This is a genomic window from Pseudomonas sp. H26/SER47-MNA-CIBAN-0231 (assembly GCF_040310465.1).
Lineage (GTDB): Bacteria > Pseudomonadota > Gammaproteobacteria > Pseudomonadales > Pseudomonadaceae > Aquipseudomonas > Aquipseudomonas atacamensis.
This window is the reverse complement of record NZ_JBEOPW010000013.1, coordinates 1-57,071: the sequence shown is the minus strand read 5'-3', so window position 1 is coordinate 57,071 and position 57,071 is coordinate 1. Positions and strand designations below refer to the sequence as shown.

47 protein-coding genes, 1 rRNA gene, 1 other RNA gene and 1 pseudogene are annotated in these 57,071 nt (G+C 60.4%); 21 read left to right on the top strand and 29 right to left on the bottom strand.

The features are described 5' to 3' along the window. Positions 1 to 7 precede the first annotated feature (7 nt). Positions 8 to 1,924 (bottom strand): molecular chaperone DnaK, encoded by a 1,917-nt coding sequence (dnaK, locus tag AAEZ10_RS19050; RefSeq protein ID WP_024011565.1) that lies wholly within the window; start codon positions 1,922 to 1,924, stop codon positions 8 to 10. A gap of 102 nt (positions 1,925 to 2,026) precedes the next feature. Beyond that, on the bottom strand, positions 2,027 to 2,593 hold the full coding sequence (gene grpE, locus AAEZ10_RS19045) for a nucleotide exchange factor GrpE (protein WP_039759570.1): 567 nt from the start codon (positions 2,591 to 2,593) through the stop codon (positions 2,027 to 2,029). 240 nt (positions 2,594 to 2,833) lie between these two features. Here grpE and recN point away from each other — a divergent pair, with 240 nt between their 5' ends. Further along, complete coding sequence (gene recN, locus AAEZ10_RS19040; RefSeq protein ID WP_016771769.1) at positions 2,834 to 4,507, top strand: DNA repair protein RecN; 1,674 nt, start codon at positions 2,834 to 2,836, stop codon at positions 4,505 to 4,507. A 76-nt stretch (positions 4,508 to 4,583) separates the two neighbouring features. Here recN and fur read toward each other — a convergent pair whose 3' ends face one another. Next, positions 4,584 to 4,988 (bottom strand): ferric iron uptake transcriptional regulator, encoded by a 405-nt coding sequence (gene fur / locus AAEZ10_RS19035; protein WP_016771770.1) that lies wholly within the window; start codon positions 4,986 to 4,988, stop codon positions 4,584 to 4,586. Positions 4,989 to 5,085: 97 nt separating this feature from the next. Here fur and AAEZ10_RS19030 point away from each other — a divergent pair, with 97 nt between their 5' ends. Beyond that, positions 5,086 to 5,613: an outer membrane protein assembly factor BamE gene (locus AAEZ10_RS19030; RefSeq protein ID WP_016771771.1), complete on the top strand. Its 528-nt coding sequence runs from the start codon at positions 5,086 to 5,088 to the stop codon at positions 5,611 to 5,613. 61 nt (positions 5,614 to 5,674) lie between these two features. Here the strand turns inward: AAEZ10_RS19030 and AAEZ10_RS19025 are convergent, their stop codons facing one another. From AAEZ10_RS19025 to AAEZ10_RS19015, 3 genes are read right to left on the bottom strand one after another with little or no spacing between them, the layout of a single operon-like run. Next, on the bottom strand, positions 5,675 to 5,989 hold the full coding sequence (locus AAEZ10_RS19025; RefSeq protein ID WP_207809255.1) for an RnfH family protein: 315 nt from the start codon (positions 5,987 to 5,989) through the stop codon (positions 5,675 to 5,677). Next, the gene (locus tag AAEZ10_RS19020; protein ID WP_016771773.1) at positions 5,982 to 6,416 is read right to left on the bottom strand and encodes a type II toxin-antitoxin system RatA family toxin; all 435 of its coding nucleotides are present in this window, start codon (positions 6,414 to 6,416) and stop codon (positions 5,982 to 5,984) included. Before AAEZ10_RS19020 ends, AAEZ10_RS19025 begins: the two co-directional genes overlap by 8 nt. Positions 6,417 to 6,423: 7 nt before the next feature. Beyond that, on the bottom strand, positions 6,424 to 7,827 hold the full coding sequence (locus tag AAEZ10_RS19015) for a sodium-dependent transporter (RefSeq protein WP_016771774.1): 1,404 nt from the start codon (positions 7,825 to 7,827) through the stop codon (positions 6,424 to 6,426). Positions 7,828 to 7,946: 119 nt separating this feature from the next. Between AAEZ10_RS19015 and smpB the strand changes: the two genes are divergently transcribed. Further along, positions 7,947 to 8,429 (top strand): SsrA-binding protein SmpB, encoded by a 483-nt coding sequence (smpB, locus tag AAEZ10_RS19010; protein WP_007953781.1) that lies wholly within the window; start codon positions 7,947 to 7,949, stop codon positions 8,427 to 8,429. 60 nt (positions 8,430 to 8,489) lie between these two features. On the opposite strand, the gene AAEZ10_RS19005 is transcribed toward smpB, so the two are convergent. Then, positions 8,490 to 9,257, bottom strand: coding sequence for an FCD domain-containing protein (locus AAEZ10_RS19005; protein WP_016771775.1), 768 nt, complete (start codon positions 9,255 to 9,257; stop codon positions 8,490 to 8,492). 263 nt (positions 9,258 to 9,520) lie between these two features. Between AAEZ10_RS19005 and AAEZ10_RS19000 the strand changes: the two genes are divergently transcribed. The 12 genes and pseudogenes from AAEZ10_RS19000 (at position 9,521) to AAEZ10_RS27995 (ending at position 22,767) form a co-directional block, all read left to right on the top strand. Further along, entirely contained in the window at positions 9,521 to 11,215 is a 1,695-nt protein-coding gene (locus AAEZ10_RS19000; protein ID WP_071174352.1) for a lactate permease LctP family transporter, read from the top strand. Positions 11,216 to 11,364: 149 nt separating this feature from the next. Continuing rightward, a complete protein-coding gene (locus AAEZ10_RS18995) occupies positions 11,365 to 12,189 on the top strand; it encodes a (Fe-S)-binding protein (protein ID WP_041477925.1) in 825 nt (274 codons plus the stop codon). After that, positions 12,186 to 13,643 carry a LutB/LldF family L-lactate oxidation iron-sulfur protein gene (locus AAEZ10_RS18990; protein ID WP_073473864.1) on the top strand — a complete coding sequence of 486 codons (1,458 nt, stop codon included), beginning with the start codon at positions 12,186 to 12,188 and terminating at the stop codon, positions 13,641 to 13,643. Before AAEZ10_RS18995 ends, AAEZ10_RS18990 begins: the two co-directional genes overlap by 4 nt. Next, the gene (locus AAEZ10_RS18985; RefSeq protein WP_350570498.1) at positions 13,640 to 14,311 is read left to right on the top strand and encodes a LutC/YkgG family protein; all 672 of its coding nucleotides are present in this window, start codon (positions 13,640 to 13,642) and stop codon (positions 14,309 to 14,311) included. The genes AAEZ10_RS18990 and AAEZ10_RS18985 overlap by 4 nt, the downstream gene beginning before the upstream one ends. Beyond that, on the top strand, positions 14,308 to 17,118 hold the full coding sequence (locus tag AAEZ10_RS18980; protein WP_350570496.1) for an FAD-binding and (Fe-S)-binding domain-containing protein: 2,811 nt from the start codon (positions 14,308 to 14,310) through the stop codon (positions 17,116 to 17,118). The genes AAEZ10_RS18985 and AAEZ10_RS18980 overlap by 4 nt, the downstream gene beginning before the upstream one ends. A gap of 112 nt (positions 17,119 to 17,230) precedes the next feature. Next, the gene (locus tag AAEZ10_RS18975; protein ID WP_016771780.1) at positions 17,231 to 17,512 is read left to right on the top strand and encodes a PA2433 domain-containing protein; all 282 of its coding nucleotides are present in this window, start codon (positions 17,231 to 17,233) and stop codon (positions 17,510 to 17,512) included. Positions 17,513 to 17,718: 206 nt separating this feature from the next. Next, the gene (locus tag AAEZ10_RS18970; protein WP_016771781.1) at positions 17,719 to 17,994 is read left to right on the top strand and encodes a PA2433 domain-containing protein; all 276 of its coding nucleotides are present in this window, start codon (positions 17,719 to 17,721) and stop codon (positions 17,992 to 17,994) included. 95 nt (positions 17,995 to 18,089) lie between these two features. After that, positions 18,090 to 18,478, top strand: a transfer-messenger RNA (tmRNA) gene (ssrA, locus tag AAEZ10_RS18965). A gap of 547 nt (positions 18,479 to 19,025) precedes the next feature. Beyond that, a complete protein-coding gene (locus tag AAEZ10_RS18960) occupies positions 19,026 to 19,874 on the top strand; it encodes a hypothetical protein (protein ID WP_130928120.1) in 849 nt (282 codons plus the stop codon). A gap of 238 nt (positions 19,875 to 20,112) precedes the next feature. Next, positions 20,113 to 20,700 (top strand): GNAT family N-acetyltransferase, encoded by a 588-nt coding sequence (locus tag AAEZ10_RS18955; RefSeq protein WP_041477898.1) that lies wholly within the window; start codon positions 20,113 to 20,115, stop codon positions 20,698 to 20,700. 282 nt (positions 20,701 to 20,982) lie between these two features. Beyond that, positions 20,983 to 21,861: pseudogene (locus AAEZ10_RS28000) on the top strand (methyl-accepting chemotaxis protein); the annotation flags it as partial. Between the two features lie 42 nt (positions 21,862 to 21,903). Beyond that, a complete protein-coding gene (locus tag AAEZ10_RS27995; protein ID WP_370593494.1) occupies positions 21,904 to 22,767 on the top strand; it encodes a methyl-accepting chemotaxis protein in 864 nt (287 codons plus the stop codon). A gap of 551 nt (positions 22,768 to 23,318) precedes the next feature. Here the strand turns inward: AAEZ10_RS27995 and AAEZ10_RS18945 are convergent. The 5 genes from AAEZ10_RS18945 to AAEZ10_RS18925 form a co-directional block, all read right to left on the bottom strand. After that, positions 23,319 to 23,738, bottom strand: coding sequence for a type II toxin-antitoxin system VapC family toxin (locus tag AAEZ10_RS18945; protein ID WP_133334620.1), 420 nt, complete (start codon positions 23,736 to 23,738; stop codon positions 23,319 to 23,321). After that, positions 23,735 to 23,980 (bottom strand): FitA-like ribbon-helix-helix domain-containing protein, encoded by a 246-nt coding sequence (locus tag AAEZ10_RS18940; RefSeq protein ID WP_350570490.1) that lies wholly within the window; start codon positions 23,978 to 23,980, stop codon positions 23,735 to 23,737. The genes AAEZ10_RS18945 and AAEZ10_RS18940 overlap by 4 nt, the downstream gene beginning before the upstream one ends. A 219-nt stretch (positions 23,981 to 24,199) precedes the next feature. After that, positions 24,200 to 25,750: an FGGY-family carbohydrate kinase gene (locus AAEZ10_RS18935; RefSeq protein ID WP_350570488.1), complete on the bottom strand. Its 1,551-nt coding sequence runs from the start codon at positions 25,748 to 25,750 to the stop codon at positions 24,200 to 24,202. Then, a complete protein-coding gene (locus AAEZ10_RS18930) occupies positions 25,747 to 27,342 on the bottom strand; it encodes a glycerol-3-phosphate dehydrogenase/oxidase (RefSeq protein WP_350570486.1) in 1,596 nt (531 codons plus the stop codon). The genes AAEZ10_RS18935 and AAEZ10_RS18930 overlap by 4 nt, the downstream gene beginning before the upstream one ends. Continuing rightward, positions 27,339 to 28,943: an FAD-binding oxidoreductase gene (locus AAEZ10_RS18925; RefSeq protein WP_350570484.1), complete on the bottom strand. Its 1,605-nt coding sequence runs from the start codon at positions 28,941 to 28,943 to the stop codon at positions 27,339 to 27,341. Before AAEZ10_RS18925 ends, AAEZ10_RS18930 begins: the two co-directional genes overlap by 4 nt. 188 nt (positions 28,944 to 29,131) lie before the next feature. Between AAEZ10_RS18925 and gliR the strand changes: the two genes are divergently transcribed. Next, positions 29,132 to 30,148 carry an AraC family transcriptional regulator GliR gene (gene gliR, locus AAEZ10_RS18920; protein WP_350570482.1) on the top strand — a complete coding sequence of 339 codons (1,017 nt, stop codon included), beginning with the start codon at positions 29,132 to 29,134 and terminating at the stop codon, positions 30,146 to 30,148. Positions 30,149 to 30,625: 477 nt separating this feature from the next. Then, positions 30,626 to 30,991 (top strand): DUF6124 family protein, encoded by a 366-nt coding sequence (locus AAEZ10_RS18915; RefSeq protein WP_024011494.1) that lies wholly within the window; start codon positions 30,626 to 30,628, stop codon positions 30,989 to 30,991. Positions 30,992 to 31,241: 250 nt separating this feature from the next. Here AAEZ10_RS18915 and AAEZ10_RS18910 read toward each other — a convergent pair whose 3' ends face one another. The 7 genes from AAEZ10_RS18910 to mdaB form a co-directional block, all read right to left on the bottom strand. Further along, entirely contained in the window at positions 31,242 to 31,610 is a 369-nt protein-coding gene (locus tag AAEZ10_RS18910) for a glyoxalase superfamily protein (RefSeq protein WP_016771789.1), read from the bottom strand. Positions 31,611 to 31,728: 118 nt separating this feature from the next. Further along, complete coding sequence (locus AAEZ10_RS18905) at positions 31,729 to 33,186, bottom strand: N-acyl-D-amino-acid deacylase family protein (protein WP_350570480.1); 1,458 nt, start codon at positions 33,184 to 33,186, stop codon at positions 31,729 to 31,731. 1 nt (position 33,187) lies between these two features. Continuing rightward, entirely contained in the window at positions 33,188 to 34,048 is an 861-nt protein-coding gene (locus AAEZ10_RS18900; protein ID WP_130928126.1) for a MurR/RpiR family transcriptional regulator, read from the bottom strand. Between the two features lie 16 nt (positions 34,049 to 34,064). Next, the gene (locus AAEZ10_RS18895) at positions 34,065 to 35,414 is read right to left on the bottom strand and encodes a GntP family permease (RefSeq protein WP_350570478.1); all 1,350 of its coding nucleotides are present in this window, start codon (positions 35,412 to 35,414) and stop codon (positions 34,065 to 34,067) included. Positions 35,415 to 35,779: 365 nt separating this feature from the next. Then, positions 35,780 to 36,673, bottom strand: coding sequence for an NAD-dependent epimerase/dehydratase family protein (locus AAEZ10_RS18890; RefSeq protein WP_350570476.1), 894 nt, complete (start codon positions 36,671 to 36,673; stop codon positions 35,780 to 35,782). Between the two features lie 103 nt (positions 36,674 to 36,776). After that, entirely contained in the window at positions 36,777 to 37,688 is a 912-nt protein-coding gene (locus AAEZ10_RS18885) for a LysR family transcriptional regulator (RefSeq protein WP_122610788.1), read from the bottom strand. 105 nt (positions 37,689 to 37,793) lie between these two features. After that, a complete protein-coding gene (mdaB, locus tag AAEZ10_RS18880; RefSeq protein WP_041477876.1) occupies positions 37,794 to 38,384 on the bottom strand; it encodes an NADPH:quinone oxidoreductase MdaB in 591 nt (196 codons plus the stop codon). Between the two features lie 182 nt (positions 38,385 to 38,566). Here mdaB and AAEZ10_RS18875 point away from each other — a divergent pair, with 182 nt between their 5' ends. Then, positions 38,567 to 38,881 carry a putative quinol monooxygenase gene (locus tag AAEZ10_RS18875; RefSeq protein ID WP_350570473.1) on the top strand — a complete coding sequence of 105 codons (315 nt, stop codon included), beginning with the start codon at positions 38,567 to 38,569 and terminating at the stop codon, positions 38,879 to 38,881. On the opposite strand, the gene AAEZ10_RS18870 is transcribed toward AAEZ10_RS18875, so the two are convergent. After that, positions 38,871 to 39,635, bottom strand: a complete 765-nt coding sequence (locus AAEZ10_RS18870) for a sulfite exporter TauE/SafE family protein (RefSeq protein ID WP_350570471.1) — start codon at positions 39,633 to 39,635, stop codon at positions 38,871 to 38,873. The two genes, AAEZ10_RS18875 and AAEZ10_RS18870, sit on opposite strands and share 11 nt — an antisense overlap. Positions 39,636 to 39,851: 216 nt before the next feature. On the opposite strand from AAEZ10_RS18870, the gene AAEZ10_RS18865 reads away from it, so the two are divergent. Together AAEZ10_RS18865 and AAEZ10_RS18860 are read left to right on the top strand one after the other, a co-directional pair. Beyond that, entirely contained in the window at positions 39,852 to 40,790 is a 939-nt protein-coding gene (locus AAEZ10_RS18865) for a LysR family transcriptional regulator (protein WP_350570469.1), read from the top strand. Between the two features lie 41 nt (positions 40,791 to 40,831). Beyond that, positions 40,832 to 41,182, top strand: coding sequence for a cupin domain-containing protein (locus AAEZ10_RS18860; protein ID WP_016770579.1), 351 nt, complete (start codon positions 40,832 to 40,834; stop codon positions 41,180 to 41,182). Between the two features lie 200 nt (positions 41,183 to 41,382). Here the strand turns inward: AAEZ10_RS18860 and mmsB are convergent, their stop codons facing one another. Next, a complete protein-coding gene (gene mmsB, locus AAEZ10_RS18855) occupies positions 41,383 to 42,270 on the bottom strand; it encodes a 3-hydroxyisobutyrate dehydrogenase (RefSeq protein ID WP_016770578.1) in 888 nt (295 codons plus the stop codon). Between the two features lie 10 nt (positions 42,271 to 42,280). Further along, positions 42,281 to 43,807: a CoA-acylating methylmalonate-semialdehyde dehydrogenase gene (locus AAEZ10_RS18850; RefSeq protein ID WP_024011486.1), complete on the bottom strand. Its 1,527-nt coding sequence runs from the start codon at positions 43,805 to 43,807 to the stop codon at positions 42,281 to 42,283. Positions 43,808 to 43,956: 149 nt separating this feature from the next. Here AAEZ10_RS18850 and AAEZ10_RS18845 point away from each other — a divergent pair, with 149 nt between their 5' ends. Next, positions 43,957 to 44,904, top strand: a complete 948-nt coding sequence (locus AAEZ10_RS18845) for a LysR family transcriptional regulator (protein ID WP_350570572.1) — start codon at positions 43,957 to 43,959, stop codon at positions 44,902 to 44,904. Here the strand turns inward: AAEZ10_RS18845 and yfiB are convergent. From yfiB to rrf, 7 genes are all read right to left on the bottom strand, one after another. Continuing rightward, the gene (gene yfiB, locus AAEZ10_RS18840; protein WP_258604823.1) at positions 44,901 to 45,401 is read right to left on the bottom strand and encodes an outer membrane lipoprotein YfiB; all 501 of its coding nucleotides are present in this window, start codon (positions 45,399 to 45,401) and stop codon (positions 44,901 to 44,903) included. The genes AAEZ10_RS18845 and yfiB overlap by 4 nt on opposite strands. Next, complete coding sequence (dgcN, locus tag AAEZ10_RS18835; RefSeq protein WP_282385774.1) at positions 45,401 to 46,669, bottom strand: diguanylate cyclase DgcN/YfiN; 1,269 nt, start codon at positions 46,667 to 46,669, stop codon at positions 45,401 to 45,403. The genes yfiB and dgcN overlap by 1 nt, the downstream gene beginning before the upstream one ends. Continuing rightward, on the bottom strand, positions 46,666 to 47,235 hold the full coding sequence (gene yfiR, locus AAEZ10_RS18830) for a regulatory sequestration protein YfiR (protein ID WP_122692804.1): 570 nt from the start codon (positions 47,233 to 47,235) through the stop codon (positions 46,666 to 46,668). Before yfiR ends, dgcN begins: the two co-directional genes overlap by 4 nt. Before the next feature lie 119 nt (positions 47,236 to 47,354). Further along, positions 47,355 to 49,463, bottom strand: coding sequence for an exodeoxyribonuclease V subunit alpha (recD, locus tag AAEZ10_RS18825; RefSeq protein ID WP_122707639.1), 2,109 nt, complete (start codon positions 49,461 to 49,463; stop codon positions 47,355 to 47,357). Beyond that, positions 49,460 to 53,146 (bottom strand): exodeoxyribonuclease V subunit beta, encoded by a 3,687-nt coding sequence (gene recB / locus AAEZ10_RS18820; protein ID WP_350570464.1) that lies wholly within the window; start codon positions 53,144 to 53,146, stop codon positions 49,460 to 49,462. The genes recD and recB overlap by 4 nt, the downstream gene beginning before the upstream one ends. Next, positions 53,143 to 56,595: an exodeoxyribonuclease V subunit gamma gene (recC, locus tag AAEZ10_RS18815; RefSeq protein ID WP_350570462.1), complete on the bottom strand. Its 3,453-nt coding sequence runs from the start codon at positions 56,593 to 56,595 to the stop codon at positions 53,143 to 53,145. The genes recB and recC overlap by 4 nt, the downstream gene beginning before the upstream one ends. A gap of 153 nt (positions 56,596 to 56,748) precedes the next feature. Continuing rightward, a 5S ribosomal RNA gene (gene rrf / locus AAEZ10_RS18810) occupies positions 56,749 to 56,864 on the bottom strand. Positions 56,865 to 57,071: the final 207 nt, after the last annotated feature.

Here is a 57,071-nt window from a genome sequence, read left to right as displayed (position 1 = left end):
CAACAACTTACTTGTGGTCTTTGACTTCTTCGAACTCGGCGTCGACAACGTCGTCAGCCTTCTCAGCCGATTCGCCTTGCGGGGCTGCGCCATCAGCTGGCTGAGCCTGTTCGGCGTACATCTTCTGAGCAACCGGAGCGGAGACTTTCGACAGCTCTTCAACCTTGGCTTCGATGGCTGCCTTGTCGTCGCCTTTGACGGCGGCTTCCAGCGCAACCACTGCAGCTTCGATTGCAGTCTTCTCTTCGGCGGTGACCTTGTCGCCTGCGTCAGCGACCATCTTGCGAGTCGAGTGCACCAGTGCATCACCCTGGTTACGGGCAGCGGCCAGCTCTTCGAACTTACGGTCTTCCTCGGCATTCGCCTCGGCGTCACGCACCATGCGCTCGATTTCTTCGTCGGACAGACCGGAGTTGGCCTTGATCACGATCGACTGGGTCTTGCCGGTAGCCTTGTCCTTCGCGCCGACATGCAGGATGCCGTTGGCGTCGATGTCGAAGGTCACTTCAATCTGCGGCACGCCACGTGGAGCTGGTGGAATGTCGGCCAGGTCGAACTTGCCCAGCGATTTGTTCTGGGCAGCTTGCTTGCGCTCGCCCTGCAGAACGTGAATGGTCACAGCACCCTGGTTGTCGTCGGCAGTCGAGAACACTTGCGATTTTTTGGTAGGAATCGTGGTGTTTTTCTCGATCAGCGCGGTCATCACGCCACCCATGGTTTCGATACCCAGGGTCAGCGGGCTGACGTCGAGCAGCAGCACGTCTTTCACGTCACCGGCCAGAACAGCGCCCTGAATCGCAGCACCCATGGCAACAGCTTCGTCCGGGTTGACGTCTTTACGCGCTTCTTTACCGAAGAAATCGGTAACCAGCTTCTGTACCAGCGGCATACGAGTCTGACCACCGACCAGAATCACGTCGTTGATCGCGCTGACGTCGATACCGGCGTCTTTCATGGCAATGCGGCAAGGTTCGATGGTGCGCTGAACCAGGTCTTCAACCAGTGCTTCGAGCTTGGCACGGGAGATTTTCACGTTCAGGTGCTTAGGACCGGTCGCGTCTGCAGTGATGTACGGCAGGTTGACGTCGGTCGACTGAGCGGACGACAGCTCGATCTTGGCTTTCTCAGCGGCTTCTTTCAGGCGCTGCATGGCCAGCGGGTCACCTTTGAGGTTCATGCCGCTTTCTTTCTTGAATTCGTCGACGAGGTAGTCGATCAGACGAATGTCGAAGTCTTCACCGCCGAGGAAGGTGTCACCGTTGGTGGCCAACACTTCGAACTGGTGCTCGCCGTCAACTTCAGCGATTTCGATAACGGATACGTCGAAGGTACCGCCACCCAGGTCATAAACGATCACGGTGTGATCGCCCTTGGCCTTGTCCATACCGTAAGCCAGAGCAGCTGCGGTTGGCTCGTTGATGATACGTTTTACGTCCAGACCAGCGATGCGGCCGGCGTCTTTGGTGGCCTGACGCTGGCTGTCGTTGAAGTAGGCCGGAACGGTGATCACCGCTTCGGTTACTGCCTCGCCGAGGTAGTCTTCGGCGGTCTTCTTCATCTTCTTCAGAATTTCAGCCGAGATTTGTGGCGGTGCCATTTTCTGGCCGTTCACTTCTACCCAAGCGTCGTTGTTGTCAGCCTTGACGATCTTGTAAGGGACCATCTGGATGTCTTTCTGCACAACTTCTTCGTCGAAACGACGACCGATCAGACGCTTTACTGCGTACAGGGTGTTGTGCGGGTTGGTGACAGCCTGACGCTTGGCCGACTGACCTACCAGGATTTCGCCATCGTTGGCGTAAGCGATGATCGACGGCGTAGTACGCGCGCCTTCAGCGTTTTCAATAACTTTGGCTTTGCCGTTTTCCAGCACGGAGACGCAGGAGTTGGTAGTCCCCAGGTCGATACCGATAATTTTGCCCATGTTCACTCTCCCGAAACTTTGGATTTTGTTGCCGCAGCAGTGGTGGCTGACTGCGGTAGCACTTAAACGCTTGACTTCTAAATGGGGGCCTTGCGGCTAATTTCAAGCCTGCTCGTCAATCGAAGGCGAAACCGGTGCCGGCGCCTTGCTGACCACGACCATCGCCGGGCGCAGCAGGCGACCATTGAGCTGGTAGCCCTTCTGGAAAACCTTCAACACGCTGTTCGGCTCGACGTCGGCACTTTCCTGCATGGCCATCGCCTGATGGTGAACGGCGTTGAACGGTTCGCCATGCGGATCGATCGCTTCAAGCTGGTAGCGCTTGAGGGTGTCGTGGAACATTTTCAGGGTCAGCTCGATGCCTTCGCGCATCGGGCGGATGCTTTCGTCGTCCGGGCTCGACAGCTCAAGGCCGCGCTCCAGGCTGTCGACGATCGGCAACAGGTCGCTGGCAAATTTCTCAAGGGCAAACTTGTGCGCCTTCTCGACGTCCTGCTCGGCACGGCGGCGAACGTTCTGCAGATCGGCAGCAACACGCAGAGACTGATCCTGCGCGGCGGCCAATTGCTCTTCGAGCACTTGCACACGGGTCGCCAGGTCGTCACCCGAACCTTCGGGCGCCTGATTGGCATCTGGGTTTTGCGTATCTACTGTCTGTTCGTCAGCCATAGAATTCTCCTTTCAATTTCGTCCGCGAGCCTGACTCGCGCTTCTGCCCCGATATATGGGGCCGCAAAATCAGGCTTCAAGGGCTGAAAACAATTGTCCCTACAAAAAAGTGCTGAATACTCATTCTTGAATGCGCTAAGAAAACCCTGAGATCAAGCAAATCGAGCTAAGGGCGGGCATTGTCAGCCCTGAACAAAACACTGTATAAATAACCAGACCTCAAGCCTGGGAGCTGCCTTTATGCTGGTGCACCTGTCCGTACATAACTACGCCATCGTTGAACATCTCGATCTCGAACTTGATCGCGGGATGAGCGTGATCACAGGGGAAACCGGCGCCGGCAAGTCGATCATGCTCGATGCCCTGGGCCTCACCCTGGGTGATCGCGCCGACAGCGGCGTGGTTCGCCCGGGCGCTGATAAAGCCGACATTCTCGCCACCTTCGATCTCGCTGATATCCCTGAAGCCAGCGCTTGGCTGGCCGAGCGCGATCTGGAAAACGACGGGCCGTGCATCCTGCGCCGGGTCATCACCTCGGAAGGTCGTTCGCGCGGATATATCAACGGCACGCCCTGCCCGCTTGGCGACCTCAAAGCCCTCGGCGAGCTGCTGATCGATATCCACAGCCAGCACGAACATCAATCGCTGCTGAAAACCGACACCCATCGCCGCCTGCTCGACGAATACGCCGGCGCGACCGATCTGGCGCGTCAGGTGCAACTGGCCGCACAGCGCTGGCGCCAGACTCGCCAGGAACTGGAGCGCCTTTCCAACTCCGGCGACGAACAACGCGCACGCCATCAACTGCTCAGCTATCAGCTCGAAGAACTGGAAAACCTCGGTCTCGGCGAAAACGAACTGGAGCAACTGGAGCAGGAACACAAGAACCTGACCAACGCCGAAACCTTGCTGGGCATTTGCCGGCAAGTGGTTGAGCAATGCAGCGAAAGCGACTCCGGCAATGTGCTGAATGCGCTGACCGCCAGCCTAAATCGACTTTCCAGCGTGAACAGCTCAGTGGGGGCGCTCGGTGAAGCCAGCAGTCTGCTGACCAGCGCGCAGATTCAGGTGGAAGAAGCAGTCGGCGAGCTCAACCGCTTCCTCGACAACTTCGATGCCGACCCGGCTCGCCTGCAATACCTCGAAGAGCGTCTCGACGCGATCTACACCCTGGCGCGCAAACACCGGATTCAACCGACCGAAGTCGGCGAGATGCAGCAGAAGCTGCTCGATGAAATCGAAACTCTCAACGCCAACGATGAATCCATTGAACGCCTGGGCGAAGAACTGGCGTCCTACGCCCGCCACTATCAAGAGAAAGCGCGCGAGCTGAGCGACCTTCGTCATCAGGCGGCCGGCAGCCTCGCCAGTGCGGTGGAGCAGGAAATCCAGCGCCTGGGCATGCCTGGTGGCCGCTTTACCATCGAACTGAAAGCCAACAGCAGCGACGAGTTGCTGCCGAATGGTCTGGAACAGGTCGAACTGCTGGTCAGCGCCAACCCCGGCCAACCGCTCAAAGCGCTGGCAAAAGTCGCCTCCGGCGGTGAGCTATCGCGGATCAGTCTGGCAATTCAGGTCATTACAGCCCAGACCTCCCGCGTGCCGACGCTGGTGTTCGACGAAGTGGATGTGGGTATCGGCGGCCCGACTGCCGAGATTGTCGGCCAGTTACTGCGCCGTCTCGGTGATCGCGGCCAGGTCCTGACCGTGACGCACTTGCCCCAAGTGGCGGCGCAAGGGCATCAGCATCTGTTCGTGCACAAGGTTCGCGACGAGAAGGCGACTCACACCGCTGTCGCCAAGCTCACAAAGAACGAGCGCATCGAAGAAGTCGCGCGCATGCTCGGCGGTATCGATCTGACCAAGGAATCCCTGGCTCACGCGAAAAAAATGGTGGTGACCGCCAAGGCGTAACAAATAGCAGAAAGCACGAAGGCGACCCTTGGGTCGCCTTCGTTCGTTTCGCGAATGTGAAATTCGCGCGACATGCTTACTTTTTCTTGCGTACGTACAGCACCAGGTTGTGATCAACCATCTCGAAGCCATGCTTCTCGACGATCGATTTCTGAAGCTTTTCGATTTCTTCGTCGAAGAATTCGATCACTTCACCCGATTCCACGTTGACCATATGGTCGTGGTGGCCACCGTCAGCCAGTTCGAAGACCGCGTGGCCGCCGTCGAAGTTGTGGCGGACCACGAGGCCGGCCGCTTCGAACTGGGTCAGTACACGGTAAACCGTGGCCAGACCGACGTCCTCACCAGCTTCCATCAACGCCTTGTAGACGTCCTCGGCACTCATGTGACGCTGCTCGGTAGAGTCGAGCATTTGCAGGATCTTGACCCGTGGCAGGGTCACTTTGAGGCCGGCTTTGCGTAGTTCGCTATTTTCAACCATGGTCAGCTTTCTCGCGATGCTGCTTCGCAGCTTCTCTTAATGCGGGTATGATCGGCGTTTACGTTGTCCCAGCCAAGATAGTGGAAGTCGCCCACCGATGCAAAACACCAAGCTCTTGCTAACCAGTTTCACCTTTGTGGGACTGCTCGCACTCGCCGGTTGTTCATTCCCCGGGGTTTACAAAATCGACATCCAGCAGGGCAATGTCGTCACGCAGGACATGATAGACCAGTTACGCCCGGGAATGACCCGGCCGCAAGTACGGTTTATCATGGGCAACCCTCTGCTTGCCGACACGTTCCATGCCGATCGCTGGGATTATCTGTACAGCCTGCAACCGGGTGGCGGTGAACGCCAGCAGGAACGAATCAGCGTTATCTTCAACTCCAACGACCAGCTCGTCAGCCTGTCCGGTGACTTCATGCCCGGCGTGAGCCGTGATGAAGCCATTCTCGGCAAGGACAGCGGTACTACCGTGACCGCGCCTGCTGAAAACGCCGACAAGCCAGAAGCTGAAAAACCAGCCAAACCAGGCTCCTTGCTGGATCAGATCCAGAAGGACGTCGATGGTGTGGAAACCGTACCGGTTCCGACACCAGAGCCGCTGGACACCTCGCCGCAGTAATAGGCGAGGCAATAAAAAACCCGGACATTCCGGGTTTTTTATTGCCTGCAGTTTGGTCTGCTCAAGAATTGCGTGCTTTAGCCTCGGCAGCCTTGGCCGCGCGCAAGCGTCGAACTTCTTTGGGATCAGCCAGCAGCGGTCGATAAAGTTCGATCCGGTCGCCCGCCTGAACAGGGCGAGAATCCGCGTCAGCCACGACCTTGCCAAAAATCCCCAGCGGACACTCCGCAAGATTCAACTCAGGAAACTCTGCCGCGATGCCCGATTCGTGCACCGCAGCACGAACACTAACGCCCTCAGCAACGCTGATCGTACGCAGAACCTGGCGATCAACCGCCGCGTACGCGACTTCTATCTCGATCACCGGCTTAACCATGCATCTGCTTGGCGCGCTGGCAGAAAGCATCCACCAGCTGGTTAGCCGCCTGATTGAACAGCGGGCCCAACGTAGCGCGCACCAACGGCCCGGCATAATCGAACGACAGATCCAGACTGATCTTGCAGGCCTTTTCGTTCAGCGCCTTGAATACCCAGATGCCGTGCAACTGAGTGAACGGGCCTTCTTCAAGATTCATCTCGATCGACTGCCCCGGCACCAGCGTATTGCGCGTGACGAAATGCTGACTGAGGCCGCCTTTGGCCACGCCGACACTGGCGCGCATGTGTTCCGGGGAGCTTTCCAGCACTTCAGCCTCCGAGCACCACGGCAGAAACTCCGGGTAACGCGCGACGTCGTTGACCAGGTCGTAGAGAAACTGCGCCGGGTACGGCAGGAGCGCGGATCGTTGGATATGTGTCGTCATGTAAGCGTTACTTCCAGAGCTGAGCGGCAAAGACTACAAGAATGCCGATAGGCGCCACGTAGCGCATCAAGAACAGGGACAGGGCAAATAGAACCGGGTTACGGATGGACAATTCATCCCGCACCGCTTCACGCCCCATTACCCATCCCGCGAACAGCACGAAACACAAGCCACCAAGGGGCAACATGATCCGCGAGGTGAAGAAATCGATCACGCCGAAGAAGTCGAGACCGCTCTGCGCACCCCATTGATAGAGGCTGAACGCCCCGCCTTCGTTCACGAAAAACTTGGCTTCCTTCCAGATATTGAAAGAAAACACCGTGCCCAGACCAACGAACCAGCAGGTGAACGCAAGCCAGAACGTCACCCAGATGCGGCTGATTTTAGTGCGTTCAACCAGGTAAGCCACCATCGGTTCGAGTAGCGAAATAGCCGAACTCCAGGCAGCCACCGCGACCAGCACAAAGAACACCACGCCCATCAACTGGCCGAAAAAGACGTTACCAAAAGCAAACGGCAGGCTGACGAACATCAGCCCCGGGCCTTCGCTTGGATTCAGACCAGCAGCAAATACAATTGGAAACAATGCCAGACCGGCCACCAGCGATACGAAAGTATCCAACAGCGCAACACCGACCACCGTGCCCGACAGCGAGGTGTTCTTCGGCATGTAGGCGCCGTAGATCATGATGGAGCCGACGCCGACGCTCAGCGAGAAGAACGCGTGCCCCATCGCTGGCAGCAGGCCGTCGAGGACTTTTTCCGGGTGGAAGTCGAACATGAAATGCACGCCTTCCATGAAATGCCCGGTGGTCATGCTGTAGCCCAGCAGCACCAGAATCATCACGAACAGCAGCGGCATCATGATTCGCAGGCTGCGTTCAAGCCCGGCGACCACGCCTTTGGCGATCACGAAGGCCGACAGCAGCATGAAAATCGTGTGCCAAAGTGTCAGGCGCCATGGATTGGAGATGACATTGCCGAAATAGGCGCCGACCTGATCAGCCGTCGCGCCCTGGAAATCGCCACGGCCCATGTCGACGATGTAATCCAGCGACCAGCCGCCGACCACACTGTAGAAAGACAGGATCAGCAGGGCCGTAATCATCCCGGCGAACGCGCCCCACGACCATTTGGCCGAGTGCCCGGCTTCCAGTGCCAGCACCTTCAGGGCATTCGCCGGACTTTGCCGGGCGCGCCGGCCGATCAGGGTTTCCGCGAGCATGACCGGGACACCGATGAGCGCGATGCACGCCAGGAACATCAGCACAAAGGCGCCGCCGCCGTAGACCCCGACCATGTAGGGGAACTTCCAGATACTACCCAGTCCCACGGCCGAACCGGTCGCGGCGAGTATGAATACCCAGCGGCTAGCCCAACTGCCGTGGACAGAAACCTTGTCTGTCGACATCGTTTATCACGCCCAAGCGTTAGAAAAAGAGGCCGCATTGTCCGGGATTCACTCAACCTGCTCAAGCACGCAGCAACACCGTAGCCGACAGCCGAACAACTCCATATAATGCCGCCCCTATGGCTAAACAGAAGAAACACCCAACAGGGACCATCGCGCAGAACAAAAAGGCGCGACACGATTACTTCATCGAGCACAAGTTCGAGGCTGGTCTGGTCCTGGCCGGCTGGGAAGTAAAAAGTCTGCGGGCGAGCAAGTTGCAGCTGGTCGACAGCTATGTGCTGCTCAAGGATGGCGAAGCATGGTTGCTCGGCAGCCACATCACGCCGTTGATGACCGCAAGCACTCACGTCATCGCCGACCCGGTGCGCACTCGCAAACTGCTGCTCAACCGCCGCGAGCTGGACAAGCTTGCCGCCGCCGTGCAGCAAAAGGGTTACGCCTGCGTCTGCCTGTCCTGGTACTGGAGCAAGCACATGGTCAAGTGCGAAATCGCTCTGGGCAAGGGCAAGAAGGAATACGACAAGCGCGACACCGAGCGCGAGCGCGATGCCGGGCGTGAATTACAGCGTGCGGTGCGCAACAAGGGCAAGGAAGATTAGTTTTCCACCCTGATCGTTCCCACGCTCTGCGTGGGAACGATCGTTTGCAGAACTAACTGACTACATCCCCTTGCGCCGCTCCGCCCGAGCCATGCGCTGCACCTCCTGACGCACCTCTTCCAGCACCTCCTGCACATACAAAATATGTCGGCTGGACACTTCCCGCGCCTGCTCGGCACGCCCTTCGATAATCGCCAGATACAATTCCCGATGCTGCGAGATCAGCATGTCGCGGGTTTCCGTGCGCTGTTTGTACATACCACCAATGTTGGTCACGACGTTGCGCTTGAGCAGATCGAACAGTCCGCGAATCGTATGCAGCAACACCGCGTTATGGCTGGCCTCGGCAATCGCCAGATGAAACTTCGCATCCGCCGCGCCCTCTTCCGCCCGGCTGACTTCTTCATGGCGCGAGTAGCAATCCTGCAACTCCTCGAACGCAGCGGTCAGGCGCTCGCGATCGACATCGGTAGCGCGCAATGCGGCGTAGTAGGCGCACGATGCCTCCAGGGTGTGCCGGAATTCGAGCAAATCACGTTGCGCTTCGGGATTGCTTTCAAGCAATTGCAGCAGCGGATCGCTGAACGTCGATCCGAGCCCCTCCACCACATAATTGCCGCCGCCCTGGCGACTGACCAGCAAACCTTTGGCCGCGAGTTTCTGAATCGCCTCGCGCAACGACGGGCGTGATACGCCAAATTGTTCGGCCAGCGTGCGCTCGGCCGGCAGCCGCTCGCCCGACTTCAGCGTGCCCTCGAGGATCATCCCCTCAAGGCGCTCGACAATATCGTCAGACAAACGGCGCTGACGTATCTGATCAAAGCCCATAACTCATTTCTCCACGATCCCGACCGCTCGCCGGGGTGTCTATTCTGGCCTATCCGCGCGCCGCCGACACCTGCCAGACACCACTTCGCCAAAGCGGATCAGTTGCCCTCTGCACCGCATCTTCGACGAAAGTTTCAGAGCGGCAAATTGACACACCGCCACCAAGGCTTTTACCCTAGCCGACAGTGCTTGTAAATTGGTCTTACCAATTATCCAAGATTACTCACAGTGCCTGACCAACAACAATTAGGGGCCACCCCACCATGCAAACCTGGCAACAGCTCTACAGTCCGCTCGGCAGCCTTGGCGTCTCCGCTCTCGCGGCCGTCATTCCCATCGTGTTCTTCTTTCTCGCCCTGGCGGTGTTCCGCCTCAAAGGCCATGTGGCCGGCAGCATCACCCTCGCGCTTTCGATTGCCGTGGCGATTTTCGCCTTCCAGATGCCAGTGGACATGGCCTTCGCCGCCGCTGGTTACGGTTTCGCTTATGGCCTGTGGCCGATTGCCTGGATCATTGTCGCGGCGGTGTTCCTCTACAAACTGACGGTGAAAAGCGGTCAGTTCGAGGTCATCCGCAGCTCGGTCCTGTCGATCACCGATGACCAGCGCTTGCAGGTGTTGCTGATCGGTTTCTGCTTCGGCGCCTTTCTGGAAGGTGCCGCCGGTTTCGGCGCGCCGGTAGCTATTACTGCCGCACTCCTTGTAGGACTGGGCTTCAACCCGCTGTACGCCGCCGGCTTGTGCCTGATTGCCAACACTGCGCCGGTAGCGTTCGGCGCGCTGGGGATTCCGATCATCGTGGCGGGACAGGTCACTGGCATCGACGCCTTCAAGATCGGCGCCATGACCGGTCGCCAGCTGCCACTGCTGTCGCTGTTCGTGCCGTTCTGGCTGGTGTTCATGATGGACGGCCTGCGCGGCGTGCGCGAAACCTGGCCGGCCGCGCTGGTGGCAGGCTTGAGTTTCGCCATCACCCAATACTTCACTTCCAACTTCATCGGTCCGGAACTGCCGGACATCACTTCGGCGCTGGCCAGCCTGATTTCCCTGACCCTGTTCCTCAAGGTCTGGCAACCACGTCGCGCCGCCGGCCAGCACATCGTTGGTGCCGTATCCGCTTCGGTGGTCAGCGCCAGCGTCGGAGGTTTCGGCCAGAAGCGCACCACCGTGGCTTCGCCCTACAGCCTCGGGGAAATTTTCAAGGCGTGGTCGCCGTTCCTGATCCTCACTGTGCTGGTGACGATCTGGACGCTGAAGCCTTTCAAAGCGATGTTCGCTGCCGGCGGCTCAATGTACAGCTGGGTGTTCAACTTCGCGATTCCGCACCTTGATCAACTGGTGATCAAGACTGCGCCAATCGTGACCAACCCGACCGCGATTCCAGCGGTGTTCAAACTCGACCCGATTTCCGCCACCGGAACCGCGATTTTCTTCTCCGCGCTGATTTCGATGCTGGTGCTGAAGATCAACTTCAAAACTGGTCTGACCACTTTGAAAGAGACCTTCTACGAACTGCGCTGGCCAATCCTGTCGATCGGCATGGTGCTGGCGTTCGCCTTCGTCACCAACTACTCCGGCATGTCGTCGACCATGGCCCTGGTGCTGGCGGGTACTGGCGCCGCGTTCCCGTTCTTCTCGCCGTTCCTCGGTTGGCTGGGCGTGTTCCTCACCGGCTCGGATACTTCGTCGAACGCGCTGTTCAGTTCGTTGCAAGCGACCACCGCCCACCAGATCGGCGTCAACGACACCTTGCTGGTGGCGGCCAATACCAGCGGCGGCGTGACCGGCAAGATGATCTCGCCGCAATCGATCGCCGTGGCCTGCGCCGCGACCGGTCTGGTCGGCAAGGAATCGGATCTGTTCCGCTTCACCCTCAAGCACAGCCTATTCTTTGCAACGATTGTCGGTTTGATCACCCTGGCTCAGGCCTACTGGTTCACCGGCATGCTGGTGCACTAAACCTACAAGAAAGACGGAAATAACCGACGCCGGCCCGTGATCCGGCGTCAGCAATTCACCACCGGGTCTGTAAGGCTGCTGAAAGCAATGCGCTTTATATTCGGCAGCCGCAGCAGACGGATAACCGGGCCCACCCGGAGACACGCCTGATGAGCGAGCTTTTTTACAACGCTGTGCCGAACGCGACCCGCGTGGCACCGCCACTGCCCGAACCTCGGCAATACCCCAGCGAGAAACCGTCGCGGGTCTACCTTTTCGGCACGTGTGTGGTCGACCTGTTCTACCCCGAAGCCGGGATGGACGCGATCCATCTGCTGGAGCGCGAAGGGATCCGGGTCGAGTATCCGCAAGGGCAGAGCTGCTGCGGCCAACCGGCCTACACCTCGGGTTACACCGAGCAGGCGCGGACGGTAGCGCGCTCGCAACTGGCGTTGTTTGCCGGCGATTATCCGGTGGTGGTGCCGTCGGGTTCCTGCGCCGGCATGCTGCGCGAGCATTACGCCGACTTGTTCAAGGACGAGCCGGAAACGTTGAAACAGGTGCAGGCCCTTGCGGCGCGCACTTATGAACTGGCCGAGTTTCTGCTGTTCGTCTGCAAGGTGCAGCTCAAGGACAGCGGCGAACCGGTGAAAGTCGCGCTGCACACCTCGTGTTCGGCACGCCGCGAAATGAACACCCACCTGCACGGCCGCGAGTTGTTGGCGCAGTTGAGCAATGTGGAGCGGGTCAATCACGACCACGAAAGCGAATGCTGTGGCTTCGGTGGGACATTCAGCGTCCGTATGCCAGACATTTCCGGCGCGATGGTGGCTGACAAGACCCGCGCGCTGAAGGAGTCCGGCGCCCACAAGGTACTGAGTGCCGACTGCGGCTGTTTGATGAACATCAACGGCGCGCTGGAGAAACAGCAGGAAGCGTTACGCGGGCAACATCTGGCGAGCTTCCTCTGGCAGCGAACCGGAGGTGCACAATGAGCGCCTCCACGATTATTCCTACGGTCGCCGTAGAAGAAGATTTCCGCACCCGGGCACACAATGCCTTGGGTGATCAGCAGCTGCGGAACAACTTCCGCACTGCCATGGATTCACTGATGACCAAGCGGGCAGCGGCTTTCAGCGATGCCCACGAAAGAGAACACTTGCGCGCACTGGGCAATTCGATCAAGGCCCGCGCGCTGTCCAAGTTGCCCGACCTGCTCGAGCAACTGGAACAGAACCTGACCCGCAACGGTGTGACAGTGCACTGGGCGGAAACGGTGGACGAAGCCAATGGCATCGTCTTATCGATCATCCGTGCTCACGAGGCGCGGCAAGTGATCAAGGGCAAATCGATGGTCAGCGAAGAGATGGAGATGAACCATTTCCTCGAGGCTCGGGACATTGAATGTCTGGAGTCCGACATGGGGGAGTACATCGTCCAGCTCGACCACGAGAAGCCTTCACACATCATTATGCCGGCGATCCACAAGAATGCCGGTCAGGTCGCGTCCTTGTTCCACGACAAACTTGGCGTGGAATACACCAAGGACGTTGACCAACTCATTCAGATCGGTCGCAGGGTCCTGCGGCAGAAATTCTTCGAAGCCGACATCGGCGTCTCCGGCGTCAACTTCGCCGTGGCCGAAACCGGCACCCTGCTGCTGGTGGAAAACGAAGGCAACGGGCGCATGACCACCACCGTTCCCCCGGTGCACATCGCCGTCACCGGCATCGAAAAAGTCGTGGAAAACCTGCGCGACGTGGTGCCGCTGCTGTCACTGCTGACGCGCTCGGCGCTGGGCATTCCGATCACCACCTACGTCAACATGATCTCCGGCCCGCGCAAGGAACATGAACTCGATGGCCCGCAGGAAGTGCATCTGGTGCTGCTCGACAACGGTCGCAGCCAAGCCTTCGCCGACAGTGAATTGCGCCAGACCCTGAACTGCATCCGCTGCGGCGCCTGCATGAATCATTGTCCGGTATACACCCGAGTGGGCGGCCACACCTATGGCGAGGTCTACCCAGGCCCGATCGGCAAGATCATCACCCCGCATATGGTCGGCCTGGCCAAGGTTCCGGACCACCCGAGCGCGTCCTCCCTGTGCGGCGCCTGCGGTGAAGTCTGCCCGGTGAAGATACCGATCCCGGCGATCCTGCGCCGTCTGCGCGAGGAAAACGTCAAAGCCCCGGACGCACCGAATCAGGTGATGCGCGGCCAGGGCAGCAAATATTCGCGCAAGGAGCGCTTCATCTGGAACGCCTGGGCCAGACTCAACAGCTCGCCGACGCTGTACCGCTTGTTCGCTTTTTTCGCCACGCGCCTGCGCGCCCTTACGCCGAGCAATGTCGGCCCATGGACGCAAAATCACAGCGCGCCAAAACCGGCCGCGCGTTCGTTGCATGACATGGCCCGCGAGCATCTGGCCAAACAGGGAGAGCGTCGATGAGCGCCAAGCAAAATATCCTCGGCAAGCTGCGGAAAAGTCTGACCGGCACCACGCCAATTGCCGACAACTTCGATGTCGATCTGGTCACCCAGCCCTACACCTACAGCGCCGAGCAACGCATCCCGCAACTGCGCAAACTGATGGAGGCGGTGCACACCGAAATCCACCTGACCTCGGGCGCCGAGTGGCCGGCATTACTGGCGCAACTGCTGCGTGACCGCCAGTTGCCGAGCCTGCTGATCGCACCGACCACACCGCACGGGCAACGCATCGCACAGCACTGGGCGAACAATCCCGAGCTGCCTGCACTGAAATCCTACAACCGGCCAATGGAAGCGTGGAAAGCCGAGCTGTTCAACGACACCCCGGCCAGCCTTACCGGCACCCTCGGTGCCATCGCCGCGACCGGCAGCCTGATTCTCTGGCCAACCCGTGAAGAACCGCGTTTGATGAGCCTGGTGCCACCGGTGCACTTCGCCCTGCTCAAGGCCAGCGAAATCCGCGACAACTTCTATCAGGTGCAACAGGAATTCGAATGGGCGCAAGGCATGCCGACCAACGCGCTGCTGGTCTCCGGCCCGTCGAAGACTGCCGATATTGAACAGGTCCTGGCGTATGGCGCGCATGGCCCGAAAGATCTGGTCGTGCTGATTCTGGAGGATCAATGAGTCTTCCTGCTGCTTTCCTGCGTGATGCCGAGCGACTGATTCCAGCAGACCGGCGCTTCGACGATCCGCTGTCGACCCTGGCCTTTGGCACCGACGCCAGTTTCTATCGACTGATCCCGAAACTGGTGATCCGCGTCGAGTCTGAAGACGAAGTCGTGGCGCTGCTGCAACTGGCCCAGCGCGACAAGGTGCCGGTGACCTTCCGCGCCGCCGGCACCAGCCTGTCCGGGCAGGCGATCAGCGACTCGGTGCTGATCGTGCTTGGGGATAACTGGAACGCCCGCGAGATTCGCGGCCAAGGCACGCAGATCCGCCTGCAACCGGGCGTGATCGGCGCGCAGGCCAACGCCTGGCTGGCACCGTTCGGGCGCAAGATCGGCCCGGACCCGGCGTCGATCAATGCCTGCAAAATCGGCGGCATCGTCGCCAACAACGCCAGCGGCATGTGCTGTGGCACTGCGCAGAATACCTATCACACATTAGCCGGAATTCGGCTGGTGCTGGCCGACGGCACGCGCCTCGACAGCGAAGACCCAGCCAGCGTCGCGGCATTTCGCTCCAGCCACGGCGACCTGCTCGAACGCTTGGCGACATTAGGCCGCGAGACCCGCGCCAACACCGAACTGGCCGCAAGAATCCGCCACAAATACCGTCTGAAAAATACCACCGGCCTGTCGCTCAACGCCCTGGTGGATTTCGACGAGCCTGTGGATATCCTGAGCCACCTGCTGGTCGGCTCCGAAGGCACGCTCGGCTTCATCAGCGCGGTGACTTACGACACCGTCATCGATCACCCGAACAAGGCCTCGGCGCTGATCGTGTTCCCCGATGTCGAGACCTGCTGCAACGCGGTGACCGTGCTGAAAAGCCAACCGGTGTCAGCAGTGGAGTTGCTCGACCGACGCAGTCTGCGTTCGGTGCAGGACAAAAAAGGCATGCCCGCTTTCGTACAGCGGCTGTCGGAAAATGCCTGCGCCCTGCTCATTGAATCCCGCGCCGCCTCGTCGACATTGCTGCAGGAACAACTGGCGCAAATCATGGCGTCGCTGCGCGATTTCCCCGTCGAGAAGCAGGTCGACTTCACCGAAGACCCGGTGGAAAACGCCCGCCTCTGGGCCATCCGCAAAGACACCTTCCCCGCCGTCGGCGCCGTGCGCAAAACCGGCACCACAGTAATCATCGAAGACGTGACCTTCCCGGTCGAACAACTGGCCATCGGCGTCAATCGCCTGATCGAGCTGTTCGACAAACATGCCTACGACGAAGCGATCCTTTTCGGACACGCACTGGAAGGCAATCTGCACTTCGTCTTCACCCAAGGCTTCAACAGCCCGGAAGAAATCGCACGCTACCAAGCGTTCATGGACGACGTCGCGCAACTGGTCGCGGTGGAATTCGGCGGCTCGCTGAAAGCCGAACACGGCACCGGCCGCAACATGGCGCCGTTCGTGGAACTGGAATGGGGCAGCGACGCCTATCAACTGATGTGGCAGCTCAAACGCCTGCTCGACCCCAACGGCATTCTCAATCCGGACGTGGTGCTCAGCGAAGATCCGCAGATCCACCTCAAGCACCTGAAACCGCTGCCGGCGGCGGACGAGATTGTGGATAAGTGCATCGAGTGCGGTTTCTGCGAACCGGTCTGCCCATCGAAGGGCCTGACCCTGAGCCCGCGCCAGCGCATCGTGATCTGGCGTGATATCCAGGCGAAAAAGCGCGCCGGCGTCGACACCACCGAACTGGAAAAAGCCTACGACTATCAAGGCATCGACACCTGCGCCGCGACCGGTCTGTGCGCGCAACGCTGTCCTGTAGGCATCAACACCGGCGAACTGGTGAAAAAACTCCGTGGCCGACACGCCACGCATCAGAAAACCGCTGACTGGATCGAAGGAAATTTCGCCAAAACCCTGCAAGGCGCACGCTTCACGCTGCACGTCGCCAACGGCGCGCGAATGATGCTCGGCGCACCGCGTCTGGCAAAGTTGTCGGCGACGCTGACGCGCTTGTCCAAAGGCCAAGTGCCGTTGTGGACCAACGCCATGCCCCAACCGGAAAAAGCCATTCGTTTCAGCCCGAGCGTGGCGGACGAGCGCCCGCGCGTGGTTTATCTGGCGGCTTGTGTGTCGCGGGTCATGGGTCCGGCGGCGGGTGACAAAGAACAAATGTCGCTGTACGACAAAACCCGTGGCCTGCTGGAAAAAGCCGGTTATCAGGTAGTCTTTCCCGACAACCAGGACAACCTCTGCTGCGGCCAGCCGTTCGCCTCCAAAGGCTACGCCGAACAGGCCGAACACAAACGCCAAGAGCTGATCAGCGCCCTGCTCCACGCCAGTCGCGGCGGCCTCGACCCGATCTATTGCGACACCAGCCCGTGTACGTTGCGACTGGTGCAGGACATCGGCGAAACACGATTGGATCTGTACGATCCGGTGCGCTTCATCCGTACGCATCTGCTGGATCGTCTGGACTTCACACCCCAGGAAGCGCCGATTGCCGTCCACGTGACCTGCAGCACTCAGCACTTGGGCGAAAGCCAGGCGCTGATCGATCTGGCGCGCAAATGCAGCAACACCGTGGTGATTCCCGAAGGCATACATTGCTGCGGATTTGCCGGCGACAAAGGCTTCACCACACCGGAGCTGAACAGCCATTCGCTGCGTACGCTCAAGGACGCCGTGCAGCACTGCAGCGAGGGGATATCCACCAGCCGCACGTGCGAAATCGGCCTGACCCAGCACGGTGGCATCGACTACCACGGGCTGGTTTATCTGGTGGATCGGGTGACACAGGCCAAAGTCCGCTGAAGAGAAAATCAGAACCCTTGAGCGAGGCGGTAGTCCACTGCACATGCCCCGGACGATTCGGGGCCTGTTCAACGGTCAGCGAAGTCTGAACCCTCAGTTCAAGGAGATACACATGAACCGCTCTGTAATGTTAGGTCTGTTTGTCACTGCCTCGATGATGGCGTCCACTTCGTTCGCCGCTGAAAAACCTGCCGATTTGTGCGATGCCAATCTGCAGAGAATCGATAGCGCCAAGACTCAATACCAGACGTCACCGGATCTGAATGCGCGCGTCTCTGCCAGTGTCAGCAAAGCCCGCGCCCTGAAAGCACAAGGCAAGATTGACGACTGCCTCGCTGAAACCCAGCAAACCCTGCTGGACATTCAAAACGCTACCGGTGACACCAAAAAATGATTCATGCGCCGACCTTTTACAGGTCGGCTGCATCGGCACCTGGCCGACCGATCTGGCCTTTTGACATTCGTTGCAAATAAAACCGAATTCCTGCGCAGTGAAGCGGTCAACCAGACAGGTCCTATACTGACCTCGCTTGTCTTGACCTCGGCATCGCGGCCAGACCGTCCGGCAGCACCGAGCCCCCATCGTTCAAGGAGATACCCATGAAGCATTCTGCAATTGCTGGATTGTTTATCACTGGTGCACTTCTGGCCTCGCCGGTGTTCGCGGCCGACAAAGACCTTTGTGCCGGGAATCTTCAAAGCATCAAAGACTTCGTCACCAGCCAGCCGTCCCTTCCTGAAAGCTCCATGAATAACATCAAGGAAGCACAGGAAAAAGCCACTGCGGCTCAGGCGTCCGGCAACGACAAGGAATGCATCGAGGTTACCAACGGCATCATCAGCAAGATGCAGATCCGTAACCCGACGCGTAACTGATGTCGCGCAGGCCAACCTTCGGGTTGGCCTGCCAAGCGTTTTGACGTACACTGTGCACGCTTGTTGCCCGAACAGATTCACCGGGCAATGAGTTCGGGGCCGTTTAGGATTCGACGCCGGTTGCGAAACTCTAGGTGCATGCCGACTTGGTAACAGAAGTCGTAAATCCACTGTTGCAACTACTTATAGTTGCCAATGACGACCAATACGGTGTTGCTCTCGCTGCTTAATTGCAGCTGACAATGCTCCTGGTACCTTCGGGTCCAGCAATCATCAGGGGATGTCTGTAAACCCGAAATGATTGTCATATAGAACAGAATCGCCGTGCAGTACGTTGTGGACGAAGCGGCTAAAACTTACACAACTCGCCCAAAGCACCCTGCCCGTCGGGTCGCTGAGGGTTAACTTAATAGACACGGCTACGCATGTAGTACCGACAGCGGAGTACTGGCGGACGGGGGTTCAAATCCCCCCGGCTCCACCAAATAAACATCTAAAGACGTCCAAGGGCGTCTTTTTTTGTGCCTGAAATCCAGTAAATACGGGGATTTCAGGGCTATTGGGCTCCACAGCGCTTCATGCTGATCCATTTGAAATGTATTCCAAGGCGCATTCCAAGCCCCTGACTGATAAATTTTGGAATACACAACCAGCGTTGGATTACCCATGGGAGCCCGAACCACACGCCTTTCGGACCTTAAGATCAAAGCCGCCAAGCCCATCGACAAAGCCCGCCCAGTGCGGGCTTTGTCGTATCTGAGTCTTGTCGAATGAGCACCGATTTTCCTTCCCATTCTCAGGCCTTCCGGTGGCTGGGAATGTTCGAAGCGTACTAAAAGTACGCTGGGGGCTGCGGCACTACTTCAGCTCACTCTCCGATTAAACGAAACCAGTTTGGCTGTAAGACGAATGCGCTTGTGTGATAGCAAAACCACAGCCATCCCCTTACCATTCCGCGGCTGGCTGGAAGCCTCGCAGAGAAAACCGGTTCGCATGTGGAAACTCAACCTGCACAAGGAAGGCAATAAAGCATGAGCTTCATCGAAACAATCCAATCCAAGGAAGTCGATATCTACATATCGGCGTTCTTCACCATCCTCGGCCTGATTCTGGGAGCCATTCTGGATCGGGTACTGAAAGGCGATTCTCCACAATCCGCCAATCAGTCGGGCCTCTCTTTAAACCTGACCTTCAACACGGTGGTCAATCCACCGCCGGGCGTGAACGCCACCAACACCAGCCAGGACATGACTCCAGTCATCTGCATGATGATGCTGATCGCCGGGCTGATTTATGTTTTTTTCCGGGCCGAAATACTGAATCTGCTTTCCTGGATCACGCTATTCACCATTTCCCTGTGGGCTGGCGGAACCTTGCATAGCCTTTATCGGGGCTTCTTCGCGGGCAGCAAGTGGGTGGTTTCGCTGATTTTTTCCATGGCCTTCTGCGTGGCAGCCACCTACCTCACTGATGAAGCTTTTATGCCCACCCTGGCGCCGCAAAACTTTCAGTACAGCCAGCAGGTCATCAATGAGCAGGGCCTGACGGGAATAAAAAAATATTTCGTCTTGCTGGACATGTACTGGTTCTTGCTACACCTGATAGGCGTACTGCTGTTTATCTATACCAGCCTTCGGATGATGCTTTTTTCAACCTACTTCATCGTTGCGGGCGCACATGCCAATAACAACGGCACTCACGAACCATGGCTTTCCAGAAAAACCCGCAAGTACGCCATTCTGCGCAAAAACATCATCTTCATGCCTATCCTGCTGGTTCTCGCGTATCTGCTTACCTCGGGTCTTGCTTTCGACTGGTTCATCCACACCATGCCAAATCAGGTCAATGCGTTGATGAATACGGTGCTGTATGGGCGCTGATATTTTCATCGTGCGCTGAGGATCGACTGGCGGGACACCAACCCTGTTGGCAGAAGCGACATGAATTTTTCTTCACTGCGCCCAACCGGGACAGCCTGTAAAGTCCATTCGCTCATTCAAGAAACTACGGTTCGCCCGCGCTCCTAGCGGGCTTTTTTTCGCCTCGGCTTCTCCATATCTTGCCGCTCCCCACCATATGCGCGACTCTGCCAGCAGATCCCTCGCCAAGGAGCGCTCGATGCCGCTGTTATCCCTGCCCTGCCCGCGCCTCACGCTGGCGATCCTCTCCCCCGATCAGGCCGAGCTCGAAAGCGCTTTCTACCTACGCAACCAGCGTCACCTCGCCCGCTGGTCGCCCATCCGCACCACCGACTATTTCTCCACCGCCAACATCCGCCGTCGCCTCGAGATCCAGGCCAGCGCTTTCGAAGCCGGGTTAGCGATGCATTTCGCGCTGCTGTCGCCGGACGGTCAGCAGATGATCGGCGCGTGCAATTTCAGCGGAATCATTCGCGGGGCGTTTCAGGCGTGTTATCTGGGTTATCACATCGATGAGGCGCATCAGGGGCAGGGTTTGATGCAGGAGGGGCTGGAGGCGGGGATTGGTTATATGTTCGATGTGCAGAATCTGCATCGGATCATGGCCAATTACATTCCGGGCAATGAGCGCAGTGCGCGTTTGCTTGAGCGCTTGGGTTTTGAGCGTGAGGGCTATGCGAAGGCGTATCTGAACATTGCCGGGCGTTGGCAGGATCATGTGCTGACGGCGCTGGTCAATCCGGGGTTCGAGGCGCCGGATCAGCGCTGGTCGCGGCGCCTCGGTTGAGTTGCGCTAAATCTGTCAGACAAAAATCCTTTCAGCTCTCGGGTTTGCGGCCGATACAGACCTGCTAACACCCCTGCTGGCTCAAAAGAACAACAATCTTCCAGCTTAACTGACGACCAAGAAACCCAACGTTTCTGGAGGATTTGCATGAATAGCTGGTTCGGTAACATCAGCGTGAACATGAAACTCGGCCTGGGCTTCGGCCTGGTGCTGGCCCTGACCTGCATTCTGGCGCTGACCGGCTGGACCAGTCTTGGTGGCCTGATCGACCGCAGCAACTGGATGAGCGACATCACCCAGCTCAACGCTGGCCTGACCAAATTGCGCGTGGTGCGCCTGCAATACATGCTGACCAACGGCGACGAAACCGCCGCGCAGAATGTGCAGACAACCCTGGAAAGTTTCGCCGCTCAGCAGCAGGCGTTGATCAGCAAATTCAAGAGTCCGGAGAACGTCAAACTGCTCAAGCAGCAGGCTGCGACCATCGCTGAATACCAGACCTCGCTGAACAAAATGCGCAACGCCTATCGCACCGGCAACAGCGCGCGCGACACCATGAGCGCCAACGCCCAGACCGCCTACAACCTGATCGAATCGATCAGCCAGCGCGTGCAGCAGTCGGAGTTGAGCGATCAGCGTTTCGAGCAGTTCCAAGCGGTTACTGCGGCCAAGGAAGCGTTCATCCTCGCGCGCTATGAAGTGCGTGGTTACACCGCGACCAGCAACGCCGAGACCGAGCAGAAAGCCGTTGGCCAGATCGACGCGGCCATCGCCAGCCTCAAGCCGCTGAACGCGCAATTTGCCGCGACTCAGCAGGATGCCCTGCGCCAATTGGAAACCGCGCTGACCAGCTATCGCAGCGCGTTGATGGCGTACAAGAACGCCAACACCGAAGCCGTGCAAGCGCGTAAGGAAATGACCGATCAGGGCACCACCATCGTCGCCCTGAGCGAGCAGCTGTACCAGATCCAGCTTGATCGCCGTGACGCTGAAAGCGCCCAGGCGCGCACCTTCCAGTTGATCAGCACGTTGTTGGCACTGCTGGTTGGCGTGATTGCGGCGGTGATCATCACCCGTCAGATCACCCGTCCGTTGCAGGAAACCCTGGCCGTGGTCGAGCGCATCGCCAGCGGCGACCTGACCCAGAACGTCACCGTCACCCGTCGCGACGAACTCGGCGTATTGCAGCAAGGCATCGCGCGCATGGGCGTGACCCTGCGTGATTTGATCAGTGGCATCCGCGACGGCGTCACTCAGATTGCCAGCGCCGCCGAAGAACTCTCGGCCGTGACCGAGCAGACCAGTGCCGGTGTGAACAGCCAGAAAGTCGAGACCGATCAGGTCGCCACTGCGATGCACGAAATGACTGCCACCGTGCAGGAAGTTGCGCGCAACGCCGAAGAAGCGTCGCAAGCCGCCGCTGCGGCGGATGGCGAGGCCCGTGAAGGCGACAAGGTGGTGAATGAGGCCATCGCACAGATCGAGCGTCTGGCCAGCGAAGTGGTGCGTTCGACCGAAGCGATGAGCGTGCTGCAACAGGAAAGCGACAAGATCGGCAGCGTCATGGACGTGATCAAGGCGGTCGCCGAACAGACCAACCTGCTCGCGCTCAACGCCGCGATCGAGGCGGCACGTGCCGGTGAAGCCGGGCGTGGTTTTGCCGTGGTGGCCGATGAGGTGCGTGGCTTGGCTCAACGCACGCAGAAATCCACCGAGGAAATCGAAGGTCTGGTCGCCGGTCTGCAGAACGGCACCCAGCAGGTTTCGGCAGTGATGAACAACAGCCGCGCGCTGACCGACAGCAGCGTCGCCCTGACGCGCAAGGCCGGCGCCTCGCTGGAAAACATCACCCGTACAGTGTCGAACATCCAGTCGATGAACCAGCAGATCGCCGCCGCTGCCGAACAGCAAAGCGCCGTGGCCGAAGAGATCAGCCGCAGCATCATCAACGTGCGCGACGTGTCCGAGCAGACCGCAGCGGCGAGTGATGAGACGGCAGCGTCGAGTGTTGAACTGGCGCGGTTGGGTGGTCAGTTGCAGCAGATGGTCAGCCACTTCCGCGTTTGACGTTGGTTTTGCGCTGAGGCTGAAACCGAATCGCGGGCAAGCCCGCTCCCACAGGTTTTCGTGGTCGAGCACTGTTGATGTGTTCACCTCGATAACTGTGGGAGCGGGCTTGCCCGCGATGGCGGTGGGTCAATCAAATCGACGTTGCCTGACACTGCGCATTCGCGAGCAAGCTCGCTCACACATTTGGATTTATGTGGGTCGCAGGATTTGAGCACACCGCAGATCCCTTGTGGGAGCGGGCTTGCCCGCGAAGGCGGTGGGTCAATCAAATCAAAGTTGCCTGACACTGCGCCTTCGCGAGCAGGCTCGCTCCCACATTGGATTTGTGTGCCACGCTGGATTTTGAGCACACCGCAATACCCCTGTGGGAGCGAGCTTGCTCGCGAAGGCGGTGGATCAGCCAAATTAACAGTGCCTGACACTCCGTCTTCGCGAGCAGGCTCGCTCCCACGTTGGATTTGTGTGCCACGCTGGATTTTGATCCTGTCGCATAATCCCTGTGGGAGCGAGCCTGCTCGCGAAAGCGGTTTAAATGACAGAGCAGATTTTCAGACCTGCCACGGATTGATCACTTTAACCCCGGAAAACTCGAAGTACCGGACATTACGTGTAGCAATCGCGGCTCCACGATTTCGGCAGATCGCTGCGATTTGCGCATCGGCCATCGCAATCCCCCGCCCTTTCGCCTCTGCATCGGCTACCAGCGTCGCGTACTCGACGGCTGCGTGGGCATCAAATGGCAAAATCCGCCCGGCAAAATCCTCTTCAAACATTGCCAAAGCGTGGGCCTGGAGTTTTTGTTTGCGCTTGCCGGAAGGTAATCGAGCGATGCCGTGCAGTATCTCCGCCACGGTGATTGCGCTGATGGCCAGGTCCATGGCCGGTTGCGCATCCACCCAAGCCAACACTTGAGCCTCGGGTTCGATGCGCATGAATTCGGATAGAACGTTGGTATCGAGCACTATCATTCAGAAAAATCCACCCCGAGCAGTTTTTCTGCACGCGCAGGCAGATCGAGGTCCGCTCCGCCCTCGGCGCTGAAACGCTGGTGAATCCTACTGCCCAGCCCTCCGGCACGATCAACCGTGGTGAGCGCTCGGCCCAGAATCAGCCGAGCCTCTTCTTCCATGGAGTGTCCGTTGTGTGCTGCGGTAATGCGCAACTGCTCCTTGAGCTTCTCGTCAAGGTTTCGAATGGTGATGCTGGCCATGTCGCCCTCCTGCAATCAATGAAATCATCGATTGCAGGCTAGCATATTCAGGTTTGATTGGAGTCAGGCCCGCCGAGCGGCATCGTCGGCACTGGCACACCGCAATACCCCTGTGGGAGCGAGCCTGCTCGCGAAAGCGGTGGATCATTCAGATCATCATTGACTGACACTGCGCATTCGCGAGCAGGCTCGCTCCCACAGGGGTCTATGGTGTCAGGACTATTCGGGATACCCGGTGATTTTGCGGATGCTTTGGTACAGAGGTTTGAGCTGCCGGTACATGCGCAAATACACCTCTTTATACAACTGCTCATAAACCTTCTGCGCCTCAGGCTGCGGTGTGAAAACCGCCCCCACACGAGTCATCGCCGCAATGGCCGCTGGAAAATCCCCGTGCAACCCCAACCCCACCGCACAGCAAATCGCCGCCCCTAACCCGGACGCTTCATAGACATGCGGGCGCTCTGCCGGCAGGCCGAAGATGTTAGCGGTCAGTTGCATCGCGGCGTCGCTTTGTGAGCCGCCGCCGGCGACGCGCAGGCGCTGGATCGAGACCTTTGAGCGTCGCTCGATGTTCTCCATGCCCTGGCGCAGCGCGTAGGCCAGGCCTTCGAGAATGGCCCGGTAGATGTGCGCGCGGGTGTGTACGTCGCCGAAGCCGATCATCGCGCCTTTGGCTTCCACGCCCGGTTCGCGGATGCCCGGTGACCAGTAAGGTTGCAGCATCAAACCCATCGAGCCCGGCGGCACCGCGTTGACCAGCGCGTCGAACAGTTGCTCCGGTTCGATGCCCTGCTCTTTTGCCTGCTGCATCTCGCGCAGGCCGAATTCGTTCTTGAACCAGCTGACCATCCAGTAGCCGCGATAGATCATCACTTCGCAGTTGTACTGATCGGGCACGGCCGAGGGGTACGGCGGGATCAGCGGGACGATTTCCAGGTAGCGCGAGCGGGTGCTGGTGATCGTCGCGGTGGTGCCGTAGGACAGGCACACGGTGCGCGCATCGACCACGCCGGAGCCGATCACTTCGCAGGCCTTGTCTGCGCCTGCGGCAATCAGCGGCAGGCCTTCGGGAATGCCGGTGTGGCGCGCGGCTTCGGCGCTGATGTAGCCGAGGGTTTCGCCGGGTTTGTGCAGGCTCGGCAACTGCTCCGGGCGCACCGCCAGTGCCTGCCATTTCCAGTCGCGCGGCGCCGCCCATTTAAGCCGTTTGAAGTCGAAGGGCAGATAACCGACGCAGCAGCCGACGGAATCGACGAAGCGCCCGCACAGGCGATGAGTGAGAAAGCCCGAGAGCAGCAGAAACTTATCGGTCGCCGCCCACACTTCGGGCTGATGCCGAGCGATCCAGTTGGCCTCGGCCTGGGCGCGGAAATAATCCACCGTCGCTTGGGCGCCGACCAGTTTGAACAGCCAGCCCCACGGCCCTTTGATGCCGCCCTCGACCTCAGCCTGACGTTGATCGAGCCAGACAATCGCCGGGCGCAGCGGTTTGCCGCTGGCATCGACATTGATCACGGTGCCGCGCTGGGTGGTCAGGGATACGCCGGCAATCTGCGCACGGTCGATGCCAGTCTGCTGCCAGAGTTGCTGACAGGCCTCGCCGAGTTTCGCCCAGTAATATTCCGGGTCCTGCTCGGCCCAACCGGGTTGCGTCGAGTAGTACGCCTGCAAGTCGACTTTGCCTTTGCCGAGCAGATTGCCCTGCAGATCGAAGAGCAACGCGCGCACGCTCTGGGTGCCGTTGTCGATGGCTAACAGGTATTTCATGGCGTGATCTCCGGCAACCCGTGATCGCGCAGCCACAACAATCGATAACGCTGAATTTCCGCTAGCCAGCGCTCATCATCCCAGGCCAATCGTGGCTGGCACAGCGTGCGGATCGCCGGGAAAAAATCCTCGCCACCGCGCGGCAGCAACAGGCCCAAACGGGTGCGACGCAGCAGCAAATCATCCAGGTGCAGAATCATTTCCGCCTCGCAGGCGAACGCCAGCTCTGCCCACAACGTATCGCTGGCGCCAACCGTCTCCAGACCGAGTTCGCCGAGCAATTGCGCCAGCCTCGGCAGGTCTCGACCGTGACGTCCGGCCAAGCGTCGCCATTGACTGGCGCCCAGTCCCGCAATTGTCAGCGGTGGCACAGCGGCGAACACCGGCGCGCCGTCATCGACAAAAGAGCGCCCGAGCATCACCGCACACGCCTTGAGCACTTCGATCGCTTGCGGGCGAAACGTGGTCAGTTTGCCGCCGGCCAACGTCACGCAACCCGGCTCCTGCCACAACACATGTTCGCGGGTCTCGTTGGACGGTTTGCCCTGCTGCGCACCCGTCGCGCTGCCGACCACCGGACGCACGCCTGACCAGGTCGACAGCACGTCGTCGACGCCCACTTCGGCGCCGGGAAATTGCTGCTGGCACGCGGCGAGCAGATAGTCGAGTTCGTCGCTGGAAATGCGCGCGCTGTGGTCGAGGTCTTCGCGGTGATCGAGGTCCGTGGTGCCGACCACCGTCGCGCCTTCCCACGGAAACACGAATACCGGGCGCCGATCGCGCGCATGCAGAAAGGTGAACGCCTGCGCCACCGGCAAGCGCCAGCCCGGCAGTAACAGATGACTGCCGCGCAACGGGCGCAACTGCTTCGCTGACTCAACGGGACGCAAGCGCTCAGCCCACGCGCCTGTGGCCACAGCCAACACAGCGGAGCGCAATTGCAGCGTCGCCCCGCCCTCGCCATCTTCGATCTGAACCCCGCACACCCGCCCGCCTTCACGCAGCAGTTGCGTGACCCGCACACCACTGATAATCACCGCACCATCGGCCCGGGCCTCGCGCAGTACGCGCATCACCAGCCGCGCGTCATCGGTCAGTGCATCGACAAAACAGCTGCCGCCGAGCAGGCCGTTTTCCTTCACCCCCGGGGCGAGAAAACGCAGTTGCTGCGCGTCATGAAAAGCATGGTTGCGCCGCCCCGCCAGCGCGTCGTACACCGCGAGCAAGCCGCCCATGACGCGCGGGCCGGGGAAGCCGCCGCGATAGTGCGGCATCATGAAACTCATCGGCTCGACAAGCCCCGGCGCCTCGTCGAGGAGGCGCTGACGCTCGCGCACCGAATCGCGGGTCAGGCGCCACTGGCCCTTGGCGATGTAACGCAAACCGCCGTGGACCATTTTCGATGATCGGCTGGACGTACCCCAGGCAAAATCACGCTGTTCCAGCAGCAAACAGCGCCAGCCCCGGCGCGCGGCTTCGCGGACGATTCCGGCGCCGCTGATGCCGCCGCCGATCACGATCAGGTCCCAGGTTTCATCCGCTAGCGTCGGCAGCATCTGCTCGCGCCACTGCGCGTTCCAGTTCGCCGTCATGGCCGCGACTCTGGCAACAGCGTGCCCGGGTTGAGGCGCCCCTCCGGGTCGAAATGTTCGCTCAGCGCCTGCAACGTCTGCATCGCCAGCGGGCCTTTTTCGCGCAGCAGATAGGGTGCGTGATCCTTGCCGACGCCATGCTGATGGCTGATGGTGCCGTGGTTGTCGACGATGGTCTGGCTGGCCGCGTGCTTGAGCATCCGCCAGCGCGCCAGCGTCGCGGCATAGTCGGCTGCCGGGCGAAACACGTAAGTGGTGTAAATGCTCGAGCCTTCGCCGTAAACGTGCGAGAGATGAGTAAACACATGCACGCGCTCGCCCTCGGCGGCCAAGGCGTCGCGCAGGCTGTTTTCGATCAGGCTGAGCAAGTGATCGACGTTGCTCCAGTCGGTGGCCGTTTCGAGGGTGTCGACCACGTAACCGGCGTTCCACAGGTTCTCGCGCAAGTAGGGAAAGCGGAAGCGGTTCTGCGCCCACTTCTTGCCCAGCAGGGTGCCGGTGAACACGCCGCCGAAGGCTTTTAGATGTTGGCGGGCGTGTTTCAGCGACAGTGCGTTTTGCTGGCGATTGCCGGTGACGCCGAAGGTCAGCAGGCATTTGCCGTCGCCGGCGCCGCGCAGCTTGAGGTACTTTTCCAGCCAGGCGATCTGCTGCGGATGGCCGGCCAGCGCCAATTGCGTTTCGGTTTCCACCGCGTTCGACAGACGCAGCATCGACAGCGGTACGCGCGCCTGCGCCAGTTGCCGGATTGCTTGCAGCGCGTGCGGCCAGTCGGGCAGGAACACACCGTAGAAACGTTCGTCCGCCGGCAACGCACTGACCCGCACCTTGACCTCGGAAATGATCCCGAAACGGCCCTCGCAACCGAGCACCATTTCACGCAGATCCGGGCCGGCCGCCGACGCGGGAAAGGTTGGAATCTGCAGAGGCCCGGCGAACGTTTCCAGGGTGCCGCCGGCAAACAACTGCTCGATCCGCCCGTAGCGCAACGACTGCTGGCCGCTGGAACGACTGGCCACCCAACCGCCCAGGGTCGACAGCTCCCACGACTGCGGAAAATGCCCCAGCGTGTAGCCGCGCGCACGCAACTGGCTTTCGACTTGCGGCCCGCTGGCGCCGGGGCCGAATGTCGCCAGCAGGCTCTGTTCGTCGAGGTCGGTCAGGCGATTCATCCGCGCCAGCGACACCGTCAGCACCGGCCGCGTGGAGTTCGGCGGATTGATGTGCCCGGCCACCGATGTGCCGCCGCCGTAGGGAATCAGGCACAGATCCTGATCATGGGCGAGCGCCAGCAATTGGCGGATCTGCTCGGCGGTTTCGGGAAAGGCCACGGCATCGGGATATGTGCCCAATGCGCCTTCGCGCAACGCCAGCCAGTCCGGCAGGCTCTGGCCGCGCGCGTGCAGCAGGCGATCGTGAGCATCGACGCTGTACAAGCGATGCGGCACCAGGCGCGAGGTCGGCACTTGCGTCAACGCCGCTTCCAATGTCGCATCAGGCAATGCGCGGCCAGCGCCCAAGCGTTCGTGGAGAAATGTCGCGCCCTGGGCCGGCAGTTCGACCACCGTGCCTGCCTCTCCCCAGCCGTTCCAGCGTCGCATGCGTGTGTCCTTTTTCTGCCGTTGGATCAAGCTTGCATACTAGTCAGCGCTGTAGATCTGTCACGGTCGCATCCGGCCAGATCCTGTAGCGAATGGCGCCAAACGTCCGGGCATTTACTTTCGCCGGGCAATCCACTTACCTTGCGCCATTCACTCGCTCACGCGCCGTCGATCAAAGGACCGCGACCATGCCATCGCTTGGCTTCACTTCCGTTCCGCCGCTGCTCAAATACCTGCGCCATGCTGAACAGTTGGGCATGGCCATCGAGCCTGCATTGGCGGCGGCCGGGTTGCAGGCGCAGCAGTTGAGCGACAACACCTTGCGCCTGCCGGGTGAGGTTCACGAGCGCTTGCTGGATTATTTCTGCGAGCACTCCGGCGATGGGTTGTTCGGGCTGCATGCGGCGAATTTCGTCCTGCCCAATTCGTGGAGCGTGCTTGGTTACATCACCATGAATTGCGCGACGTTGGGCGATGCCATGAGCCGGATCATGCCGTTCGAAAAACTCGTCGGCGACATGGGTGTCAGCCGCGCCGAGGTGCAGGGCGAGCACGTGCATCTGATCTGGACCTGCCGCTACGAGCGGCCACGGATTCGTCGGCATCTGGTGGAAAACGTGCTCGGTTCCTGGCTGCACTACGCGCGCTGGATCGCCGACACGCAGCTGTCGCCGGCCTGCGTATGGCTGGAGCATGCGCGGCCGGATGCGGTGACGCAGGCCGAGTACGAGGCGTTTTTTGGTTGCCCGGTGCGGTTCGATCAGGCGTATTCGGCGCTGGTGGTGCCGCTGGCGTATTTGCAGTTGCCGCTGCGCCAGGCCGATGCGCAATTGCTGCGAACCCTGGAAGAACACGCGATGGGTTTGCTGGCGACGCTGGAAGATGCCTCGCTGGCGCAGCAGGTGAAAAACATCCTGCGCGGTTTGCTCAAGGAGGGCTTGCCGCGCAAGGAGCAAGTGGCCGAACAGCTCAGCGTCTCGGTGCGCACGTTGCAGCGGCAATTGCAGCAGGTCGGGACGTCGTATCAGCAGATTCTTGATGAGCTGCGTCAGGAACTGGCGGAGCACTATTTGCTCAACAGCACGTTGCCGATTCAGGACATTGCGCAGTATCTGGGCTTCACCGAACCGCGCTCATTTCATCGCACGTTCAAGAGCTGGCGCGGGATGCCGCCGGGGGAGTTTCGGTTGCGGAATCGGCGGTGATGCTGATGGCCCCTTCGCGAGCAAGCTCGCTCCCACAGTAGTTTTTCGGTTGCCTGCACTTTCGAGTTCATCGCAGATCCCCTTGTGGGAGCGAGCCTGCTCGCGAAGGCGTCATTCGCCACACCGATTAAACACGCCTTGGCACAACTGTTTAAAGCCGCCAGACATCCAGCGAAACCACCCACAATTCCTTGCGCCGCTGCCTACGCCTGCGCCAGAATCCGCCGGCTTGTGCGCCCCAGACCTCATCGCTACTGTGATTGCGTCACTGCCCATCAGTGATCGGGTTTAGTAGCCCGGAGTATTTGGGGTGCATCGTTCATCAGACAGTCAGGTCTCGCCTGAGCTTTATGGTGGCTGTGCGCAGGGCGCTCTCGGGCGCGCCGGTTTCCCAGATCCCCGGTCTACTAACCTGCGCACAGCTGCCTCCACTTTCTTTAGTAGGAAAGCGGTGGCCAGCCAAATGAGGATCTGGATATGTTCAAAGTAACCCCAAACCCGCCACCCACCGACTCGGCATCTCCCTACGAATCCGCCGACTCAAAGAAATTCCACGAAGCCGCCGACCGCGCCCTCGATCATTACCTCGGCCCGTCCAGCGCTGAATTCATGGCCCCGCCCTACAAGTCCAACACGCTGTACATGGCCAATCCCGACGCCGACAACGAATCGCTATTGGCCGACGCCTGCGAAACGTTGGGGTCGGCGACGGTAATGCTCAACGATCAGGCGGGGCTGGTGAACGGTTCGCAGCGCAAGACGTTACAGGGCATTGCGCAGATTGTGATGGTTGCGGAGATGGCGGTGAACCGGGTGCTGGATCGGTTGGTGCCGACTGATTGAGGGTTTTTGAGGAATTTGGTGTGGGCTGGTTTTGTGGGGTGTCAGGGTTTGCCCTCACCCCAGCCCTCTCCCAGAGGGAGAGGGGGCCGACCCAGCTGTCTTGCGCTGTCCGTCGACCTGAAAGACCGAGTCGATTATGGATTCAGCACAGCACATTCAGGTCGGCGTAACTCCCGAGCATCCCGCAATCGGTCCCCTCTCCCCCCGGGAGAGGGTTAGGGTGAGGGGCTTTTGATCTTGGGCGCCAAGCTCAAAGACTGATCGCATTGGTAAACACCAACCGATTGCCAAACGGATCGGCAATGGTCATGTCCTGACTGCCCCACGGCATCGCCTGAATCTGCGGATGCGAGAACTTGTAATCCTTGGCCATCAGTTGCTGCTGAAACGCCTCCAGCTCATCGGTTTCGATACGCAGCGCCGAACCCGGGCAGGCATCGCCGTGATGCTCGGACAGATGCAGCACGCACTCACCACGCGATACCTGCAGATACAGCGGAAAATTCGCTTCGAAGCGATGCTGCCAGTCAATCTTGAAGCCGAGAAAATCGACGTAGAACTCGACAGCCTTGGCCTCATCGAAGATCCGCAGGATCGGGGTGGTTTTGCCGAAGCTCATGGGGTGCTCCCTGACTGATTGGCCCCACAGTGTAGACGGGGAGGATGTCAGCAAATCGGCTTGTGGATGGCTTTCTTTAATTGCAATATGCCATCACTGTGACGCACACCACGAATCCTTAACGAAAGTGGTCGCGCAGGTCACCCTGTCGCGCAAGAAACCGCCCTGCCCTCGCCCCATTCGCCTGCCCGTCGCGATAACTCAACACGCCGTTGACCCAAACCCCGTCGATCCCCTGCGCCGCCCGCTGCGGATCGTTGAAATCGGCCACGTCACGCACGGTCGCCGGATCGAACAACACCAGATCCGCCCAATGCCCTTCTCGAATCTCGCCCCTTTCCTGCAAGCCAAAACGCGCCGCCGACAGGCCGGTCATCTTGTGCACGGCGGTGTGCAGCGGAAACAACCCGACGTCGCGACTGAAATGGCCCAGCACCCGTGGGAAAGCGCCCCACAGGCGCGGATGCGGGAACGGGTCTTCCGGCAGTCCGTCAGAACCGACCATCGAAAGCGGATGGGCGAGGATTCTTCTGACATCGGCCTCGTCCATGCCGTAGTACACCGCGCCCGCCGGTTGCAGACGTTTCGCGGTTTCTTCCAGCGACAGTTTCCATTCGCCAGCGATGTCGATCAGGTCGCGCCCGCTGACTTCCGGGTGCGGCGTCGACCAGGTAATAGTGATGCGGTGGGCATCGGTGACTTGCTTCAAATCCAGGGTCGAGGAGCTCGCCGCGTACGGGTAGCAATCGCAGCCGACCGGATGGGTTTTCGCTGCCTCTTCCAGCGCTGCGAGCAATTGCGGACTGCGTCCCCAGTTACCGACGCCGGCGCATTTGAGGTGGGAAATGATCACCGGCGATTGCGCGTGTCGGCCGATTTGAAATGCTTCGTCCATCGCCTCCAGCACCGGAGCGAATTCGCTGCGCAGATGGGTGGTGTACACCGCGCCGAACGCCGTCAGTTCTTCGGTCAGTTGCATGACTTCATCAGTGGACGCGTTGAAGGCGCTGGCGTAGGCCAGGCCTGTGGATAAACCCAACGCGCCGGCCTCGAGGCTGTCGCGCAGTTGCTCTCGCATCGCAGTGATTTCAGCGGGCGTTGCGGTGCGGAACAAGTCGTCGAGGTGATTGCTGCGCAGCGCGGTGTGGCCGACCAGTGCGGCGACGTTCAACGTGGTGTTGGCCGCTTCGACGGCGGCGCGGTAGTCGCTGAAACGCGGGTAAACGAACGCCGCTGCGCTGCCGAGCAGGTTCATCGGATCGGGTGGATTGCCCTTCAAGGTGACCGGCGAAGCGCTGATGCCGCAATTGCCGACAATCACCGTGGTCACGCCTTGGCTAAGCTTGGGCAGCATCTGGGGTTGGCGAATGACCACGGTGTCGTCGTGGGTGTGCACGTCGATGAAACCCGGCGCCAGCACCCGGCCGGCGGCGTCGATTTCTTCGCTGGCGCGGGCGTCAGGCAGATCGCCGATGCGCTCAATGCGGCCATTGAGAATCGCCACGTCTGCGCGGTAGCCCGGCGTGTTGCTGCCGTCGATAACCAGCGTGTTGCGGATCAGGGTGTCGTACTGCATGTCAGTCTCCCAGCGGCAGGTGATCGTCGCCGCCACGGTATTCGTCGAGGGCGAGTTTGATTCGCCGCAGACGTTCTTGATTGTCTTCAGGGCTGGCCAGCGCCAGCTCGGTGGCGAGCACGTCGATGGCCAGCAGCATGCCGTAGCGCGCCGCCGTCGGTTTGTAGATGAACGAGGTTTCCGCGCCTTGCAGCGGCAGTACGACGTCGGCCAGTTCCGCCAGTGGTGAATCGCCGCGAGTGATGGCGAGAATGCGCGCGCCGTAGTTGCGCGCCAGCTCCACGGTTTCCAAAAGCTCCGGGGTGATGCCGGTCAGCGAGCAGGCGATCAGCACTTGCTCGGCGTTCAGACTGGCGGCGGTGACGCGCATCATCACCGCGTCATGACACACCGCAATCGAGTAACCGAGGCGCACCAGGCGCACCTGCAATTCATCGCTGCACAGGGTCGAGCAACCGCCCATGCCGAACGCGTGAATCATCCGCGCCTGACCGAGTAATTTCACTGCGTCGGCGAAGCGCGATTCGTCGAAACCGGCCAGATGCTGGCGCAGCGTGGTTTCGATGTCGCCAACGATCTGCCCGTAAAACGCCGACTGCTCAGGCGTGCCCGCCGGGTCGAGAAACCGGCTGCCAACGCCGCTGGCCTGGGCCAGTTGCAGGCGCAGATCACGCAGGTCACGACAGCCGACCGTGCGGGCAAAGCGCGACAGCGTGGCGGTGCTGACCTCGGCGCGTTGCGCGAGGTCTTCGAGGCTGGCGCTGGCGGCAAACCCGACATCGTCGAGCATCAACCGCGCAATGCGCCCCTCGCCGGCACTGAAGGAATCCTGGCGGGCGCGGATCTGGTAGAGGATGTCCATGGGCGGCGGGCTCCGGTTACAGCAGGTAGGAAAGGCCGACGGTCAGCGCGAAAGCGACCAGCGAGATCAGCGTCTCGAGCACGGTCCAGGTCTTGAACGTCTGCGCGACCGTCATGTTGAAGTATTCCTTGATCAACCAGAAGCCGCCGTCGTTGACGTGGGAAAAGATAACCGAGCCCGCGCCGGTCGCCAGCACCAAAAGCTCAGGATGTGGATAACCCAGACCGATGGCCACCGGCGCGACAACACCTGATGCGGTGGTCATCGCCACGGTGGCCGAGCCAGTGGCAACGCGCATCAGCGCAGCGAACAACCAGCCCATGATCAGCGGCGACAGGTGAAATTCGTGAGCGAGGCCGACGATCTGATCGGTGACGCCGGCATCCACCAGAATCCGGTTCAAGCCGCCACCCGCGCCGACCAGCAAGGTGATGCTGGCGGTGGGCGCGAGGCATTCGTTGGTGAACTTGAGGATCGATTCGCGGTTGAAACCCTGAGCAGCGCCCAGCGTCCAGAAGCTCAGCAAAGTCGCCAGCAACAGCGCGATCACCGAATTGCCGATGAACAGCAGGAACTGGTTGAACGCGCTGCCGGGGGTGGAAATCAGGTTAGCCCAGCCGCCGATCAACATCAGCACCACCGGCAGCAATATGGTCGCCATGGTAATGCCGAAACCCGGCAGTTTGTCGCGCGGTTCGCGCTCGAGAAATTGCTTTTCCAGCGGATTGTCCGCCGGCAATTGAATGCGCGGCACGATGAACTTGGCGTACAGCGGCCCGGCGATGATTGCGGTCGGAATGCCGATCGCGATCGCGTACAGCAAGGTCTGCCCGACCGAGGCCTGATAGGCCTGCACCGCGAGCATCGCCGCCGGGTGCGGCGGCACCAGCGCATGCACCACCGACAGCCCGGCCACCATCGGCAGCCCGACCATCAGAATCGACACGCCGACGCGGCGTGCCACGGTGAAAGCGATTGGCACCAGCAAGACGAAACCGACTTCAAAGAACAGCGGCAAGCCGACCAGAAACGCGATGCAGACCATCGCCCAATGCGCGTTCTTCTCGCCGAATCGCTCGATCAGCGTGCGCGCCATCTGCTCGGCGCCGCCGGACTCGGCCATCATCTTGCCGAGCATCGTTCCCAACGCCACCACCAGCGCAATATGCCCCAACGTCTTGCCGACACCCGCCTCATACGCACCGACCACCGCCGACGGCGGCATCCCGGCCACCAGCGCCAGGCCCAGGGAAATCAGGGTGATGACAATGAACGGATTGAGCCGGTAACGGGCGATCAACACGATCAGCGCGATGATGGCCACAGCGGCGTAAACCAGCAGCCAATAGCCGAGGGAAGGCGTCATGCGGTACTCCTCGAAAGGGTCACGTTCGAATGGGTTGTGAAACTCATAAATCATTTCGAGATCGAGATTTCAAACCACATGAAAGTAATTTTCGTGGAGAGACAAGAGATGTCGCTGGTGGGTATGGGGTGTCGTGTTTAATGAAAATCGGAGGGCGGGATTTTCATGGCTTCCTGGCCACCACAAAGTCCCTGTGGGAGCTGGCTTGCCAGCGATGACGGCGCCACGTTCAACATGGGTGGCGACTGATCCACCGCTATCGCTGGCAAGCCAGCTCCCACAGGAATTACATTTTTCCAGGCAGAACGCGGTCACCTGTGGGAGCGAGCTTGCTCGCGAATGGCTTCACTCGGTGCGCGCTGAACTCACACCATTTCGTTACGAATCCATTCCACCACCGACGTGCGCTTCGGCGTCCAGCCCAGCAGTTCCCGGGCGTGTTTGCCGCGTACGCGGCTGTTGGAACCGAGGCCGTAGTTGGCCATTTCATAGCCCCATTCGGCTTCGGCGTCTTGCAATGGCCAGTCTTGCGGTTCGCCCAGATTGAGGGCTTCGGCCATGGCGGTGGTCATGTCGATGAACGACGCTTCACCGCTATCAACGAAGTAGAAAGTGCCCGGCACATTCCTGGTCAGCGCCAGCCGATACAAGGCGACGACGTCTTCGATGTGCACGTTGGACCAGATGTTCTGCCCTGTTCCGACGTGGCGAACGACGCCGCTATTGCGCGCCTGCTTGAGCAGTCGCGGCAGTTGCACGCTGTCGCGGTTGACGCCCAGGCTGTGGCCGTAGATCAGGGTGTTGCAGATCACCGCCGAGTTCACGCCATCCTTCGCCGCCGCGAGTACCAGGTTGTCGATGGCCACGCGCGCAGCTTTGTCGACAGTCGGCTCCGGCAGGTTGTCCTCGTAGTAAATGTCATCGCTGGATTTGCCGCCGGAAGCATCGCCGACAATGCTCGAACCGCTGGTGTGCAGAAAGACTTTATTCGAGCCGCGCAAAGCGTCGAGTAACGCTTCCACCGCACCGCGATGATCGCTGCTGGCAGCGTTGATGACGGCATCGGCAGCACGGGCCTGTTGCGCCAGCAATTGGCTGTCATCGAGGGTGCCGATTACCGCGTTCATGCCCAATGCTTTCAGCTCATCAGCCTGCTCGGCGCTGCGCACCAGGCCGGTGACGTGGTGCCCGGCCTGCACCAGACCGGTGGCGATGGACCCACCGATAAATCCGGCCGCGCCGGTAACGAATACGTTCATGGAGTAACTCCCTGCGTGAATAAGTGATGCAGCGAGTATCGGCCGATGAAACCCGGCGAAAAAGCCGCCCTCGGCCAATTCACTCTTGCGCAGGGATCACGAATCAGCCTTTGAATTCGGCGCTGGCGTAGGCGGCGAGTTTGCCCTGGATAAAGTCGAGGAAGCACTGGATGCGCAACGCCAGTTGCGAGTTGCGGTAGTACACGGCGTTGATCGGCTGGCGGTAGCCGCTGTTGAATTCGCCGAGCAGGACTTTCAGGCGTCCGGCGCGGATGTCGTCGATGGTCATGAAGTGCGACAGGCAGGCGATGCCCTGCCCCTCCAGCGCCAAATGGCGCACGGTCTCACCACTGGAAGCGCTGATTGCCGGGCTGATCGGCCAGCGGTCGCCATGCACATAGCGCAGCGGCCATTGGTTGAGGCCTTCGTTCTGGGTGAAGCCGAGCAGCGTATGTTCGCTCAAATCCGCGACCTGCCGGGGCGCACCATGCTTCTTCAAATAGGCAGGGCTGGCAACAATCATCAACGGACTGCAACCGAGCGAACGCGCATGCAGCGTCGAATCGGCGAGGGTGCCGATGCGGATGGCGACGTCGGTGCTTTGTTCCAGCAGGTCAATGATCAAGTCATTGCTGTTGAGTTCGAGCTGAATGTCCGGATACAGCTGCCGGAATTCGTCGATGTAGGGAACGATGGCGTGGAGCATGAACGGCGAGGCGGCGTTGATGCGCAGGCGTCCGGACGGGGTTTGCTGGCGCGAGGACAGGCGTTCTTCGAGTTGATCCATCTGGTCGAGAATCAGCTTGGCCTGTTCGAAGAAATACTTGCCCTCCTCGGTCAGGTCCATGCGTCGCGTGGTGCGGTTGATCAGCGTGGTGTCGAGCTTGGCTTCGAGCTTCGACAGCGTGCGACTGACGGCCGACGGCGTCTGGCCGACCTGCTCGGCGGCGGCGGAAATCGAACCGCACTCGATCACGCAGACGAAAATCTGCAACTCATCGGATCTGGCTTTCACGGGTGTCCTCGCTGGAATCGCCGATCGCAGCCCGTCGCCATGCCCCTGCAGGAGCTGCCGAAGGCTGCGATCTTTTGCTGTGACCCCGATATTAGCCTGAAAGCCTCAAGCCTTGAGGCCAAACACCTCAGTCAGATGCTGCTCATAGCGCACCACATCATTGTCGATATTCGGACGCTTCATTACGTCGACGCAGAGGAAGGTCGGCAGTGCGGTCATGCCCAGAAACTCGTTGGCCTTGTGGAACGGGAAGTACACAGCGTCCACGCCTTTGGCTTCGAAGAAATCCGTTGGGTCATCGAAGGCTTGCTGCGGCGCGTTCCAGGTCAGCGACAGCATGTATTGCTTGCCCTGAATCAGACCACCACTGCCGTACTTCTGCGAAGCATCGGAACGTGTGCGACCGTCGCTAGCGTAGAGGCTGCCGTGGCCTTCGGTGAAGACTTCGTCGAGGTACTTTTTCACCGTCCACGGCGCGCCCATCCACCAGCCCGGCATCTGATAAATGATCACGTCGGCCCAGAGGAACTTGGCCACTTCTTCGGCAACGTCGTAGCCCTCATCAATGAAGGTGGTCTTGACGTCGACACCGCCGCGATCGAGCACGCTCAGCGCGGTCTCGTGCAGGGTGGTGTTATAGCGGCCATCGGAGTGGGCGAATTTTTTACCGCCATTGAGCAACAGCACTTTCTTCATCGGAAAACCTCGGCGCAGCCTTCAAGGCTGGATTGAAACAGGAATTGGAATGGCGGCAGATTAACCATCGATCTCGCGCGGAAACAGCCACATCGACGCAAAATACATTTGATCAAAACGCACGAATCGATCGCCAATTGTTGCCGTAGCATTCAGCGCTTTCTGCATTCGAGGAAGTTGTGATGAGTGAACGCCAGGGTTTCATCCTGCACGCCAAGACCCGCCCGGAAAAAACCGCCGAATTCGAAGCGCTGTTCCGTGCTTACGTGGAGCCGAGCCGCGCCGAACCGGGCTGCATCGAGTACCACATGCTGCGCGACCAGCAGGATCCGACGCTGTTTATCTTCTACGAGATCTGGGCCAGCCAGGCGCATCTGGATGAGCACTCGGCATTGCCGCACATGAAAGCGTTTTTCGCCAGGCGCATGGACTATCTGGAGCGCGATTTCGATATCCGCCCGATCGACATGCTCAGCGAATCGTCGGCTAGCCGCTGATCAGCAAATGGGCGCCGAGCGCGCCCAGTCCGATAAAGAACACGCGCTTGAACAGCATCGCACTGATGCGCTGACGCAACCATTGGCCAAGCCACATGCCGAGCATGGCCGGGATCAGCGCCAGCAGCGAGGCGCTCAATTCGCCACCGTCGAGTGCGCCGTGCCAGAGCAGCCCCGCGGCCAGCGCCAGGGTCGAGACGGTGAAGGACAGACCGAGCGCCTGCACCAGCTCATCGCGGCTCAGCCCCAGCGCTTGCAGGTACGGCACCGCTGGAATCACGAAGACACCGGTAGCGGAGGTGATGACGCCGGTGATCAGGCCACACAGCGGGCCGAGCCAGCGCTCATGACGCGGGTTGACGTGCAAAGTCGGCAGAAACAGTCCGCTCAATGCATACAGCAGCAGCGCCGCGCCAAGTCCGCGCACCACCCAATGGCCGCCGGTCATGCCGATCCAGAGGGTGCCGATGCCGGTGCCGAGGAAGATCATCAGCAGCATCGGCCAGAGGCGTTTGATCAAGCTTTTCAGATGGCCACCGAAGGCCAGTTGCCAGAGGTTGGTCAAAGTCGCGGGGATTATCAACAAAGCAGCTGCCTGCGCCGGCGCCATAGCCAGACCTAGCAGACCCATCGCAACGGTGGGCAGGCCGAGGCCGATCACACCTTTGACCGCGCCCGCAAGCAAGAAGGTGGCGATGACCAGTAGGGACAGGGTCAGGCCGAGGGTTTGGTAGAAGTCGGTTAGTGTGTGCATTGGGGTAATGTGCACTGATCCGGGCTGGGGGGAAATCTGCCATATACTGAGGTAGCCTCTTCCTTTGCAAGAGGCTGACATCGGCGTTGAGGCATCTGACCTCTTCGCGAGCAGGCTCGCTCCCACACGGGATCTGCGCTGTACATAAGTCCCTGTGGGAGCGAGCCTGCTCGCGAAAGGGCCAGCCCAGCCACCGCGAAACTACAGGCAAACCCCATGCACTTCGACCTCACCGACCTGCGCCTCTACCTGCACACTCTCGACACCGGCAACATCACCGCCGGCGCTGCCCGCAGCCACTTGTCCCTCGCCGCCGCCAGCGCTCGAGTCCGCGCGATGGAAGCCTCGCTGGGCGCCGAATTCCTCGAACGTGGTCGGCGTGGCGTCACCCCGACGCCCGCCGGCAAAGCCCTCGCCCGCCACGCGCGCATTCTTTTGCAACAGGCCGAACGCATGCAGCAGGATCTGGCCGATTACGCGCATGGCGTCAAAGGTCAGGTGCGGCTGTTGTGCAACACCACGGCGATCACCGAGTACCTGCCGGAAGTGCTCGCGGATTTCCTGCGCAGCCATCCCAATCTCGACATCGATCTACAGGAACTGCCCAGCGCGCGGATCACCCATGCCTTGCGCGAAGGAGCGGCGGATCTGGGGATTGTGTCCGACGCGGTCGACACCAACGGCCTACAGACTCAAGCGTTTCGCGACGATCCGCTGGTGCTGATTCTGCCGCTCGATCACCCGTTGTCTGACGCCGCCGAGGTCAGTTTCAGCGACGCGTTGCAGCACGACTTTGTCGGACTCAGCGCCGACAGCGCACTAGCGATCTATCTGGAAGAACAGGCGCTGCACAGCGGCGCACGAATGCAGGTGCGCATTCGCGCCGATGGCTTTGATGGCGCAATGCGTATGGTCGCCCGTGGCGCCGGCCTGGCCATCGTGCCGTTGGCCGCTGTCCAACGCGCGATGCTCGAGCAGTTCAAGTGCGTGACTCTGAATGAGCCATGGGCGCGTCGCAGGTTATTGCTCTGCGCGAGAGACTTCGCCGCGCTGCCGGGTTATGCCACCGCGTTGTTACAAGCGCTCAGCGCTGCGCGCGTTTCTGAGCACTCCGATGTCGACCCCAGACAACTGAGCGAAAACCGGGCGCTATAGGGTGCGACTTCAATTCTCAAGTCCACTTGCCCGGAGTCCCCATGACCGCGACCGCCCCTATCACCGTTCTGCGCGACACTCACCCGCTGCCGGTACTCGACGCCTGCAAGTGGGAAAAACTCGAAGGCGACCCGCACACCGTCAACCTCAACGCCTACACCAGCGAAGACGGCAGCAAGATCATGGGCACCTGGATCTGCACACCGGGCAAGTGGCGCGTCGATTATGTGAAGTGGGAGTACTGCCATTTCCAGGAAGGCTACTGCGTGATCACCCCGGACGGCATGGCGCCGATCCACCTGCGCGCCGGCGATATCTTCGTCGTTGAGCCGGGCATGAAAGGCACGTGGGAAGTTGTCGAGACCGTGCGCAAATATTTCGTCTTCGCCTGATGCAAAAAAGCCGGGAAATCACCCGACGTGATTTCCCGGCAAATGTCCCGGCGTTGCTAAAACCTGTGGCGAGGGGATTTATCCCCGCTCGACTGCGCAGCAGTCGCAAACCCTGAGCACTCGGTTTACCTGACACAATCCAGGGGGCTGCTGCGCAACCCAACGGGGATAAATCCCCTCACCACAAGGGCTGATCGCGATTACTGCGGCTTGCGATAGCTGTTTATGATCGCCGAGAAGTCTTTCCCGCCATCACCGCGCTGGCTCATCGCCTGATACAACTGCTGCGCCACCGCGCCGAGCACCACCGGCTGGTGCGCCTGCCGCGCCGCTTCAGTCGCCAGCCCAAGATCCTTGAGCATCAGTTCTGCCCCGAACCCGCCGGTATAACCGCGCGAGGCCGGCGCCGTTTCGACGATGCCCGGCCACGGGTTGTACATCTCCGAACTCCAGCAGCGGCCGGTCGAGCTGTTGATGATTCCGGCCAGCACACCGGTGTCGATCCCCAGCGCATCGCCCAACGCCATCGCCTCACTGACGCCGACCATCGAAATCGCCAGCAGCAGGTTGTTGCAGATCTTGGCGATCTGGCCGGTGCCGACTTCACCGCAATGCACGATGTTGCGGCCCATCTGCGCCAGCACCGGTTGCAGGGTGGCGAACAGTTCCGGGGTGGCGCCGACCATGAAGGTCAGCGTGCCGGCGGTCGCGCCGCCAGTGCCGCCGGAGACCGGCGCATCGGCCATGGCCACGCCGTGTTTGGCGGCGGCCGCCGCTACGTCGCGGGCGGTCTGTGGATCGATAGTGCTGCAATCCACCGCCGGCACGCCTTGGCGAATGCCGGCGAGCACGCCCTCCTCACCCAGCCAGACGCTGCGCACGTGCACAGCCGCCGGGAGCATGGTGATCACCAGTTCGGCATCTTCCGCCGCCTCGCGGGCCGAAGCGCGGATGGTGCCGCCCAGTTGCTCGAGTTCCGCCAGCACGGTTTTGTTCAGGTCGACCAGGTTCAGGGAGTGGCCGGCCTTGATCAGGTTGCGCGCCATCGGCGCGCCCATGTTGCCCAGCCCGATAAATGCGATTTTCATGATCGAATCCTCAGCGCAGGTTGATGGTGGTGTTCACGCCGTCGTTGACGCTGTCGTCGTCGAACCAGCGCGCCGTGACCGTTTTGGTCTGCGTGTAGAACTGCACCACTTGCTTGCCGTACGGGCCGAGGTCGCCGAGTTTCGAACCGCGCGAACCGGTGAAGCTGAAGAACGGTACCGGTACCGGAATCGGGATGTTGATGCCGACCTGACCGACGTCGATTTCAGTCTGGAACTTGCGCGCCGCCGCACCGCTCTGGGTGAACAGGCCAGTGCCGTTGCCGAACGGGTTGGCGTTGACCAGCGCAATCGCCTGATCGAGGGTGTCGACTTCCAGCACCACCAGCACCGGGCCGAAGATTTCCTGGGTGTAGATCTGCATGTCGGTGGTCACACCGGAGAACAGGGTCGGGCCGACAAAATTGCCTTGTTCATAACCCGGCACGCTGATGTCACGACCATCGAGTTCAAGCTTGGCGCCTTCCTTGATGCCGCTTTCGATCAGTTCGAGAATCCGCGCCTTGGCCTTTTTCGAAATCACCGGACCGACATCGGTGCCCGGCTCGCTGCCGGCGTTGACCTTGAGTTTCTGCGCCAGCGCTTTCAGGTCTGGCAGCCACTGTTTTGCGGCACCGACCAGCACCACCACCGACGTGGCCATGCAACGTTGCCCGGCGGCACCGAAACCGGCGCCGACCAAGGCATTCAGCGCTTGCTCGCGATTGGCATCCGGCAGCACCACAGCGTGGTTTTTTGCGCCCATCATCGACTGCACGCGTTTGCCGTGTTTGCCGGCCAGGTCATACACGTGGGTGCCGACAGCGGTCGAACCGACGAACGACACGGCTTTGATGTCCTTGTGCGTGCACAGGCCATCGACCACATCCTTGCCGCCATGAACGACGTTGAGCACGCCCGCCGGAACGCCAGCCTCAATGGCCAGTTCCACCAGCAGCATGGTCGACAGCGGATCCTGTTCCGAAGGCTTGAGCACGAAGGTGTTGCCGCAGGCGATCGCCATCGGGAACATCCACAGCGGAATCATCGCCGGGAAGTTGAACGGCGTGATGCCGGCGCAGACGCCGATCGGCTGGCGCAGGGTGTAAGTGTCGACGCCGCCGGCGACGTTCTCGGCGAACTCGCCCATTTGCAGGGTGCCGATCGAGCACGCGTGCTCGACCACTTCCAGGCCACGGAAAATATCGCCTTCGGCATCAGCAATGGTCTTGCCCTGCTCGGCGCTGAGGACCACGGCGATGCGCTTGGAGTGCTCGCGGATCAGCGCTTGCAGCTTGAGCATGATGCGCATCCGCGCGCCGATCGGGGTGAGTTTCCAGGTCTGGAAGGCACGCTGGGCGGCGCTGACAGCGGCATCGACCTCAGCGGCGGTGGCGAACGGAACCTTGGCCAGCACTTGCTGGGTGGCCGGGTTGACGATGTCGTGCCACTCGGTGGTCTGCGACTCGACCCATTCGCCGTCGATCAGCAGTTTGACCTTTTGCAGCGTGGTGTCATTGGGCGTAAGCGATGCGTTCATGCTGGTCTCCAGAACTTGTTTTTATCGTAGGAGCCAAGGCGAAAGGTTCGCCTTGAGATGAGGCGTGTGTCACGAATTGGTCGTCGGACTGTTTTTGGAGTATAGATGTGCAAACTTCTAATAAGAACGCACATATAAGCCCGACCATCATGCAAAAAAACATCACCTCGCTAGGCTCGCTGAACTGGGACGACCTGAAGTTTTTCCTCGAAGTCGCCCGCACCCGCAAGGCCAGCACCGCCGCCAAACGCCTGGCTGTCGACTACACCACAGTGTCGCGACGGATCAGCTCGCTGGAAGCGGCGCTCGGCACATTGCTGTTCGAAAAATCCCGCACCAGCGGCTTCGTCCTGACCACTGAAGGCCAGCGCTTGCTCGGTTATGCCGAGTCGATCGAAAGCACGTTGCACATGGCCTGCGAGCAAGTCTCGGGCTCGGGCGTTGCCCTCTCCGGGCACGTGCGCATGGGCTGTACTGAAGGCTTCGGCAGTTTCTTCATCACCCCGCAACTGAGCCACTTCGTCGACGCCTACCCGGCAATCTCGGTGGACATCCTGCCGCTGCCGCACTTCATCAGCCTGTCCAAGCGCGAGGCCGACATCGTCATTGCCCTCGAGCGGCCGGAGCACGGGCCGTACGTCTGCTGCAAACTTTGCGACTACCGCTTGCAGCTGTACGCAACCCAGGACTTTCTGGACAAACACCCTCCCATCCGCCACCCGGCCGACTTGAGCAAGCATCAATTCATCAGTTATGTGGATGATCTGGCGTTCAGCTCGGAGTTGCTCTACCTGGCCAACGTGCTGCCCGGCGCCAGCGCAAACTTGCGCAGCACCAGCGTGATTGCACAATACGTCGCCGCACAGCAGGGGCGCTCGCTGGCGATCCTGCCGTGCTTCCTCGCCGCGCAGGATCCACGATTGCTGCCGGTGTTGCCGGAGGAAATCGACATCACCCGGCAGTTCTGGATGTACTGCCGGGAGGATCTGCGCAAGTTGAAGCGGATTACCTTGTTGTGGGATTACATTCGTGAGGTGACTGAGCGCAATCAGGCGTTGTTGATGGGGGAAACGCGGGAGATGCGCTTTGCCGATTAATCGGCGCTGACCACAATCGACACCCGGCGATTTTCCGTGCGCCCCGCTGCGGTGTCGTTGGAAGCCACCGGTTCGCTGCTGCCGAGGCCTTGCAGCTGGATGTTTTCCGGCTTCATGCCGACCGTGCCGAGGACGTTGGCAACGCTCTTGGCCCGGCGCAGCGACAGTTGCTGATTGTAGGTTTCCTTGCCCGACGCATCGGTGTGGCCATCGACGCGCACCCGCTCGATCCCCACGCCGAGCAACGCCTTGCCGATGCGTTCGACGATTTCCGTGCTGGCTGCGTTCAGGCTTTCGACGTCGCTGCCAAACAACACTTTGCCCGACAGGCCGAATTCCCAACCGTCGTCGGTCAATTCGAAACCCTGCTGTTTGAGCACGGCAACCTGCGCCGGTGTCAGGCCTTTCTGCGGGGCGGTCTGGCAACCGCTCAGGGTCAGCGCGGCCATCAGCAGCAATGCGGAAAACAGTCGAAAGGGAAGTGTGAACACGGGCATCAGCTCCTGGTGTGAACGGAATCGACCGGGCGCTCCGACCCGGCGGTGAATTGCGCGCCGCGCGACAGGCGCTTGGCCTGATACATCGCCGCGTCGGCTGCGTTGAGCAAGGCGCCCGGCGTGGCGCCATGATCGGGATAGACGGCGATGCCGATACTCAGCGAGGACATCACACTGCTGTCGCCGGGCAGGGTGATCGGCATGTCCATGCTGGCGAGAATCTTGTCTGCGATGTGCTCAGCGTCTTCGACCGTGTGCAGCGGCGCGAGCAGCACGGCGAACTCGTCGCCGCCCAGCCGCGCGACCAGATCATCCTCGCGCAATTGCGCTCGCACTCGATTGGCGATCGCCACCAGCACGGCGTCGCCCGAGGCGTGGCCGAAGTTATCGTTGATGCCTTTGAAGCGGTCGCTGTCGAGAAACAGCACGGCGACCCGCTCATCGTGTTTTTTGCCGTTGCGCAAGGCGCGCATCAAGCGGCCTTCAAAAAACGCGCGGTTGGGCAAACCGGTGAGGCTGTCGTGGGTCGCTTGGTGAGCGAGAGTTTCGTTTTCGTTTTGCAGATGGGTTTGCCACGACTCGAGTTCGCCGAGCAAGGCATTGAAGTCGTTGCCCAGATTATCCAGTTCAGCGATTTGCGCCGGCGGCACGCGCCGATCCAGCGCTCGTTCGCTACGGGCGGCGTGGGCGACGGAGGCGAGGCTGTGCAACGGGCCGATGATCGCGCGCAACTGCCGCCGCGCCAGATAGAGCGCGACCCAGGCGCTGATCGCGGTGCACAGCACAATCCCGGCCAGGCCGCTGAGCAGGAAGCGCATCAGGCTGCCGCCGTGGCCGATGAGCAGGACGCGACCGATTTCGCGGTCCTGATGCTCAATCGGCAGGCTGACCGGTTTTTCCAGAATGGCGCGGGTGATCTGCATTTCCAGCTCGGAGAACAAGCCGGTTTCAGCGCGCTGCCATTGCGCGATCAATTGGCCTTGCGCGTCGAGCACTCGGGCATCTGCCACTTCCTCGGTGGAAGCGATGATCGCCAGCGCTTCGGTTGCCGCCGCTTTGTCATTGAACACGACGGCCGCTTCGACGGTGTAGCTGATTGAACGGGCGATCAAGTGCAGGTTGTGGTCGGCATACACCCGCAGCGCCAGCACGCCCAGCAAGGTCAGCGAAACACTGGCCATCGCCACCGCCACCAGCGCGACAATCAAATGCCCACGGCCGATGACCGAGCCAAGAGTGGGGCGAGCCTTCCAACTGAACAGCTTCATGGCGCCGCCGCTTTGCGACGGGACAACTGCAACACGCTGGGGTGTATGCGCACACCACTGCGAGCCACGGAGTCGAGATTGACCTCGAACGACACTTGTTCATCGCCAACGCGCAGGCAGAACAGACTGCCGACGGTGCATTGATCGTCCGCTTCGCTGATGCTCAGCACCGGGTGCCCGATCAACGATGCAAACAGGCGACTGCGTTCGTCGGCGGTGAGCTTGCCGATGTACACCGCATCGCATTCGCTGACGATGGCCGGGTTTTCCGCTAGCAGACGCCGCACAGCCACCGGCCGACCCGTGGCTTGGGTGGTGCCTTTGACCAGGTCATCGGTGTATTCGGTGGGGCCGACGATGCACAGGCGCAATTGCGCCGGTTCCACCGGCCAGCGTGCATAGCTGAGGATGCCAAGCACTACTTGCGTGACCGCTTTGGCTCGTTGCTCGGCCGGCCCGGTTTGCGCTTGGGCGATGGCGCTGCCCGTGAACAACCAGAGCAAAACGATCAGCAATGCGTGCTGGCAGGCCACCACACGCTGTGTCGCCCAGACGGCCACCTTCATGGAGGGATTCTCTTGGAGCGTAACGAAATGATGCCGCAACGATAGCACAGCGCCAGAACACCAGCGAGGCGCCTGCCTCTGACCGGTTGGTCAGTATTCGTTGTCGGTCATTCAGCACTTCATCCCTGAGACTCGGTGCCCTCCTCCAGTTCCAGCATCAGCCCGCTCAGACGCTTGACCTTGCGCTGCACCGCTTCCTCAAACACGCCGGCACGTGGCTCGATCAAGGTGAACCAGTGCCGGGCGCGAGTAATTCCGGTGTAGATCAGTTCTTTGGTCAGCACGGGGTTCAACGCATCCGGCAGGATCAGCGCCGTATGGGCGAACTCCGAGCCCTGGGACTTGTGCACCGTCATGGCGTACACGGTTTCAACATCATTGAGCCGACTCGGCAACACGAAGCGCACGCCGCCCTGACCATCGTTACGCGGGAAGGCCACGCGCAGAACGGTTTTGCCGATCTCTGCGCCTTCACGCTCGGGCAGTTTCAGGGCGATGCCGATGTCGCCGTTCATCAGGCCCAGACCATAGTCGTTGCGTGTCATCAGCACCGGCCGACCTTCATACCACTGCTGATCGCTCTCGATCAGACGCGCCTTGAGCAACGCAGCGGTGATGCGCTGGTTCAGACCTTCAACGCCCCACGGCCCTTTGCGCACCGCGCACAGCAACTGGAACGTATCGAACGCCTGCAAGACTTCCCGCGCCCAATCGGTCCAGTCCGCATGCTCAAGAGGCCGCGTCGACGGTGGACGCTGATCGCGCAGTACGCTCAGGTAATGGCGATAACCTTGCGGGCCGTTGCCGTGACCTTCGAGCAACAGGCGTTCGAGCTTCTGATCATGTTCGCCTTTGAGCGGCAGCGAATACACATCGTCGTAGCTGCCGGCCGCGAGCAACTGTCGCGCCTCGTCGGCCAATTGCTGATTGACCCGGCGCGCGAGCTGACCGATGCCACTGCCCTCGCCGAAACGGCGCGAGTGACGCAGCATCACCACTTGCTGCGCCAGCGGATGGGTGCCGTCGCGGTCCTCATGCAAACCACTGCCCTGCAACGACTCGCCACTGACTGACTCCAGCCATTGCCGCGTCTGCGGGCTGTACCAACCGCCCTCGGCGTCACGGCACAGATCGCCCAGCACCGCACCGGCCTCGACCGAGGCCAGTTGATCCTTGTCGCCCAGCAGCACCAGCCGAGCATGGGCCGGCATGGCGTCGAGCAAGTTGGCCATCATTTCCAGGTCGATCATCGAAGCTTCGTCGACCACCAGCACATCCAGCGGCAGGCGGTTGCCGGCATGGTGACGGAAGTGGCGAGTGCCCGGTCGACTGCCGAGCAGACGGTGCACGGTGGTCACGTCGCTGGGGATCGCCGCGCGCACCGCTTCGGCGACTTGCAGTGATTGCACTTGCTGACTGATCGACTCGGTCAAACGCGCAGCGGCCTTGCCGGTCGGGGCGGCCAGACGAATGCGCAGCGGATGGCCAGCCTCGACGGCTGGTGCCTGCAGCAACGCGAGCAAGCGCACCACGGTAGTGGTTTTCCCCGTGCCCGGGCCGCCAGTGATGATGCTGAAGGCGCTGCGCGTAGCGAGAGCACAGGCGAGTTTTTGCCAATCGATGACAGCTGCGGATTCCGCGCCGCCGAACAATTCGTTCAGACGCTGCGGCAGATCATCCGGCGTCGGCTCCTGTTGCATCAAGCGTTGGCGCAACGCTGCATCGATGCGGCGTTCGTAGGTCCAGTAGCGGCGCAGGTACAGGCGTTTCGAGGACAGCACCAATGGACGTGTCTGCGCTGTTTCACTCGGGTCAGCAGCCAGGGCCACCAATGGACTGCTTGCCAGCACTTTGCACCAATGGGCTCCATCGAGCGTTTCGAGCAGTTGCGAGGGCAGCAGCAACACACCGCCCTGCACGTCGCCTTCGGGCGGCAATGACAGTGCAAAATCCGGCGCCTTGAGGGTTTCAAACAGGTCCAGACACACATGACCATGGCCGAGCTGGTGACTGGTCAACGCCGCTGCCAGCAACACCAACGGGTCGGTCTCGGGCCCGAGCTCATGCAGGAAAGCGACAAAGGCGCGGTCCAGCGCGCGCAGCCAGCCGCGCTCGACCCAACGGCTCAGCAACAACAGCAAATCATCGGCGCGGGTCAGCGGCGAGAGTTTCGACAGGCTGTCCGCTTCCAGCGGCGTCGGCAACAGATCGGCGAATGTGCGGCTCATAGCAGGACTCCCTGTTCCCAGGCGGGTTCGGACTTGGGTTCGGGTTTGCCCTGGAACATCCGGTCGAGGCGTTCGATCAATTCCCGTGGCGGACGCACGAAGTACACGCCGCGACTCTCCGCACGCGTACCGCGTAGAAACAGATACAGCGCCCCGCCGACATGGCGGTCGTAATCGTAATCCGCCAGCCGCGCTTTCAACTGGCGATGCAGTGCCAACAGATAAAGTACGTATTGCAGGTCGTAACGGTTGTCGAGGATCGACTGCTCCATGGCCTGCACGGTGTAGGCCTGATCATCCACGCCGAGCCAGTTGGATTTGTAATCGGCGACGTAATAACGGCCTGCGTGCTCGAAGGTCAGGTCGATAAAGCCCTTGAACATGCCGTTGAGTTGCACGGGTTCTGCCGCAACACGAGCGACGCCATTGTGGGTGTGCTGGCGCACCTGTTCATCGAGCTTGAGCACGTCGACTTTGTGGCTGGCGAACCAGAACTCCATCTCGACGCGGTATTGCTTCAACTGCTCAAGAACCACCGGCGGTTGCCCGCCCGCGATCGGCAACGGCGACTTGAGCAAATGCTGCAGCCAGTCAGTCAGCGTGGTAATCCAGCCTTGCCAGCCGCGCAGGTTGCAACGCCGGGCAATCGCATCTTCCAGCGCTTCGCGGGTAACCGAAAAACCTTCAGCGCCCGCCCATTCGAGCAAGCCATGCAGAAAGGTGCCGGGATTCGGTCCGCGAGGAAAACGGTGGATATCGGCGCCACCGCTGATGATTTCGCGGGGTGCGTCGGGATCGAGGCGCTCGTCGTCGAAGAGCTTTTGCGCCTGCGGACTGTCCGGTGCTTCATCGCTGCCGATGCTCATTATGTCGCTGATGCGCAGGGCGCTGTACGACGCGATCCACCAGTTTTCACTGGCTTTGCGCTTGGGCCGTAGCGTCGCTCGCAGCACCGCTTCATTGCGCGGCGGCTGGTAATGCTCATCAATGGGCTGAGGCATTTCGCCGATGCCAATCGCCGCGCAGTCTTGCTGCAGATCGCGCAGCCAGCGATTCAATTCGCTGGACTCGCCCAAAGCGGCACCGCCACCGAGCAAATAACCCAACGCCGACAGGTGCAACACCGAGCTGTTGTTATTGCCGCGTTTCAGGTCAGTGACGCCCAGCCAGCAGGCATGCTGCGCGCGGGTTAATGCGACATACAGAAGACGCAGATCTTCGGCCAGACGCTCATCGTCAGCCAGAGCGATCAACTCGGGAGTCGGCTTGAGGCTGATCTGCGCCTTGCCCGCAGCGTCGTGGTAATGCAGCGGCAAACGGCTGCCATCCACCGGTTTCGCCGAGCAAATGAATGGCAGGAACACCAGCGGATATTCCAGGCCCTTGGATTTGTGAATGGTCACCACCTTGACCAGTTGCTCATCGCTTTCCAGACGCAGAATCTGCTCTTCACCGGCCTGACCGGACAGTGCCAGCAGCTCGGCCAGATGGCGGATCAGCGCTTGCTCGCCGTCCAGTTCAGCGGCGGCTTGCTGCATCAGTTCCGAGAGGTGCAAGAGGTTGGTCAGTACGCGCTCGCCGTCACTGCGCTGCATCAGGGTTTGCGGCAGGTGGAAGTCGTGAAGCAGGCGCCGCAACATCGGCAACACACCCTGCTTGCGCCAGAGCTCTCGATAGCCGCGGAACTGCATGACCCGGGCTTCCCAGACCATTTCATCCTGGTTCAGGCGCTCCAGCTCGATCAGCGGCAGGTTCAGTGTGGTGCAGGCCAGCGCAGCCTTGAGCGAGCGTTCGACATCGGGTTCGGCGCAAGCCTTTAGCCACGCCAGCAGGTCGTGCGCCTCTTGCGCGGCGAACACCGAATCCTTGTCCGAGAGATAAACACTGCGCACCCCTCTGGCGGCGAGTTCAGCGCGTACGGCCTGGGCTTCTTTACCGTCGCGGACGAGGATTGCAATATCCGAAGGACGCAAACCTCTGAAGTCATCTCCCTGAACAAAACCAGCGCTACCGTTTTGCCCGCCATTGAGCAGTGCGGTGATCTGACTGGCACAGGCGGCAGCCATTTGCTGGCGATAGACCGCGCCGGACAGCGGCTGATCGCTGGGCAATAGCCAGACATTAAGTGCCGCGACGTTTTGCCCGGCAATCCGCAGCGTCTCCTTGCGTCCCTGAGCCTCGACCGGGAGGAACGGTACCGGGTTTTCGCCGGTTTTCTCGCGAAACAAAAACGCGCCGCGTCCTTGCTCTCGGGACTCGGCGCGTTCGAATACGTGATTAACCGCTGTCACCATGCCGTGGCTGGAGCGGAAGTTGGTGCCGAGCGTGTGCAAGCGGCCGGTGGTGGCCTGGCGTGCGCGCAAGTAGGTGTAGATGTCGGCACCGCGAAAGGCGTAGATCGCCTGCTTGGGGTCGCCGATCAGGAACAGGCCGGTGTCAGGGTGATTGTCTTCGATGCGGTAGATGCTTTCGAAGATGCGGTATTGCACCGGATCGGTGTCCTGGAATTCGTCGATCAGCGCGACCGGAAACTGCTCGCGGATCAGCGTTGCCAGACGCTCGCCGCCCTCCGATTGCAGCGCGGCATCCAGACGCAACAGCATATCGTCGAACCCCATTTCCGCGCGGCGACGCTTCTCTTCTTCAAAACGCGCGCCGACCCACTTGGCAGCGTGTTGCAGAACAGCGGCATCGGGCGTCGGCAATCCGTCGAGGCTCGACTTCAGTTCGGACATGGCGTTCAGCCCCGGATGACTGGGCGCCTGGCCTTTCCAGGCTTCGGCCATGCCATCGGGTGTCAATCGGGTGAAGCCGGTGCCAATGTCCAGTTGCTCAAGCGCCTCGTCTTCGGCCCAGGTCTTGAGTTTCTCGAACCAGGGCTCGAAATAACGCGCCTGCATCTTGCGGCCATCGACGGTTTTGCTGGCCACGCCTTCATGGCAGAGCGCGAGCAGTTCGTCTGCCCAATCACGCCAAGGCGCTTTCAGTTCGACCAATGCTGCTCGCCGCTCCAGCAAACACTCAGCGATCAGCTCCGCAGGCACCTTGCCTTCATCGGTGTCACGCTCGCTGGCGAACAAGCCACGTACGCGAGGCAACAACGCTGCGGGGCCACCCCAATTGCTGCGCACCCAGTTCAGCGCATCGCCCTGCATCGGGTAACAGAACAGTCGCCAGTAATCGCGCAGCACCTCGCCGAGCAAATCGCTGTGATCGGTTTCCAGCGACTGCATGAACAGGCTGCCACTGTCGAACGCATGCTCACGCAGCATGCGCTGACACCAGCTGTGAATGGTCGAGACGGCGGCTTCGTCCATCCACTGCGCGGCGATATCGAGGCGGTTGGCACAGCCCGGCCATTGTTGCGGATCAAACTGATCGCGCAACTCGGCAATCAGTCCGTCGGGGGCAGTGATTTCATCGCGGAAGAATCGCGCGGCCTCAGCCAAGCGTGACCGAATGCGTTCACGCAGCTCTTTGGTAGCAGCGTCGGTAAACGTCACTACGAGGATTTGCGGCGGCAGTAATTCGCGTAAAAACCCGCTTGTCTCGCCGCCATGGCCGAGAATCAACCGCAGATAAAGTGCCGAAATCGTGAAGGTTTTGCCGGTGCCTGCGCTTGCTTCGATCAACTGACTGCCGCGCAGCGGGAAGGCCAGAGCCAACGGTGTTTTGGTACTCATGCGCGCGCACCTTCGCTGGACAAGGAACGCCACGGCGCTTCGAATACTGGGCGGTACAACGCGTCGCACCAGCCGGTGAAGGTTTCGTCTGCCAACAATGCATCGAAGTCGGGATATTGCCGGAGCAGTGCCGGGCTTTCACGCCGCTCGCCGTTGCTGGTCTGGCCATCACCGTCATAGGCTTTTCGCGCAGCTGCTTCGGCTTTGACCGGGTCAGTTTGAGACAACCAGGCGAACGCGGTTTTTATCGCAATCGGCAAGGGTTGGCGCATGCCGGATTGCCAAGCAAGAAGCAGGTCACCGAGCAAACGCAACGCTCGGTCTCGCTCCATTGGCTCAAGCAACAACGTGTCGTCACTGGCGACCAATGCCGTGGTCAGCGCATGCTCGCTGGCGCAGGCGACCAGATGGGTAACCCACGATTTGGTCAGCCGATGCCACTTGCGAGTTTTGATCGAGCCGATGCTATTGGGAATGGTCGTGACCGACAGCAGGCCGCCATCGGCGCGTTGATGCAGGTTTGCGAGCCAGCCCTCCAGCCGCAAACCCTGCAAGTCGAGACTGACCGGGATTGCACTACTCAATGGCGTCGGCCATAACGTCAGCAACTGTTGATAACGCTGCAGAAGATCCGGCAGCGGTTCGATCAACTCTCGCTGCAGACATTCGCCGAAGCCAGCCATCGGCAACAAACCACTGTTTTGCAGGCGCAGCGCCCGGGCGTGCAGTGCCTGATCGACATCGTCCGGCTGACTGAGTGCGGCCTCCAGCAAACTGTCGCTCAGCGTGTAGCGCTGTAGGGCGTCCAGCACGAAAGGTTCTTCATCTGCCAACGGCGCTTGCGCAGCCTCGAAATAGACCTTGAGACGTTGTGTGAAAAAATGCCGAACCGGATTACGCAGAAAGTCCTGCAGCAATGCCAGCGTCAGCGGTTCCTCTTGAACATATGGCGCGAGTAGGGGTGCTTCACTTTGCTGCGTTTTCTCTTGATGCAACACCTGCCACTCGCTGGCGTAGCTGAACAGTTGCTCGCCTTCGTGGAAATAGCGGGCACTGAAAGGTTGCAGGGGATGTTCTTCGGTCAGCGCGTCCAACAGATCCTGGCTTGGGTCGATTGAACGCCAGCCGCTGGCGAGGTGATCGCGCAACTGGCCGATGAGCACCGAGGCAGGTCGTTCGCTGTTGTCACGGATGCTGCGACCGACCCAACTGATATAGAGCTGAGTGCGTGCGGATAACAGCGCTTCGAGTAACAGGTAACGGTCGTCTTCACGTCGTGAGCGGTCGCCAGGTCGGTAATCGCTGCCCATCAGATCGAAGTCCAGCGGCGGCTGCGCGCGCGGATAATCGCCGTCGTTCATGCCCAGCAGACATACCAGCTTGAAAGGAATGGCACGCATCGGCATCAAGGTGCAGAAATTCACCGCACCGGCGAGGAATCGTTGCGACAAACGGCCCTGATCCAGCCCGGCGAGCCAGGCTTCGCGCACGACAGTCAGCGGCAGTTCGTCAGTCAGCCCGACCGCCTCGCAGGTTTCCAGCCAGGTCTCGCGAAGCTCTTCCAGTTGGGTCAGCAGGTAGTCGTCGTGCTCGTTGCTCGCCTGAAAGAACACCTGCATCAGCGCTTGCAAACGCAGCCCCCACTCTTTCGGTTGAGCCGGTTGCGTGAGTTGCCGATGAGCGATTTCCAGGGCATCCAGCAGAGCCACCAGTGGACCGATCAGGGCAGCATCAAGCCCACCAATTTCGTCGTAAGGCTCGATACCTGCACATGCGTCGGCACTGCCGACGGCGTAGCCCAGCAGCATTCGGCGCATGCCGAAATGCCAGCTGTTCTGCTCCAGTTCCTCCGGCAAACCGAGACCGGCCCGTTGCTCGGCACTCATGCCCCAACGCACGCCGGCGCCTTCGATCCAGCGATGCAAAGTTGGCAGGTCGCGCTCCTCTACGCCAAAGCGAGCACGCAGAGCTGGAACATCGAGCAGGTCGAGGATCTCGCTGACCGGGAAACGGCTGTCCGGCAGCTTGAGCAGGTGCTCGACGGCGATCAGTAATGGATCACGTCCTCGCTGGCCCTGGTCCGCCAAAGTGAACGGAATGAAGCGCGGGTCAAATCGATCGAGCTGACCGAAAACCGCGCGGATATGCGGGGCGTAGCTGTCGATATCCGGGACCATCACGATCACGTCCCGTGGGCGTAGAGCCGGGTCAGCGCTGAAACGCGCCAGGAGTTGATCGTGCAGGATTTCGACTTCGCGCTGGGCACTGTGGGCGATGTGAAAACGTATTGAATGGTCTTGGGTTGCATCGACCGCTGGCCAGAGTTCGCGTGTCTCGTTGAGGGGGCGTAACTCCAGAATGTCATCCTGCAGCTGGTTAAGCATGTTGCGGGGCTGGGCTTCGCTGAACAGGTCGATGCGGCCGTCACGAAAGGCTGCGCGGTAGCTGTTGGGATCGTCGTAGCTGTCGAGCAGGTTGATATAGTCGCGACCTTGCTTCCCCCAAGCGGCCAGCAACGGATGTGCGTGCTGATGCAGGGTCTCGGCATCAAGTACAACTGGCATCCCGCTTTTGCGTTGTTGGCGCTTGTATTGATGTCGCAGCAGATCCTTGTCGGCAACGATATCGGCCCAGTGATGGCGACAGGGGTTGTGTACGCAAAGCAATACCTGGCTAAAACGTGCCAGACCGGCGAGCGCTTCAAGTACCTGCGCGGGTAGCGAAGAAATACCAAAAACGATCACACGCGGTGGCAGTGAAGCCGGTGCCTCATCAAGAGTGTTGATGCGCTCCATGAAACGTTGATGGACTCCGGCACGACTCTGCGCCATGCCTTGTTCGCCGACGTCATCCAGCAGCGCTCGCCACAACTCGGCCTGCCAGCAACTGGTCGGTGGCAGAGGTTTGATTTCACCTCGCACATTGCGCAGTTGGTGGCGGCCTTCCGCCCAATCTTCCAGCCAGTCGGCCCGATAAACTTGATATTGGTCGAACAGGTCCGCGAGGCGCTCTGACAATTGGTAGCGCTTACGCAGATCGCTGTCGTGGGTGAGGAAGCGTTGCAGCGGCTCGAAATGTGGGCGGTCAATTACCTGTGGCAAGAGGCGCATCAGGCGCCAGGTCAGCGGGGCTTTGTCGAGCAGGGATTTAGCCGGAATTTCTTCTCGTCCCAATACCATGCGATACAGCTGCCACATGAAACTGCCGGGTAGTTGCACGTCAATCGCCGCAGCGATCCCGCAACCGCCAAGGTCATCGTCTTCGGGATCCTCAGCCAATGCCAGTTTGAGCCATTGGGCGATGCCGTTGCTTTGTACCAAAGCGATTTCGTTCTCCAAGGGTGCGAGTGGATAGCGCCGCATGATGCTGACCACAAGGCTGCGCAGCTCATCGAGACTGTTGCTCTGAACCACCATGAATGCAGCGTTGAGGGACTGGGCGTCCGACATATGGATTCCTTGGAAAATCGCTAAAGCCGAGGCAGAACCTTAGCATTGTCGGCCGGCTGTGACAGCCGGACGAGGTCTGCGAAGCTTGTAAGAACTTTCTCGCAGGCAAAACAAAACCCCAACTGCTTTCGCAATTGGGGTTTCGGAATTTAATCTTGACGATGACCTACTCTCACATGGGGAAACCCCACACTACCATCGGCGATGCATCGTTTCACTGCTGAGTTCGGGATGGGATCAGGTGGTTCCAACGCTCTATGGTCGTCAAGAAATTCGGGTACTGACTCGTGACCAGATGGCCTCGCTTCAGCAAATTGGGTATGTGACAGCTTTCGGTGTTTGTGCGTTTCGAACTTTCGGTTCGTTTCGTCTTCACACACCGCAATCTGGCCTTTCGACGCAAATTGCTTGGGTGTTATATGGTCAAGCCTCACGGGCAATTAGTATTGGTTAGCTCAACGCCTCACAGCGCTTAC

What these genes read in the sequence shown, in the direction of transcription:
- recB (WP_350570464.1), bottom strand. Translation starts at nt 53,146, where the DNA reads ATGAGTACCAAAACACCGTTGGCTCTGGCCTTCCCGCTGCGCGGCAGT.
- AAEZ10_RS18915 (WP_024011494.1), top strand. Translation starts at nt 30,626, where the DNA reads ATGTTCAAAGTAACCCCAAACCCGCCACCCACCGACTCGGCATCTCCC.
- AAEZ10_RS18945 (WP_133334620.1), bottom strand. Translation starts at nt 23,738, where the DNA reads ATGATAGTGCTCGATACCAACGTTCTATCCGAATTCATGCGCATCGAA.
- AAEZ10_RS18845 (WP_350570572.1), top strand. Translation starts at nt 43,957, where the DNA reads ATGCAAAAAAACATCACCTCGCTAGGCTCGCTGAACTGGGACGACCTG.
- AAEZ10_RS19020 (WP_016771773.1), bottom strand. Translation starts at nt 6,416, where the DNA reads ATGACGACACATATCCAACGATCCGCGCTCCTGCCGTACCCGGCGCAG.
- grpE (WP_039759570.1), bottom strand. Translation starts at nt 2,593, where the DNA reads ATGGCTGACGAACAGACAGTAGATACGCAAAACCCAGATGCCAATCAG.
- AAEZ10_RS18870 (WP_350570471.1), bottom strand. Translation starts at nt 39,635, where the DNA reads ATGCACACACTAACCGACTTCTACCAAACCCTCGGCCTGACCCTGTCC.
- AAEZ10_RS18975 (WP_016771780.1), top strand. Translation starts at nt 17,231, where the DNA reads ATGAACCGCTCTGTAATGTTAGGTCTGTTTGTCACTGCCTCGATGATG.
- AAEZ10_RS18970 (WP_016771781.1), top strand. Translation starts at nt 17,719, where the DNA reads ATGAAGCATTCTGCAATTGCTGGATTGTTTATCACTGGTGCACTTCTG.
- AAEZ10_RS18850 (WP_024011486.1), bottom strand. Translation starts at nt 43,807, where the DNA reads ATGAACGCATCGCTTACGCCCAATGACACCACGCTGCAAAAGGTCAAA.
- dnaK (WP_024011565.1), bottom strand. Translation starts at nt 1,924, where the DNA reads ATGGGCAAAATTATCGGTATCGACCTGGGGACTACCAACTCCTGCGTC.
- AAEZ10_RS18955 (WP_041477898.1), top strand. Translation starts at nt 20,113, where the DNA reads ATGCCGCTGTTATCCCTGCCCTGCCCGCGCCTCACGCTGGCGATCCTC.
- recC (WP_350570462.1), bottom strand. Translation starts at nt 56,595, where the DNA reads ATGTCGGACGCCCAGTCCCTCAACGCTGCATTCATGGTGGTTCAGAGC.
- AAEZ10_RS18860 (WP_016770579.1), top strand. Translation starts at nt 40,832, where the DNA reads ATGACCGCGACCGCCCCTATCACCGTTCTGCGCGACACTCACCCGCTG.
- dgcN (WP_282385774.1), bottom strand. Translation starts at nt 46,669, where the DNA reads ATGAAGCTGTTCAGTTGGAAGGCTCGCCCCACTCTTGGCTCGGTCATC.
- AAEZ10_RS18995 (WP_041477925.1), top strand. Translation starts at nt 11,365, where the DNA reads ATGAGCGAGCTTTTTTACAACGCTGTGCCGAACGCGACCCGCGTGGCA.
- AAEZ10_RS18905 (WP_350570480.1), bottom strand. Translation starts at nt 33,186, where the DNA reads ATGCAGTACGACACCCTGATCCGCAACACGCTGGTTATCGACGGCAGC.
- AAEZ10_RS18980 (WP_350570496.1), top strand. Translation starts at nt 14,308, where the DNA reads ATGAGTCTTCCTGCTGCTTTCCTGCGTGATGCCGAGCGACTGATTCCA.
- AAEZ10_RS18890 (WP_350570476.1), bottom strand. Translation starts at nt 36,673, where the DNA reads ATGAACGTATTCGTTACCGGCGCGGCCGGATTTATCGGTGGGTCCATC.
- gliR (WP_350570482.1), top strand. Translation starts at nt 29,132, where the DNA reads ATGCCATCGCTTGGCTTCACTTCCGTTCCGCCGCTGCTCAAATACCTG.
- recD (WP_122707639.1), bottom strand. Translation starts at nt 49,463, where the DNA reads ATGAGCCGCACATTCGCCGATCTGTTGCCGACGCCGCTGGAAGCGGAC.
- AAEZ10_RS18990 (WP_073473864.1), top strand. Translation starts at nt 12,186, where the DNA reads ATGAGCGCCTCCACGATTATTCCTACGGTCGCCGTAGAAGAAGATTTC.
- AAEZ10_RS19000 (WP_071174352.1), top strand. Translation starts at nt 9,521, where the DNA reads ATGCAAACCTGGCAACAGCTCTACAGTCCGCTCGGCAGCCTTGGCGTC.
- AAEZ10_RS19015 (WP_016771774.1), bottom strand. Translation starts at nt 7,827, where the DNA reads ATGTCGACAGACAAGGTTTCTGTCCACGGCAGTTGGGCTAGCCGCTGG.
- mmsB (WP_016770578.1), bottom strand. Translation starts at nt 42,270, where the DNA reads ATGAAAATCGCATTTATCGGGCTGGGCAACATGGGCGCGCCGATGGCG.
- yfiR (WP_122692804.1), bottom strand. Translation starts at nt 47,235, where the DNA reads ATGAAGGTGGCCGTCTGGGCGACACAGCGTGTGGTGGCCTGCCAGCAC.
- AAEZ10_RS18910 (WP_016771789.1), bottom strand. Translation starts at nt 31,610, where the DNA reads ATGAGCTTCGGCAAAACCACCCCGATCCTGCGGATCTTCGATGAGGCC.
- smpB (WP_007953781.1), top strand. Translation starts at nt 7,947, where the DNA reads ATGGCTAAACAGAAGAAACACCCAACAGGGACCATCGCGCAGAACAAA.
- AAEZ10_RS19025 (WP_207809255.1), bottom strand. Translation starts at nt 5,989, where the DNA reads ATGGTTAAGCCGGTGATCGAGATAGAAGTCGCGTACGCGGCGGTTGAT.
- AAEZ10_RS18940 (WP_350570490.1), bottom strand. Translation starts at nt 23,980, where the DNA reads ATGGCCAGCATCACCATTCGAAACCTTGACGAGAAGCTCAAGGAGCAG.
- AAEZ10_RS18875 (WP_350570473.1), top strand. Translation starts at nt 38,567, where the DNA reads ATGAGTGAACGCCAGGGTTTCATCCTGCACGCCAAGACCCGCCCGGAA.
- AAEZ10_RS19030 (WP_016771771.1), top strand. Translation starts at nt 5,086, where the DNA reads ATGCAAAACACCAAGCTCTTGCTAACCAGTTTCACCTTTGTGGGACTG.
- fur (WP_016771770.1), bottom strand. Translation starts at nt 4,988, where the DNA reads ATGGTTGAAAATAGCGAACTACGCAAAGCCGGCCTCAAAGTGACCCTG.
- AAEZ10_RS19005 (WP_016771775.1), bottom strand. Translation starts at nt 9,257, where the DNA reads ATGGGCTTTGATCAGATACGTCAGCGCCGTTTGTCTGACGATATTGTC.
- AAEZ10_RS18960 (WP_130928120.1), top strand. Translation starts at nt 19,026, where the DNA reads ATGAGCTTCATCGAAACAATCCAATCCAAGGAAGTCGATATCTACATA.
- AAEZ10_RS27995 (WP_370593494.1), top strand. Translation starts at nt 21,904, where the DNA reads ATGGGCGTGACCCTGCGTGATTTGATCAGTGGCATCCGCGACGGCGTC.
- AAEZ10_RS18865 (WP_350570469.1), top strand. Translation starts at nt 39,852, where the DNA reads ATGCACTTCGACCTCACCGACCTGCGCCTCTACCTGCACACTCTCGAC.
- yfiB (WP_258604823.1), bottom strand. Translation starts at nt 45,401, where the DNA reads ATGCCCGTGTTCACACTTCCCTTTCGACTGTTTTCCGCATTGCTGCTG.
- AAEZ10_RS18900 (WP_130928126.1), bottom strand. Translation starts at nt 34,048, where the DNA reads ATGGACATCCTCTACCAGATCCGCGCCCGCCAGGATTCCTTCAGTGCC.
- AAEZ10_RS18935 (WP_350570488.1), bottom strand. Translation starts at nt 25,750, where the DNA reads ATGAAATACCTGTTAGCCATCGACAACGGCACCCAGAGCGTGCGCGCG.
- AAEZ10_RS18895 (WP_350570478.1), bottom strand. Translation starts at nt 35,414, where the DNA reads ATGACGCCTTCCCTCGGCTATTGGCTGCTGGTTTACGCCGCTGTGGCC.
- AAEZ10_RS18930 (WP_350570486.1), bottom strand. Translation starts at nt 27,342, where the DNA reads ATGACGGCGAACTGGAACGCGCAGTGGCGCGAGCAGATGCTGCCGACG.
- AAEZ10_RS18925 (WP_350570484.1), bottom strand. Translation starts at nt 28,943, where the DNA reads ATGCGACGCTGGAACGGCTGGGGAGAGGCAGGCACGGTGGTCGAACTG.
- mdaB (WP_041477876.1), bottom strand. Translation starts at nt 38,384, where the DNA reads ATGAAGAAAGTGCTGTTGCTCAATGGCGGTAAAAAATTCGCCCACTCC.
- recN (WP_016771769.1), top strand. Translation starts at nt 2,834, where the DNA reads ATGCTGGTGCACCTGTCCGTACATAACTACGCCATCGTTGAACATCTC.
- AAEZ10_RS18985 (WP_350570498.1), top strand. Translation starts at nt 13,640, where the DNA reads ATGAGCGCCAAGCAAAATATCCTCGGCAAGCTGCGGAAAAGTCTGACC.